This window comes from Novosphingobium sp. KCTC 2891 (assembly GCF_025938155.1).
GTDB lineage: Bacteria > Pseudomonadota > Alphaproteobacteria > Sphingomonadales > Sphingomonadaceae > Novosphingobium.
The window spans coordinates 54,758-109,592 of sequence record NZ_JAPCZG010000004.1 but is presented as its reverse complement, the minus strand read 5'-3'; the positions used below and the strand labels follow the sequence as shown (position 1 = coordinate 109,592).

55 protein-coding genes and 2 tRNA genes (2 of these 57 cut by a window edge) are annotated in these 54,835 nt (G+C 67.8%); 19 read left to right on the top strand and 38 right to left on the bottom strand.

All coding sequences use genetic code 11. The features are described from left to right. The 4 genes from OLX02_RS09480 to OLX02_RS09465 all read left to right on the top strand — a co-directional run. Positions 1-2,019, top strand: partial view of a putative bifunctional diguanylate cyclase/phosphodiesterase gene (locus tag OLX02_RS09480; protein WP_264422268.1) — the 3' portion only. Its footprint begins 162 nt before the window's first position; the window shows 2,019 of its 2,181 coding nt (coding positions 163-2,181); its start codon lies beyond the left edge, outside the window; the stop codon is at positions 2,017-2,019. 58 nt (positions 2,020-2,077) lie between these two features. After that, positions 2,078-2,740, top strand: coding sequence for a hypothetical protein (locus OLX02_RS09475; RefSeq protein WP_264422266.1), 663 nt, complete (start codon positions 2,078-2,080; stop codon positions 2,738-2,740). 69 nt (positions 2,741-2,809) lie between these two features. Further along, positions 2,810-3,949: a histidinol-phosphate transaminase gene (gene hisC, locus OLX02_RS09470; protein ID WP_264422265.1), complete on the top strand. Its 1,140-nt coding sequence runs from the start codon at positions 2,810-2,812 to the stop codon at positions 3,947-3,949. Beyond that, the gene (locus tag OLX02_RS09465; protein WP_264422263.1) at positions 3,946-4,869 is read left to right on the top strand and encodes a prephenate/arogenate dehydrogenase family protein; all 924 of its coding nucleotides are present in this window, start codon (positions 3,946-3,948) and stop codon (positions 4,867-4,869) included. The genes hisC and OLX02_RS09465 overlap by 4 nt, the downstream gene beginning before the upstream one ends. Positions 4,870-4,879: 10 nt before the next feature. Here the strand turns inward: OLX02_RS09465 and OLX02_RS09460 are convergent, their stop codons facing one another. From OLX02_RS09460 to ftsE, 5 genes are read right to left on the bottom strand one after another with little or no spacing between them, the layout of a single operon-like run. Further along, the gene (locus OLX02_RS09460) at positions 4,880-6,151 is read right to left on the bottom strand and encodes an NRAMP family divalent metal transporter (protein ID WP_264422261.1); all 1,272 of its coding nucleotides are present in this window, start codon (positions 6,149-6,151) and stop codon (positions 4,880-4,882) included. After that, positions 6,138-6,866 carry a lysophospholipid acyltransferase family protein gene (locus OLX02_RS09455; RefSeq protein WP_264422259.1) on the bottom strand — a complete coding sequence of 243 codons (729 nt, stop codon included), beginning with the start codon at positions 6,864-6,866 and terminating at the stop codon, positions 6,138-6,140. Before OLX02_RS09455 ends, OLX02_RS09460 begins: the two co-directional genes overlap by 14 nt. 7 nt (positions 6,867-6,873) lie before the next feature. Further along, positions 6,874-7,422, bottom strand: a complete 549-nt coding sequence (locus tag OLX02_RS09450; RefSeq protein WP_264422257.1) for a YdcF family protein — start codon at positions 7,420-7,422, stop codon at positions 6,874-6,876. A gap of 10 nt (positions 7,423-7,432) precedes the next feature. Next, positions 7,433-8,365 (bottom strand): cell division protein FtsX, encoded by a 933-nt coding sequence (locus OLX02_RS09445; RefSeq protein ID WP_264422256.1) that lies wholly within the window; start codon positions 8,363-8,365, stop codon positions 7,433-7,435. Next, complete coding sequence (ftsE, locus tag OLX02_RS09440) at positions 8,362-9,108, bottom strand: cell division ATP-binding protein FtsE (protein WP_264422254.1); 747 nt, start codon at positions 9,106-9,108, stop codon at positions 8,362-8,364. The genes OLX02_RS09445 and ftsE overlap by 4 nt, the downstream gene beginning before the upstream one ends. Before the next feature lie 170 nt (positions 9,109-9,278). Here ftsE and OLX02_RS09435 point away from each other — a divergent pair, with 170 nt between their 5' ends. From OLX02_RS09435 to OLX02_RS09390, 10 genes are all read left to right on the top strand, one after another. Further along, positions 9,279-10,166 carry a zinc-ribbon domain-containing protein gene (locus OLX02_RS09435; RefSeq protein WP_264422252.1) on the top strand — a complete coding sequence of 296 codons (888 nt, stop codon included), beginning with the start codon at positions 9,279-9,281 and terminating at the stop codon, positions 10,164-10,166. Positions 10,167-10,306: 140 nt separating this feature from the next. Next, positions 10,307-10,393, top strand: a tRNA-Leu gene (locus OLX02_RS09430). Between the two features lie 150 nt (positions 10,394-10,543). Further along, a complete protein-coding gene (locus tag OLX02_RS09425; RefSeq protein WP_264422250.1) occupies positions 10,544-11,248 on the top strand; it encodes a TetR/AcrR family transcriptional regulator in 705 nt (234 codons plus the stop codon). Positions 11,249-11,373: 125 nt separating this feature from the next. Beyond that, positions 11,374-13,602: a TonB-dependent receptor gene (locus OLX02_RS09420; RefSeq protein WP_264422248.1), complete on the top strand. Its 2,229-nt coding sequence runs from the start codon at positions 11,374-11,376 to the stop codon at positions 13,600-13,602. A gap of 75 nt (positions 13,603-13,677) precedes the next feature. Beyond that, the gene (locus OLX02_RS09415) at positions 13,678-14,127 is read left to right on the top strand and encodes a nuclear transport factor 2 family protein (RefSeq protein ID WP_264422246.1); all 450 of its coding nucleotides are present in this window, start codon (positions 13,678-13,680) and stop codon (positions 14,125-14,127) included. A gap of 40 nt (positions 14,128-14,167) precedes the next feature. After that, a complete protein-coding gene (locus OLX02_RS09410) occupies positions 14,168-15,505 on the top strand; it encodes an aromatic ring-hydroxylating oxygenase subunit alpha (RefSeq protein WP_264422244.1) in 1,338 nt (445 codons plus the stop codon). 29 nt (positions 15,506-15,534) lie between these two features. Further along, on the top strand, positions 15,535-16,293 hold the full coding sequence (locus tag OLX02_RS09405; protein ID WP_264422242.1) for an SDR family oxidoreductase: 759 nt from the start codon (positions 15,535-15,537) through the stop codon (positions 16,291-16,293). Between the two features lie 202 nt (positions 16,294-16,495). Beyond that, positions 16,496-18,142, top strand: coding sequence for a M28 family metallopeptidase (locus OLX02_RS09400; RefSeq protein ID WP_264422240.1), 1,647 nt, complete (start codon positions 16,496-16,498; stop codon positions 18,140-18,142). A 91-nt stretch (positions 18,143-18,233) separates the two neighbouring features. Then, positions 18,234-19,826 carry a sensor histidine kinase gene (locus OLX02_RS09395; protein WP_264422238.1) on the top strand — a complete coding sequence of 531 codons (1,593 nt, stop codon included), beginning with the start codon at positions 18,234-18,236 and terminating at the stop codon, positions 19,824-19,826. Continuing rightward, positions 19,784-20,509 (top strand): response regulator transcription factor, encoded by a 726-nt coding sequence (locus tag OLX02_RS09390; RefSeq protein ID WP_264422236.1) that lies wholly within the window; start codon positions 19,784-19,786, stop codon positions 20,507-20,509. The genes OLX02_RS09395 and OLX02_RS09390 overlap by 43 nt, the downstream gene beginning before the upstream one ends. A gap of 275 nt (positions 20,510-20,784) precedes the next feature. On the opposite strand, the gene OLX02_RS09385 is transcribed toward OLX02_RS09390, so the two are convergent. Then, positions 20,785-20,871, bottom strand: a tRNA-Leu gene (locus OLX02_RS09385). Positions 20,872-21,105: 234 nt separating this feature from the next. On the opposite strand from OLX02_RS09385, the gene OLX02_RS09380 reads away from it, so the two are divergent. Next, positions 21,106-22,071: a complex I NDUFA9 subunit family protein gene (locus tag OLX02_RS09380; RefSeq protein ID WP_264422234.1), complete on the top strand. Its 966-nt coding sequence runs from the start codon at positions 21,106-21,108 to the stop codon at positions 22,069-22,071. A 67-nt stretch (positions 22,072-22,138) separates the two neighbouring features. Here OLX02_RS09380 and OLX02_RS09375 read toward each other — a convergent pair whose 3' ends face one another. After that, positions 22,139-22,810: a glutathione S-transferase family protein gene (locus OLX02_RS09375; RefSeq protein WP_264422233.1), complete on the bottom strand. Its 672-nt coding sequence runs from the start codon at positions 22,808-22,810 to the stop codon at positions 22,139-22,141. Positions 22,811-23,193: 383 nt separating this feature from the next. Between OLX02_RS09375 and OLX02_RS09370 the strand changes: the two genes are divergently transcribed. Further along, on the top strand, positions 23,194-24,963 hold the full coding sequence (locus OLX02_RS09370) for a DEAD/DEAH box helicase (protein WP_264422232.1): 1,770 nt from the start codon (positions 23,194-23,196) through the stop codon (positions 24,961-24,963). Between the two features lie 138 nt (positions 24,964-25,101). Here OLX02_RS09370 and OLX02_RS09365 read toward each other — a convergent pair whose 3' ends face one another. The 10 genes from OLX02_RS09365 to OLX02_RS09320 all read right to left on the bottom strand — a co-directional run bounded on the left by OLX02_RS09365 (position 25,102) and on the right by OLX02_RS09320 (position 33,741). Further along, complete coding sequence (locus OLX02_RS09365; RefSeq protein ID WP_264422230.1) at positions 25,102-25,563, bottom strand: GreA/GreB family elongation factor; 462 nt, start codon at positions 25,561-25,563, stop codon at positions 25,102-25,104. Further along, positions 25,560-27,449 carry an ABC-F family ATP-binding cassette domain-containing protein gene (locus OLX02_RS09360; RefSeq protein WP_264422228.1) on the bottom strand — a complete coding sequence of 630 codons (1,890 nt, stop codon included), beginning with the start codon at positions 27,447-27,449 and terminating at the stop codon, positions 25,560-25,562. The genes OLX02_RS09365 and OLX02_RS09360 overlap by 4 nt, the downstream gene beginning before the upstream one ends. 187 nt (positions 27,450-27,636) lie before the next feature. Further along, positions 27,637-27,900 (bottom strand): hypothetical protein, encoded by a 264-nt coding sequence (locus OLX02_RS09355; protein ID WP_264422226.1) that lies wholly within the window; start codon positions 27,898-27,900, stop codon positions 27,637-27,639. Between the two features lie 26 nt (positions 27,901-27,926). Further along, positions 27,927-28,370, bottom strand: coding sequence for a chemotaxis protein CheW (locus OLX02_RS09350; RefSeq protein ID WP_264422225.1), 444 nt, complete (start codon positions 28,368-28,370; stop codon positions 27,927-27,929). A 28-nt stretch (positions 28,371-28,398) separates the two neighbouring features. Further along, positions 28,399-28,770 (bottom strand): response regulator, encoded by a 372-nt coding sequence (locus tag OLX02_RS09345; RefSeq protein ID WP_319641238.1) that lies wholly within the window; start codon positions 28,768-28,770, stop codon positions 28,399-28,401. A 20-nt stretch (positions 28,771-28,790) separates the two neighbouring features. Continuing rightward, a complete protein-coding gene (locus tag OLX02_RS09340) occupies positions 28,791-29,354 on the bottom strand; it encodes a chemotaxis protein CheD (protein ID WP_264422223.1) in 564 nt (187 codons plus the stop codon). A gap of 4 nt (positions 29,355-29,358) precedes the next feature. After that, the gene (gene cheB, locus OLX02_RS09335) at positions 29,359-30,384 is read right to left on the bottom strand and encodes a chemotaxis-specific protein-glutamate methyltransferase CheB (protein ID WP_264422221.1); all 1,026 of its coding nucleotides are present in this window, start codon (positions 30,382-30,384) and stop codon (positions 29,359-29,361) included. Beyond that, a complete protein-coding gene (locus OLX02_RS09330) occupies positions 30,381-31,250 on the bottom strand; it encodes a CheR family methyltransferase (RefSeq protein WP_264422219.1) in 870 nt (289 codons plus the stop codon). The genes cheB and OLX02_RS09330 overlap by 4 nt, the downstream gene beginning before the upstream one ends. After that, positions 31,247-33,466 carry a chemotaxis protein CheA gene (locus tag OLX02_RS09325; protein WP_264422217.1) on the bottom strand — a complete coding sequence of 740 codons (2,220 nt, stop codon included), beginning with the start codon at positions 33,464-33,466 and terminating at the stop codon, positions 31,247-31,249. Before OLX02_RS09325 ends, OLX02_RS09330 begins: the two co-directional genes overlap by 4 nt. Then, on the bottom strand, positions 33,463-33,741 hold the full coding sequence (locus OLX02_RS09320) for an STAS domain-containing protein (protein WP_264422215.1): 279 nt from the start codon (positions 33,739-33,741) through the stop codon (positions 33,463-33,465). Before OLX02_RS09320 ends, OLX02_RS09325 begins: the two co-directional genes overlap by 4 nt. Positions 33,742-33,974: 233 nt before the next feature. On the opposite strand from OLX02_RS09320, the gene OLX02_RS09315 reads away from it, so the two are divergent. Next, positions 33,975-35,006 carry a chemotaxis protein CheB gene (locus OLX02_RS09315; protein WP_264422214.1) on the top strand — a complete coding sequence of 344 codons (1,032 nt, stop codon included), beginning with the start codon at positions 33,975-33,977 and terminating at the stop codon, positions 35,004-35,006. Between the two features lie 165 nt (positions 35,007-35,171). Here the strand turns inward: OLX02_RS09315 and OLX02_RS09310 are convergent, their stop codons facing one another. The 18 genes from OLX02_RS09310 to OLX02_RS09225 are packed head-to-tail and all read right to left on the bottom strand — an operon-like array spanning position 35,172 to position 50,431. Beyond that, positions 35,172-35,549 carry a flagellar protein FliS gene (locus OLX02_RS09310; protein WP_264422211.1) on the bottom strand — a complete coding sequence of 126 codons (378 nt, stop codon included), beginning with the start codon at positions 35,547-35,549 and terminating at the stop codon, positions 35,172-35,174. 13 nt (positions 35,550-35,562) lie between these two features. Beyond that, positions 35,563-37,005, bottom strand: coding sequence for a flagellar filament capping protein FliD (fliD, locus tag OLX02_RS09305; protein WP_264422209.1), 1,443 nt, complete (start codon positions 37,003-37,005; stop codon positions 35,563-35,565). Positions 37,006-37,035: 30 nt separating this feature from the next. Continuing rightward, the gene (locus OLX02_RS09300) at positions 37,036-38,193 is read right to left on the bottom strand and encodes a flagellar biosynthesis protein FlhB (RefSeq protein ID WP_264422207.1); all 1,158 of its coding nucleotides are present in this window, start codon (positions 38,191-38,193) and stop codon (positions 37,036-37,038) included. Position 38,194: 1 nt separating this feature from the next. After that, complete coding sequence (fliR, locus tag OLX02_RS09295) at positions 38,195-38,977, bottom strand: flagellar biosynthetic protein FliR (protein WP_264422206.1); 783 nt, start codon at positions 38,975-38,977, stop codon at positions 38,195-38,197. Positions 38,978-38,981: 4 nt separating this feature from the next. Further along, entirely contained in the window at positions 38,982-39,254 is a 273-nt protein-coding gene (locus OLX02_RS09290) for a flagellar biosynthetic protein FliQ (RefSeq protein ID WP_264422204.1), read from the bottom strand. After that, complete coding sequence (fliP, locus tag OLX02_RS09285; protein ID WP_413630140.1) at positions 39,254-40,090, bottom strand: flagellar type III secretion system pore protein FliP; 837 nt, start codon at positions 40,088-40,090, stop codon at positions 39,254-39,256. Before fliP ends, OLX02_RS09290 begins: the two co-directional genes overlap by 1 nt. Next, on the bottom strand, positions 40,074-40,352 hold the full coding sequence (locus OLX02_RS09280) for a flagellar biosynthetic protein FliO (protein WP_264422200.1): 279 nt from the start codon (positions 40,350-40,352) through the stop codon (positions 40,074-40,076). The genes fliP and OLX02_RS09280 overlap by 17 nt, the downstream gene beginning before the upstream one ends. Continuing rightward, a complete protein-coding gene (gene fliN / locus OLX02_RS09275; RefSeq protein ID WP_264422198.1) occupies positions 40,352-40,627 on the bottom strand; it encodes a flagellar motor switch protein FliN in 276 nt (91 codons plus the stop codon). Before fliN ends, OLX02_RS09280 begins: the two co-directional genes overlap by 1 nt. Before the next feature lie 13 nt (positions 40,628-40,640). After that, positions 40,641-41,537, bottom strand: coding sequence for a FliM/FliN family flagellar motor switch protein (locus tag OLX02_RS09270; RefSeq protein ID WP_264422195.1), 897 nt, complete (start codon positions 41,535-41,537; stop codon positions 40,641-40,643). A gap of 37 nt (positions 41,538-41,574) precedes the next feature. Further along, positions 41,575-42,168 carry a flagellar basal body-associated FliL family protein gene (locus OLX02_RS09265; RefSeq protein ID WP_264422193.1) on the bottom strand — a complete coding sequence of 198 codons (594 nt, stop codon included), beginning with the start codon at positions 42,166-42,168 and terminating at the stop codon, positions 41,575-41,577. A gap of 30 nt (positions 42,169-42,198) precedes the next feature. Beyond that, the gene (locus OLX02_RS09260) at positions 42,199-43,620 is read right to left on the bottom strand and encodes a hypothetical protein (protein WP_264422191.1); all 1,422 of its coding nucleotides are present in this window, start codon (positions 43,618-43,620) and stop codon (positions 42,199-42,201) included. A 38-nt stretch (positions 43,621-43,658) separates the two neighbouring features. Further along, a complete protein-coding gene (locus OLX02_RS09255) occupies positions 43,659-44,087 on the bottom strand; it encodes a hypothetical protein (protein WP_264422190.1) in 429 nt (142 codons plus the stop codon). Continuing rightward, the gene (locus tag OLX02_RS09250; protein ID WP_264422188.1) at positions 44,077-45,405 is read right to left on the bottom strand and encodes a FliI/YscN family ATPase; all 1,329 of its coding nucleotides are present in this window, start codon (positions 45,403-45,405) and stop codon (positions 44,077-44,079) included. Before OLX02_RS09250 ends, OLX02_RS09255 begins: the two co-directional genes overlap by 11 nt. Further along, positions 45,399-46,037 (bottom strand): FliH/SctL family protein, encoded by a 639-nt coding sequence (locus OLX02_RS09245; protein WP_264422187.1) that lies wholly within the window; start codon positions 46,035-46,037, stop codon positions 45,399-45,401. Before OLX02_RS09245 ends, OLX02_RS09250 begins: the two co-directional genes overlap by 7 nt. Continuing rightward, the gene (gene fliG, locus OLX02_RS09240) at positions 46,030-47,058 is read right to left on the bottom strand and encodes a flagellar motor switch protein FliG (RefSeq protein WP_264422185.1); all 1,029 of its coding nucleotides are present in this window, start codon (positions 47,056-47,058) and stop codon (positions 46,030-46,032) included. Before fliG ends, OLX02_RS09245 begins: the two co-directional genes overlap by 8 nt. Beyond that, on the bottom strand, positions 47,055-48,803 hold the full coding sequence (gene fliF, locus OLX02_RS09235) for a flagellar basal-body MS-ring/collar protein FliF (RefSeq protein WP_264422183.1): 1,749 nt from the start codon (positions 48,801-48,803) through the stop codon (positions 47,055-47,057). The genes fliG and fliF overlap by 4 nt, the downstream gene beginning before the upstream one ends. Positions 48,804-48,806: 3 nt before the next feature. After that, a complete protein-coding gene (fliE, locus tag OLX02_RS09230; protein WP_264422181.1) occupies positions 48,807-49,172 on the bottom strand; it encodes a flagellar hook-basal body complex protein FliE in 366 nt (121 codons plus the stop codon). Next, on the bottom strand, positions 49,169-50,431 hold the full coding sequence (locus OLX02_RS09225) for a sigma-54 interaction domain-containing protein (RefSeq protein ID WP_264422180.1): 1,263 nt from the start codon (positions 50,429-50,431) through the stop codon (positions 49,169-49,171). The genes fliE and OLX02_RS09225 overlap by 4 nt, the downstream gene beginning before the upstream one ends. 230 nt (positions 50,432-50,661) lie before the next feature. Here OLX02_RS09225 and OLX02_RS09220 point away from each other — a divergent pair, with 230 nt between their 5' ends. Next, the gene (locus tag OLX02_RS09220) at positions 50,662-51,462 is read left to right on the top strand and encodes a flagellin (protein ID WP_264422178.1); all 801 of its coding nucleotides are present in this window, start codon (positions 50,662-50,664) and stop codon (positions 51,460-51,462) included. Positions 51,463-52,006: 544 nt separating this feature from the next. Beyond that, on the top strand, positions 52,007-52,456 hold the full coding sequence (locus OLX02_RS09215) for a MarR family winged helix-turn-helix transcriptional regulator (RefSeq protein WP_264422176.1): 450 nt from the start codon (positions 52,007-52,009) through the stop codon (positions 52,454-52,456). 252 nt (positions 52,457-52,708) lie between these two features. Here OLX02_RS09215 and OLX02_RS09210 read toward each other — a convergent pair whose 3' ends face one another. The 3 genes in view from OLX02_RS09210 to OLX02_RS09200 are tightly spaced (at most 22 nt apart) and all read right to left on the bottom strand, a layout consistent with a single transcriptional unit that may run on beyond the window. After that, on the bottom strand, positions 52,709-53,548 hold the full coding sequence (locus OLX02_RS09210; protein ID WP_264422174.1) for a flagellar motor protein MotB: 840 nt from the start codon (positions 53,546-53,548) through the stop codon (positions 52,709-52,711). A 3-nt stretch (positions 53,549-53,551) separates the two neighbouring features. Next, positions 53,552-54,415 carry a flagellar motor stator protein MotA gene (gene motA, locus OLX02_RS09205; RefSeq protein ID WP_264422172.1) on the bottom strand — a complete coding sequence of 288 codons (864 nt, stop codon included), beginning with the start codon at positions 54,413-54,415 and terminating at the stop codon, positions 53,552-53,554. A 22-nt stretch (positions 54,416-54,437) separates the two neighbouring features. Beyond that, positions 54,438-54,835 carry the final stretch of a flagellin gene (locus OLX02_RS09200; protein WP_264422171.1) on the bottom strand. It continues 523 nt past the right edge of the window, so only the last 398 of its 921 coding nucleotides appear in the window; its start codon lies beyond the right edge, outside the window; its stop codon occupies positions 54,438-54,440.

Here is a 54,835-nt window from a genome sequence, read left to right as displayed (position 1 = left end):
TATCTCTCGCCAGCGGCAGAGGCTGCGCTGTGCGGCGAGCGCGATGCACGCGGCGTTCCGCTGCTTGATCTGTTCCTGCGGCCCGAAGGCGAAGGCGAGCGCACCCTGCCGTTCGTGTTCGCGCGCAAGGGGCGTTTCGAGCGGGTGATCGTGCGCAGCGACGGCGAGGATGGACGCACATTGTGGTGGTCGATCTCGGGTGAACCGCAAACCGTGCGCGGCAGTTTCGCGGGCTTCCTTGGCCATGTGCGCGACGTGACCGACGAGCGGCAGAGCGCCGAGGAAAGCTCGCATCTGGCGATGCACGATCCGCTGACGGGCCTGCTCAACCGCCGGCACATGACGCGGCTGCTGGAAAAGACGCTGACCGCCTTCGCGCTGCAGAAGCGTGCCTGCGCCACGATGCTGATCGATCTCGACCGCTTCAAGCAGGTCAACGACACGATGGGCCATGCCGTAGGCGACGCACTGCTGAAGCAGGTAGCCGAACGGCTGGTGCGCGTGGTGGGCGACAAGGAAAAGGTCAGCCGGCTGGGCGGCGACGAGTTCCAGGTGTTCCTGCCCGATACCGACGATCGCGGGCTTCTGGGCGACCTTGCCACCAAGATCATCACCAGCATTTCGCAACCCTATACGATCGAGGGTGCGCGCTGTCTGATCGGCGCCTCGGTGGGCGTGGCGGTGGCGCCTTTCGACGGGAGCGTCACCGACGAACTGGTGCGTAACGCCGATCTCGCGCTCTATGCGGCCAAGGGCAGTGGGCGCGGGCGTTTCCGATTCTTTTCGCAGGATCTGCTCAAGGCGGCGGAGGATCGCCGCGTGCTGGAGGAAGACCTGCACGACGCGCTGGCGCGGGGCGAACTGGAGCTGTTCTACCAGCCGGTGGTCCGCGCGGAGAACAACCGGGTGGTCGGGGTGGAGGCGCTGGTGCGCTGGAACCATCCCGAACTCGGCTCGATTTCGCCGGCGCGGTTCATCCCCATCGCCGAGGAATCGAACCTGATCCGGGTGATCGGCGAATGGGTGCTGCGCCGCGCCTGTGCCGATGCCACGGGCTGGCCGGGCGGCTTGCGCGTGGCGGTCAACGTTTCGCCGGTGCAGTTTGCCGACGAGGGTTTTCCCGCGATCGTCGCCAGCGCGCTGGCCTCGTCCGGGCTGCATCCGGACCGGCTCGAACTGGAAATCACCGAAGGGGTGTTCCTGCAGGAAGGCTGCACCACCGACGCCCGCTTCAATTCGCTGAAGGGGCTGGGCGTGCGGCTGGCGCTGGACGATTTCGGCACCGGCTATTCCTCGCTCGGCTACCTGAAGTCCGCGCCGTTCGACAAGATCAAGATCGACCAGTCCTTCGTGCGCGGGGCGACCGAGGACCAGTCGCGCAACCAGGCGATCATCGCGGCCATCGTCGCGCTGGCGCAGGCGCTGGACATGGAAACGACTGCCGAAGGTGTGGAAAGCTTCGACCAGTTCGACCTGATGAAGCGGCTCAATGTCACGCTGGTGCAGGGCTACATCTATAGCCGGCCGATCCCGCACGAAGAATTCCTGCGCTGCCTGGCCGAAGGCGACTGGGTGATCGAGCCGAGCGGCCCGGCCAAGCAGCGGCACTACCGCCAGGCCATGTTCCGGCGCATCGGTGCGATCCACGATAACCACTACTACCCGGTGGTGCTGCGCAACCTTTCGGTCTCGGGCGCGCTGATCGAAGGTCTGGTGGAAGTGCCGGTGGGCACCGAATTCGTGGTCGATCTGGGCGAAGGGCAGTTGGCGGTGTCCACCGTCCGCCGGTCAAGGAAGAGCCAGCAGGGCGTGGAGTTCGAGCACGCGCTGGTGAGCGACGGCAACGGCGGGCTGTGCACGCGGCACCGTGTGTCGCCCTATCAGCTCGCCGCCGCAGGCCTGCCGCAAGGCGGGGGGCAGGAAGGGCCGACGATGCTTGGGCGCGGCGAGGATGGCAAGATCACCATGCCGGCGTTCGTGATGTCGAGCGATTGGAAGGGCTCGGGCGCGCCGGGCTGACCCCGCGCGCCGACGGGCCGACCTATCGCGCCTGGCGCGGAATGGGCACAGTGCGGCCATGCGATTCGCCGTCCTGTTCGTGCCCCTTCTCGCGCTCGCCGCGCCGGCGCTGGCCAAAGCGCGCAAACCGGCACCTGCGGTCGCGGCGCAGGCCACCCCGATCGATCTGACCGGCCGTTACCGCGTGGATCAAGGGCCGGACGTCGCGGGCGATCTCGTGCTGACCGCTGATCGCCATTTCGAATACCGGCTGGCCGCTGGCGCGCTGGACGAGGAAGCTTCGGGCACATGGGCGTTCGTGGGCGGGCGCACTTGCCTGACGACCACGCCGAAGCCGGTGCCGCCGGTGTGGCAGGCGGTGCCGGCCACCAAGGGACCGACGGTGCGCGTGGTCTGGCCGGGCGGAGAGGGCATCTCCGGCGTCGGCGTTCGCATCGGGTTCGATAGCGGTGAACTGGATGGCGGCTATACGCTGGAGGACGGCTGGTCGCTGCCGCCCGGCGAACATCGCATGCCGCGCTGGGTGGAGCTGGAAGAACCGGTCCACGATCTGGTGTCGCCGCGCTTCACCTTCGGCGGATCGTCGCGGCTGGTGGTGACGCTGGTGCCCAACGATCTGGGCAAAGTCGATTTCGACGGCGCCTGCATCGATCTGGAGGGAACGGGGCTGCTGCTGCATCGGGGCGAGGGCGTCATGCGGTTCTACCGCTTCGATCCCTGATCCCTTCGCACGATACGCCGCACCCGGCTGTTTCCTTGCTCGCCCAAGACGGCTAAGGCGCGCGCCATCATGCAAGACGCGCAAACCCCCTCCCAAACCCCTTCGCTCGACCGGCCGCTGCCCAAGGACTGGATCCTTGGCATCCACGCCTATGTGCCCGGCAAGTCGGCGGGGAAGGACGGGCGGCCGCTGACCAAGCTTTCCGCGAACGAAAATCCGCTCGGCACCAGCGCGCTGGCGCTTGCCGCGCGCGCCGGGGCAGGCGATCCTTCGCGCTATCCCGATCCCGACAGCAAGGATCTGCGCGCTGCGCTCGGCGCGCTGCACCACATTCCGATGGACCGGATCGTGATGGGCACCGGGTCGGACGAACTGCTGAACCTTGCCGCGCAGGCTTTCGCCGGCGTGGGCGACGAAGTGCTTTACGTGCGCTACGGCTTTTCGGTCTACGACATCGCCGCGCGCCGCTGCGGGGCGACCCCTGTGATCGCGCCTGACAGCGACTACGGCACCGATGTCGATGCGCTGCTGGCCTGCGTGACCGAACGTACGCGCGTGGTGTTCCTGGCCAATCCCAACAACCCCACCGGCAGCTACATCGACCGGCAAGAGATCGCCCGGTTGCATCGCGGCCTGCGCCCGGACGTGCTGTTGGTGCTCGATCAGGCCTATGCCGAATATGTCGAGCCGAACGAGGACGACGGCGCGCTGGCGCTGGCGCTGGCGGAGACGGCGCGCAATGTGCTGGTGACGCGAACCTTTTCCAAGATCTACGGGCTGGCGGGCGAGCGCATTGGCTGGGCCACCGGCGATGCCGCGCTGGTCGACATGCTCAACCGGATTCGCGGGCCGTTCAACGTCTCGCTGAGCGGGCAGGCGGCGGCGGTCGCGGCGGTGGCCGATCAGGACTTCGTGCGGGAATCGCGCCGCCACAACAACGCCGAGCGCGCGCGCTTCGTGGCCGCGCTCGATGCGCTGGGCAACCACGGCGTGCGCCCGCTGCCGAGCAAGGCGAACTTCGTGCTGATCGAGTTTTCCGGCGCGTTGACGGCAGAGGCTGCCTACAACGGACTGATGGAGCATGGCTACATCACGCGCTGGCTTCCGGGGCAGGGGCTGCCGCAGTGCCTGCGCATCACCATCGGCACCGCGCAGCAGATGGACGAGATCGCCGCCGCGCTGCGCACCATGTGCGACGCCGCGAAATGAGCGCCGGGTTCCGTCATGTCGCGGTGATCGGCCTGGGTCTGCTGGGCGGTTCCGTCGCCCGCGCGGTGGGGCAATATCTGCCCGATGCGGTCACGACCGGTTACGATGCAAGCCCCGAAGTGCGGGCGCGGGCGCGCGAACTGGGCCTTGCCGACACCATCGCCGAGACGCCGGGCGAAGCCGTGGCGCAGGCCGATCTGGTCGTGCTGTGCGTGCCAGTGGGGGCGATGGGACCCGCAGCGCGCGCGCTTGCGGCGGACCTGCCGGCCGGCGCGCTCGTCACCGATGTCGGGTCCAGCAAGGCCAGCGTGATGCGCGCGCTGACGGAAGCGCTGCCCGATCATGCGGTCATCCCCGCCCACCCCGTCGCGGGGACCGAGCAGAGCGGGCCGGACGCGGGCTTTGCTACGCTGTTCCGCAACCGCTGGTGCATCGTGACCCCGCCGGCCGATGCCGATCCGGCGCGGGTGGCCGACCTCGTCGCATTCTGGGAAGCGCTGGGCGCGCGGGTCGAGACGATGGACGCGGAGCACCACGACCTTGTCCTGGCCGTGACCAGCCACCTGCCGCACCTCATCGCCTATACCATCGTGGGCACGGCTTCCGATCTGGAGGAAGTGACGCAGAGCGAGGTCATCAAGTATTCGGCCGGCGGGTTCCGCGATTTCACCCGCATCGCCGCATCCGATCCGACGATGTGGCGCGACGTGTTCCTGAGCAACCGCGACGCGGTGCTCGAAATGCTCCAGCGTTTCACCGAGGACCTGACCGGATTGCAGAAGGCGATCCGCAAGGGCGACGGGGACACCCTGTTCGAGCATTTCGCCCGCACCCGCGCGATCCGGCGCGGGATCATCGAGATGGGCCAGGACGACGCGCGGCCCGACTTCGGCCGCAGCGACCACAACGGCGCGCGCTAGCAATCGGCGGCTAGATCACGAAGAACATCACCGCGACCCCCGCCATCACTGCGGTCGAAAGCCATCCGCCGAAAGCGAGGCGCGGGCCGATCACCATGTTGCCCATGGCGCGGCGATTGCGCGCGATGAGCATGGTCACGGCCATCAGCGGCGGCGCGAGCAGGCCGTTGACCACTGCCGACCAGTAGAGCGCCTTCATCGGATTCACGTCGAGCAGGTTCATGGCCACCCCGGCCAGCGTGGCCAGCGTGATCACCGCGTAAAATGCCTTGGCCTCGCGCGGGCGGCGACCAAGCCCCTCTCGCCAGCCGAAACTTTCGGTCACGGCATAGGCGGCGGAACCTGCCAGCACCGGCACCGCCAGCAGTCCGGTGCTGATGATGCCCAGCGCAAACAGCATGAAGGCGAAATCCCCGGAGATGGGGCGCAGCGCGGTCGCGGCCTCCACCGCGCTTTCGATCTGGAAGATTCCCTGCTGGTGCAGGGTGGCGGCGGTCGCGATGACGATGAAGATCGCGGTCAGGTTGGAAAAGCCCATGCCCACCAGCGTATCGGTGCGGATACGGCGCAGTTCAGCGCCCGCGGTGCGCGGCGAGACGCAGAGCGGCTTGGTGTGGCGGCGTTCCTGCTCCTCCACTTCCTGCGCTGCCTGCCAGAAGAACAGGTAGGGGCTGATCGTGGTGCCCAGCACCGCCACCAGCGCCGTGACGTGGTCCTTGTCGAAGGTGAAGGTCGGAATGATGGCGCCGAGCGCGGCGGCGCGCCAGTCCACGGCGGCCACCGCCGCGACCGCGAAATACGACAGCAGCGACAGGGTGGCCCACTTGAGGATGGAGGCATAGCGTTCGTAGCTGACCAGCACTTCGAGCGCGATGCTGGCAAGGCCGAACACCAGGATCACGATCATGTCGTCGCCCGGCAGGAACAGGCCCACCGCAGCGCCCATCGCGCCCAGATCGGCGCCGAGGTTGATGACGTTGGCGACAAGCAGCAGCATCACGATGAAGTGCAGCAGGGGCCGCGGGTAATGCTCCTTGAGATTGCGCGCGATGCCCTTGCCGGTCGAGGCGCCGACTTGCGCGCACACCGCCTGGATGGCGGCCATCAGTGGGAAGCTGAACAGCAGTGCCCATGACATGGCATAGCCGAATTGGGCGCCGACCTGGCTGTAAGTGGCAATGCCCGAGGGATCGTCGTCGGCCGCGCCGGTGACAAGGCCGGGGCCCAGCACTTCGAGCGCGGGACGGCGCCCGTCGGGTGCCGTGTCGTCAGGTCGGGCCATCGCCGGGTCCGTTCAGGGCGTTGATCGCAGCATGGACGCGGGCCTCGATTTCGGCGCGGGGCAGGCCGGGAGGAATCTCCTCCCCGAAGCGGTAGTGTACCGTGCCCGCGTGCTTCCAGCGCCGATGATAGAGCCGTCCGCTGTCGACCGCGACGGGAATGACCGGCAGGCCCAGCAGCTTGTAGATCCCGGCGAACCCGGCCTGGAGCGGCGGTTGCTGGCCGACCGGCACGCGCGTGCCTTCGGGGAAGATCACCAGAGGCCGCCCATCGGCCACGAGTTCGCGTGCCTGCTTGAGCATCGAGCGCAACGCCTTTGCGCCTGCTTCGCGCTCCACGCCGATCAGGCCATAGCGCCTGCCTGCCGCGCCCCACAAAGGGATGCTGAGCAGCTCCATCTTGGCGAAGACCACCGGCAGCCGGTATTGGCGGGGCAGGTCGATAGCCTCGAAGAAGGACTGGTGCTTGACCGCATAGAGAACCCCGGTGCGCGGCACGAAGCCTTCGCACGCCACCCGGATGCCCAGCAGCCACCGCGCGCACAAGCGGTGATAGGCGGACCACCCGCGCACCACGACACGGAATGCGGGCCGCGATACGGGCGCCAGCACGCTCGTCATGATCACGAAGCCGATGCTGCCAAGGTAGAACGCCGCATAGAAGGCGATGCTGCGCAGCACGTCGAAAGGCGTGTTGGAACGGTTCCGGCGGTTCATGGGGATCCTACCAGCCTGCCGCCCACGCGATGGTCCGGGCGATCAGCTTGTTGTATTCGAGGAACAGGGTCTTGAGGCTGGGGCGCGAGCGCACCGCGTCCTCGACGATGACGAGATCCTTGGGCGCGGCGATGGCAAGGTCGAGCGCGGCCCGGCGCATATGCCAGTCGGTGGTGACGAGCCTTACCGATTCGATCTTCTGCGATGCGATCCAGCGGGCCGCCTCTTGCGCGTTGGAGCGGGTATCGACGCTTTCGTAACCGAGCGTGACGCAGCAGGCGAGCAGGCGCGGTCCGACATCGTATTCGGCCGCGAATTCGTGCGGGCGCACTTCGGTATCCACGCCGGCGACGAGCAGCTTCTTCGCCTGCCCCTGCCGCAGGACCTCGATGGCGCGGGGGATGCGCCCGCCGCCGCCCGTCAGCGCGATCACGCCATCGGTCTTTCTGTCGCCCGCGGGCTGGGGCAGGAACAACGCAAACCACAGGAAGCCGAGCGCCCAGATCAGGAGCACGGCCGACACGAGGCGGCGCAGCAGGCCGGGGGGCTTCCTCATGCGGCGGCCCTCACAGCATCTTCCGGAGCGCGGCGAGCACCGTCAGCCGTGCGGTCAGCACCGCAAGCGCCACGCCCAGCATCGGGATGGCGGCGAGCAGCAGCCAGTCGCTCCAGCCGAGCGCTGCCGCGCCCATCATGCCCGAGCCGAGCGGCGCGAACTGGCGCCCCAGCATGAAGATGGTGGCAAGGCCCAGCAGCAGCCCGGCCATGCCGCCCGCCGCCGCATCGACTGCCATGCCGCGCTGGAATACGCGTGCGATCTGGCGGTCGGTGCCGCCCAGCATATGGACGATCTCGATGGTTTCGCGGTGGTTGCCCAGTGCATTCCGCGATGCCAGCAGCACCGAGGCGACCGTCGCGAGCGCGAGCAGCGCGATCAGGCCGCCGGCCAGCCATTGCAGCGCGCCGATCGCTGCGAACACGGGAGCGAGCCAGCCGGCCTGCGCATCCACGCGCGCGGCCGGGGCCACCGGGATGATCCGGGCGCGCAGCGCGGCGATGCGGTCGCGCCCCGCCGGACCGGACAGGCGCACGTCGATGAGGGCAGGGATCGGCAGCGCCTCGATGTCGTCGCCGGGGCGCGTGCCCAGCCACGGTTCGACCAGCGCTTCGAGATCGCTTTGCGCCACGCGGTGGACGGCGGCGACGCCGACCATGCCCTTCAGCGCGGCCACGGCGGCATCGGCCTGGCGGTTCCGCTCGGCCGGCGCTGCGGAAACGATCTGCACGGTGACACCGCCTTCGAGATCGGCGCTGGCGGCCCGGGCGGCGTTGCGCAGGGCAAGCCCGCTGCCTGCGGCGACGATGGTCAGAGCGATCATGATCGCGATCACCCACGGCATCGGGCCGGAAAGATGCCCCTGCGGCAGCAGCCGGACATCGCCGTTGGCGCGGTTGCGCCACGCGGCAAGGCCCGGAATGCGCGAGGCGAGCGCGGTCATCGCGCAGTCGCTTCGGCGGGGGAGGGCGAGGCTGCGCGGCGGGGCGGGTAGCGCAGGGCGCCGGTCGGATCGGCCAGTCGTCCCTTGTCCAGCCGCATGATGAGCGATTCCGGAACATCGCGGATCAGGTGCAGGTCGTGCGTGGCGACGACGACGGTGGTGCCCAGCCGGTTGAGGCTTTCGAACAGGCGCAGCAGCTTGAGGGCCATTTCGGGATCGACGTTGCCGGTCGGTTCGTCTGCCACCAGCATATCGGGCCGCGCGATCACCGCGCGGGCGATGGCGACGCGCTGCTGTTCGCCGCCGGACAGCGTCGCCGGGCGCGCATGGCGCCGGTCGCCCAGCCCGACCCAGTCGAGCATGTCGGCCACCGGGCGCGCGATCTCGCGCTCGCTTACCCCGGCCACGCGCAGCGGCAGCGCCACGTTGTCAAACGCGGAAAGATGCGGGACGAGGCGGAAATCCTGGAACACCACGCCGATCCGGCGGCGGAAGCCGGGCAGGCGTTCGCGCGGCAAGGTGATGGCATCGGTGCCGAACATCCGGATCAGCCCGCGCGACGGCCTCTGTGAAAGGTACAGCAGCTTCAGCAGGCTGGTCTTGCCCGCGCCGCTTGCCCCCGTGAGGAAATAGAAGCTGCCGGGGTAGAGCGTGAACGAAATGTCGGTCAGCACCTCTTTCCCGGTGCCGTAGCGCAGCCCGACGTTGTCGAACTGGACGATTTCGGCATCGGGCTTGCTCATGAGGCGAAAGGCGGGTCCCGTGGATTCGCGCCTGAGCATGGCCCGGAGCGAACAGTTGTGTCGTTCGCATCGCTATAGGCGTCAATCCATGTGGAAAAAAGGCTGCGGAAGCATTTCTCCCCCTTTACGGCTATTGTTTATATCCCATGCGACATGCTTAGACCGCAGGCATGATCATCGCCTGTCCCGCTTGTTCGACGCGCTATGTCGTTCCCGACAGTGCGATCGGTGTGGAAGGCCGGACCGTGCGCTGCGCGAAGTGCCGGCACAGCTGGTACCAGCACGGCCCCGAACTGCCCCAGCGCGAGGACGCCGTTCTTGCGGTGAAGCCCGCGTCTGTCGCGGCATCGCAGCAGGCCGCGGTTCATGCGGCGGTTTCCGAGACCGCAGCGCCCGTTGCCGAGCCTCGGCCCGCGCCGCCCCCGCCTGCTCCGCCGCCACCGGCCCCATCGGCCGAGCCAGTGATGGAGGCGCCTGCCGCGCCGGCCCAGCGTGCGGCCACGGTCTATGGCGACGACGACCTGCCCGCTCCGCCCAACGTGCCGCGCGGGATGGGGCTTGGTGCCGGCAAGGAGGATGATTTCGCCTCCGCTCCTTCCAGCTTCGAGCACGAGCCGCCGTTCCGTCCGCGCCGCAATACCACGAAGTTGTGGACGGCCGCTGCGGTGGCCTTCGCCCTGCTCGTCGCTGCCCTGATCGGCCTGGTCTCGTGGTTTGGCCTGCCCGACTGGCTGCCTGTCGCGCACTCGACCTTCGGGCCCACCCGCCCGGATCTGGAACTGTCGTTTCCCGCCGAGCGGCAGGACCGCCGCACTCTTCCCAACGGCACAGAGTATTTCGGTGCCAGCGGCACGGTGACGAATGTCGGCAAGGAAGTGCGCGAACTGCCGCCGATCCTGATCGTCCTGCGCGATGGCAAGGACCGGGTGGTCTACACGTGGGACGTCACGCCGCCGCGGGAATCGCTCAAGCCGGGCGAGAGCGTCACGATCAACGAAGCCGTCACCGATGTTCCCAAGACCGCCAAGGTCGCGGAAATCGGCTGGAAGCCGGACTGATTGCGCGCGTCAGGGCGCGCAGACGAAAAAATCGTGCCGATGGCTGTTGCGTGCCCCAAAGTCCTTTGCTAGGGGCGCCCTCCTACCCCGACGGGTCGCCCGCTTCCGGTTTTGTGAAGCACTGGCATCCCGTACGATTTGCGGTCGTGGCGGAATTGGTAGACGCGCAACGTTGAGGTCGTTGTGGGCGAAAGCCCGTGGAAGTTCGAGTCTTCTCGACCGCACCAGACAATCCAATCAAAAAAGTGATTTTGCCTTCGGGCACCCTCCTGCCACCGGTGGGCTGGTCTGCGGCAGTCTGCGCCGATCCCGCGCCGGATGCAGGGGTGTCTAGCGGGCACTTGCCACAACGCTGCTGCCGCATATGAGCATTGCCCATGACCGCAACCGCATTGCCCCTGCCAGAAGCTGGACCTCAGGCGCGTCCCAAGAAGCTGACGTCGAAGGGGCTGCGAACCCGCTCCGCCATTCTGGACGCCGCTGAACGCCAATTTGCCGAGCGCGGCTTCGAAGGTGTCTCGCTGCGCCAGATCATGGACGAAGCCCATGTCCAGATGGGGCAGGTGCAGTACTATTTCCCGACCAAGGAGGAGGTGTTCGCCTCTGTGCTGGAGCGGCGGCTGGAGGCCGTTTGCGCGGGATATGCAGAGGCGATGGCGCATCTGGATGCGCTGGCGGCCGCAGGAAAAGCCGATTTGCGCGCGGCAATTCGCGCGGTGACATCGGTTTCGCGGACATGGCTTTCGGGCGCCGACGTGGGGCGTCACCGGTATTTGCGTATGCTGGCGCTCAGCACCATGAGCTTTGACCAGCCCGACTACGTGCGTCGCCATGGCGAGGCATTTCGCCCGCTGAACGAGCGCGTCGTTGCCGCAATGGCGGCCTGTTTCCCCAATGCCGACGAAGCGCGGGTGAGGGCGGCCTATCACCTGATCGAAGCGAATCTGCTGTCGGTCTATGTCAATATCGACGCGATGCTGCGCCGGTCCGCCATCGCTCGCACCGAAGCCGCGGTGGGCGCGCTTTACGACGATCTGGAGGATTTCCTGCACGGCGGAGTCGAGCGCATGATCGGGTGCTGAGCGGCCCCTATCAGAATCGGCAGTTCCTCACTCTCTCTTTTATAGTGCAATCGCACTAATAACTCGCGGCGGCGATGTGCGATGACGCACAGCCGGTCCGCGTTGTTGAAAGGGAGAGGCATATCGTGACCACACGCGTTTTCGCGCGCGCCGCGCTGACGGCATCGACGGCGATGATCGGAGCATTCCTGGGGACGAGCGCCGCGCACGCGCAGGATGCGCCGCAGGCTGCATCGGGCGGCGGCGTCGAGGAAATCGTCGTGACCGCACAGAAGCGGGCGGAAAACCTTCAGAGGGTGCCGATCGCGGTTACCTCGGTCAGCGGCGCCGCGCTGGAGCGCGCGCAGGTGAAGGACATCCAGGGCCTCGCCAACTCGATTCCGAACGTCCAGATCAACAGCTTCTCGAACTCGCCGGATTCGGCAGTGTTCACCATTCGCGGCGTCGGCGTGAACGATGCCGACCCCTATGTCGGCACGACCGTGTCGGTGGTGGTCGATGGCGTGCCCGTGGGCGTCAACACCGGCGCGCTGCTTTCGCTGTTCGACATCGAGCGGGTGGAAATCCTGCGCGGGCCGCAGGGCACGCTGTTCGGTGCCAACACCACCGGCGGCGTCGTCAACGTGGTCACCAAGCAGCCCACCGGCCAGTTCGGCGGCGAGGCGCAGGTCGTCTATGGCAACTACAACCGGCTTGATCTCAACGCCGCGATGAATTTCCCCATCGCCGAGGGCCTCGCGGGCAAGGTTTCGGTGCTGCACACCGGCTCCGACGGGTTCTTCCGCAGCTATTCGGACGGCCACCGCATCGGCAAGCGCGACATGACCGCGCTGCGCGGCTACCTGAAGTACACCTCGGGCGGCTATGACGCGACGCTGATCGGCGAGTACGACCGCACCCGCAACGGATCGCAGACGGGCGTGCTGATCGCCAATCCCGGTGACCTGTTCTACCAGCCGGGCGAGACCGGATCGGGCTTCAATTTCAAGCGCGGCCTCAGCAGCGACCAGCCCGACTACAACAACCGCAACAGCTACAGCGCGACGCTGACGCAGAACCTTGAAACGGGCGTGGGCAAGCTGGTGTCGATCTCCAGCTACCGCAAGTACGACAACGATCTCTACAGCGACGACGACGGCGTCACCGCCGTCCTGCTGCAGACCCATCGCCTGTCGAACCAGCACCAGTTCTCGCAGGAACTGCGCCTGCACAGCGATCTGACCGACCGCATCAAGATGGTGCTGGGCGGCTTCTATTTCGATCAGGAATACGACCTGCAGCAGGGCACCAAGCTCGACGGGTTCCTCAAGGGTCTCGGCCAGCCGCAGAGCCAGCATCAGAAGAACTGGTCGATTTCGGGCTTTGCCCAGCTCTACGGCCAGCTGACCGACACGCTGCGCATCCAGGGTGGCATCCGCTTCAGCCACGAAAAGACCAGCGCCGTCTCGACCACGGCTAATTCGTTCACCACGGTTGCAGGCGGCTATTCGAACTTCGGCGATCCGGTCATCAACGGCTCGTTCATTCGTGCGGCCGGCGCCAAGTCCTGGAACAACGTGGGCTACAAGGTCGGCATCGACTGGCAGGCGACCCCGGACGTGCTGCTCTACGGCTACTATGCGCGCGGCTTCAAGTCGGGCGGCTTCACCGGTCGTATCGCGCGTGCGGAAGACATCGGGCCGTTCAACCCCGAGCACCTCGATACTTTCGAGGCGGGCGTGAAGGCTGACCTGCTCGACCGTCACCTGCGCCTGAACCTTGCCGGTTTCTACAACGTCTACAAGGACATGCAGGTCACGCAGAACCTGACGTACCTCGATGGCAAGAACTCGGCAGCGATCCGCAACGCGGGCGGCGCGCGGACCAATGGCTTCGAACTCGAAGCCACCGTGGTCCCGGTCGAAGGCATTACGCTGAACGGCGCTGTCGCCTATCTCGATGCCTACTACACCAAGTACGATACCTTCGTGCTGGATGCGGGCGGCAACACCGTGGCGGTCAGCTATGCCGGCAACCGCCTGATGAACGCGCCGAAGTGGAACGCCTCGGCAGGCTTCACGGTCAAGCAGCCGGTGGGTTCGGGCAATGTCACCGCGACGGGCCAGTATACCTACACCAGCAGCAAATACACTGCCTTCACCGACCGCCCGACCGAACTGGTCACGCCGGTCAACCTCGTCAACGCGACGCTGTCCTGGTCGCCCGAGGGTGAGGCCTGGTCGATCGGTGCATGGGGCCGCAACCTGTTCAATGAAAAGTACTACGGCCAGAAGCTGACTCTCGTGGGCATCGGTACGCTCGCCTCTGTGGGCAACCCGCGCGAATACGGCCTGGACTTCAAGGTGCGCTGGTAACGGCGCCGGCCGGCCGCGCCTCCCTCCGGTTGCGGCCGGCCCTTTCCCCTACCCGATCAACAAGGATCGACCGACATGATCGCTATTCCGCTTGAAGAACGCGTGGCCCTGCAGGATCTCATGACCGCCTATTGCTATGCGGTCGACAAACTGGCCGACGTTGACGTGCTGCTGGACCTGTTCACCGAAGACGCCGTGCTGGATTTTACCCGCATCGGCCTGCCCGAGATGAACGGACGAGCCGAGATCAAGGCCTTCTTCGATGGCGTCTTCGCCGACATGAGCCACCACGCGCACTACATCACGAACTTCCGTCCGGTGCATTACGACGGCAAGCACGCCGCAATGACCGCCTATGTCATCGGCCTTGGCCGGTCGAAGGACGGCAACAGCGTGGAAGTGAACGTGCAATACACGTTCGAGGCAGTGAAGCAGGCCGACGGTGCATGGAAGTGCGCGCGCTATTCCATGTTCTCGATGATGCCGCTGCCCGGTTCGCTCGCCGAGATCCACGGCGAACGCTGATCGCCTGCCCAGACGTCGTCCCCGATCCCAGGAGGCCCCGATGACCACCACCGCCGATGCTCGCCCGACTTATCCCGTCCATCCCGGCGCGCGCGTTCCCGCCGCCCGCGGGGACGCCATCACCGGAGACCGCTACTGGTCGAAGGATTTCGCGGCCCGTGAATGGGAGCATATGTGGAAGAAGGTCTGGCATGTCGGCGGCCGGGTCAGCCAGCTGGAAGAGCCGGGCGACTTCATCGTCCACGATTTCCTCCACGAATCCGTGATGATGGTGAAGCAGCGCGATGGTTCGATCCGCGCGTTCTTCAATGTCTGCATGCATCGCGGAAACCGGCTGGTCACCGTGGCCGAGGGCGGCGTTTCGGACGCTTTCTCGTGCCCCTATCACGGCTGGAAGTGGGGCATCGACGGCAAGCTGGACTGGGTGCAGGACCCCGAGGATTTCCCTCAGGGCAACCCCTGCGGCAAGCTGAAGCTGAAGGAATTGCGGTGCGAGACGTGGGGGGGCTTCATCTTCTGGAGCTTCGATCCGGACGCCAAGCCGCTGCTTGAATATCTCGATCCGATCCCCGCGCTGTTCGCCAACCGTGATCTTGAAAACTACACCCGCGTGGTGTGGCGCACGTTGCGCGTCAAAACCAACTGGAAGTTCGCTTCGGACAACTTCAACGAGGCCTACCACATCCCGGTGGTGCATCCGCAGTTCCAGCCGATGATCGACGATCACTACTCGACCACGATCTTCGAGATGTACCCCAACGGGCACAACCGCATGATCGAAAAGCTCCAGCCATCGAGCCGCTACCCCGACGCGCAGCAGGTCAAGCCGTTGTGGGCCGAAGTGCTGAAGGAATGGGAGATCGATCCCGCCGATTTCGAAGGCCGCGCGCAGGAAGGACGGCTGGCCCTGCAGGAGGCGCGGCGCCGGCTGGGGCCGGGCCGCGGGCACGAGCATTTCGCAAAGCTTACGGACGATGAGCTGACCGACCAGATGCACCACACCTGCTTCCCCAACCTGACGCTGACCGCGACGCCGGAAGGGCTGCACGTGTTCCGCACCGAACCCGATGCGGAAGATCCCAACTGGTCGACCTTCGACTACTGGTATCTGGTGCCGCAGGTGCGCGGTGCAGACGAAGTGGCCACGCTGTACGGGATGCGTCCCTACCGCGAAGCCGCGCACGAGGCTGGCACGTTCGGCGATTACCAGGCGACGATCGCGCAGGGCGATTTCCTCGCGCAGGATCTGTCGCTGGCCGAAACGCAGCAGAAGGGCCTGCGCTCCATGGCGTTCGGCGATTGCTACCTTGCCGGGCAGGAGACGCGCGTGCGCCGCTTCCACGAAGTGATCAACGACTACCTCGAAGGGCGCCGTTGAGCGCCTTCGCACCAGAGCGGGAGAAGAACATGGGACGGGTTGCGGGCAAGGTTGCGATCATCACGGGAGGCGCTTCGGGGTTGGGCGCAGAGGACGCGCGAATGCTGGCGCGCGAAGGCGCGAAAGTGGTCATCACCGACGTGCAGGACGATCTCGGGGCGCAAGTCGCCGCCGAGATTCCCGGCGCGCTCTATTTCAACCACGACGTGCGCAGCGAAAGCCGCTGGGTCGAAGTGGTGGCCGAGACGATCAAGGCGTTCGGCCGGCTTGACGTGCTGGTCAACAACGCCGGCCTCGTCCGCTTCGCCACGATCGAGGACATGAGCTACGCCGACTACAAGTTGCAGGTCGAGGTCATGCTCGACGGCACGTTCCTTGGTTGCAAGGCGGCGATCCCGCACATGACCAAGGGCGCGGACGGACAGCCTGGGGGATCGATCATCAACATGGCCTCGATCGGAGGCATGAAGGGGATCAGCGCGATCCCGGCCTATGCCGGGGCCAAGGGCGGGATCATCGCCATGACCCGTTCCATCGCAGTGCATTGCCAGGAGCAGGGCTATCGCATCCGCTGCAATTCGATCGCACCGGGCGGCATTGTCACGCCGATGACTGCGCAGGCCGTCGCCTCGCTCGACGCCGAGGATCCGGGGCTCAAGCAGAACCGCGACCTTGGCATGGGTGTTCCGGCCGACATCGGCCACCTGGTGGTGTTCCTCGCCTCCGACGAATCCCGCCATATCACCGGCACCAACATCGTCGTCGACAACGCCGAAACCATCCGCTGATCGGATGCGTCATGGTCCCGCCGGCATGGGGTCGGCCGGGACCATGCGGCAAATCGAGCCGATTGGCCGCAAGCAATCCCCGCAGGCGCCAATCCTGACTATCTGATCGTGTCCGAAGCCGCCATCGGCGCTAACGAGGCACGCCTTGATCTGGCGTCGGGAAGCTCCCGGCGCTAGACCGGCGTGCATGAAAATCAGGCACATGGCTCTCGCCGCCGCGCTGCTCGCCGGCACCGCGCATCCCGTCTCCGCCAAGATGGAGATCGATCCCGCTGAACTGACGCGCACGGTCCGGACGCTTGCATCGGACACGTTTGAGGGGCGCGCGCCGGTGACCCGCGGGGAAGACCGCACCATCGGCTATCTGATCGCCCGGTTCGAGGCGCTGGGGCTGGAGCCGGCAGGGCCGGACGGCCAGTGGGTGCAGAAGGTGCCGTTGCTGCACACCCGGCTCGGCACCCCGCGCGAACTCGCGTTCGGTGTCCCTGCAGGCGCCATGCCGCTCGAAACCGGCAAGGACGTCTATCTCTCGACGATCCGGCCCGATGACGCCGCCCGCATCGCCAGTGCCCCCGTGGTGTTCGTCGGCCACGGGGTGAAGGCGCCCGAACGCGGCTGGGACGATTTCAAGGGCATGGACCTGAAGGGCAAGGTCCTGGTCTTCCTGGTCAACGATCCCGATTTCGCGGCGAAGCCGGGCGACAAGGCTGCCGGCAAGTTCGGCGGCCGCACGATGACCTACTACGGGCGCTGGACCTACAAGTTCGAGGAAGCCGCCCGCCAGGGCGCGGTGGGGGCGCTGATCGTCCACGATACCGCCGGCGCCGGATATGGCTGGAATGTGGTCGTCAGCCCCGGCGGCGAGAACTACGACATCGAGCGCCGCCCGCAGGACCTGACGCCGCTCGCGCTGCAGGGCTGGATCGCCGGCGATGCGGCCACCCGCCTGTTCGCCTCGGCCGGACTGGATCTGGCGAAGCTCTCGGCCGCTGCGCGCTCGCCCGGCTTCCGTCCCGTCCCGCTCAAGGGCGTGACATTCTCGGCAGACATTCCCGTCACGCACGAACTGGCCGAAAGCCACAATGTGCTCGCGCGCATTCCGGGCGCCGCACGGCCCGATGAAGTGGTGATGTTCGGCGCGCATTGGGATGCCTATGGCAAGGGCAAGCCCGATGCCGAGGGGCACATCTACCGCGCGGGCGCCAACGACGATGCGCTGGGCATCGCCGGCCTGCTGGAGATCGCGCGTTCGCTGAAGGCCGGGGCGGCGCCCGAACGCACCGTGCTGTTCGCGGCCTGGACGGCGGAGGAGCGCGGCCTGCTCGGCTCCGAATACTTCGCCGCCAATCCCACGGTGCCGCTGGACAAGACCGTCGCCAACCTCACGCTCGACATTCTCCAGACCGCCGGCCGCGCGCGCGACGTGGTGCTGGTGGGCAAGGGGCAGGACACGCTGGAGGACGACATGGCCCGCGTGGCCGCTGCGCAGGGCCGCCGCGTGACGCCCGAGGGATTGCCCGAGCGCGGGCTGTTCTACCGCGCCGATCACTTCTCGTTCGCGCGGCGCGGCGTGCCCGTGCTCCTGCAGATGGGCATCGCCGGAGCCTCCGATCTGGTCGATGGGGGTGCCGCCGCCGGACAGGCGTGGATCGATGCCTATACCGGCAAGTGTTATCATCAGGCCTGCGACCGCTGGACGGCGGACTGGAACCTCGACGGCGCGGTGATGGACGTGGCGCTGGTGGGCACGATTGGCGAGGAACTCGCCCGCTCGGCGCGCTGGCCGGAATGGAAGGCGGGATCGGAGTTCAAGGCGCTGCGCGACCGGAGCCGCGCCGCGCGCCCCTGATCGCCGGCCATGGGCTGCCCTGCGCTTCACAGCGCCGGGCAGCCATGCCAAGACCGGGGCGGAGCCTGCCACCGCTGCCAGAGTATTCCCAATGCCCGCCGCATCCCCGATCTGGTCCAGTCTTTCCTTGCGGATCACGTTTGCCATGGTCGCGGTCGTGGCCGTGGTGCTGGTCCCCGGCTTCGTCGCCGAAAGCAGCCTGGTCAGTGTCCGCCGCGAGAATGCACGCGCCGAGCAGGCATCCACCGCGATGCGTGAATACCTGATGCTTCAGGTTTTGGGCGACAGCATCGAGCAGAAGGTGGGTGCCGGCGGGCTACGCAGCAACGCCGATCGCGCCGCGGCGTTCGCCGCGATCGAGGGGCAACTCGGCAAGATCGACCGTGCAACCGGCAACGAAGTGTCGATCATCTCCGGCTCATCGCTTGCGCCTGAAATGCGGGCCGTGATGCTGGACGAGGAGCAGCGACAGCAGGGCCTCACCGCGATCATCCGCAACAGCCTGCATCGCCGGATCGAAGGGGCGGACGACAGCGCATGGCGGGCGGCCGCGATGGCGGGGATCGCGGGAGAACAGGCGGAGGTACGCGAGGCGCAGGTCGGGGCCGTCGGCGCGCTTGAACGAACGCAAGTGGCGTTCTTCGCTGCGGGGGTGGTCCTCGCCATCGGCGCGCTGGGCGTGCTGCTGTGGCTGCGCGGGAATGTCCTTCATCCGCTACGCCGCCTGCTGACATCGACCCGGCGCATCGCAAGCGGTGACTTTGGCGCCGATCTCCCCGAAAGCGGTCCGCGCGAATTTCGTTTCCTCAACCGTTCCTTCAACGCCATGGCCACCCAGATCGAAGGCGCGCAGGCACGGCTCGCCGCCGCCAACCAGCGGCTGGAGGATGACGTGCGGCAGCGCACCGCCGATCTCGTCGCGGCCAACCAGTCACTGCACGCCCTGAACGACCAGCGAAGGGATTTTCTCGCCGAGGCCGGGCACGAACTGCGCACGCCGCTCGCGGTTCTGCGCAGTGAGGCCGATGTCGCGCTGCGTGCAGGCCAACCCTCGGTCGAAGCCTTGCGCACCAGCCTGGAGCGCATCGTGCGCAATGCCGCGGTGCTGGCCCGGCTGGTCGAGGATATGCTGCGGATCGCCCGCGCCGAAGCGCCGGTGATGGCCTATGAACTGGTATCGGTCGATCTTGCGGTCCTTGCCGACGCGGCGCTCGACGAATTCCGGGCCCTCGTGGAAGCCGATGGCGGTACGGCGATGCTGGTCGCAGACGCCGGGCCGATCCTCGTGCGCATCGACCCTTTGCGGATCGGCCAGGTGCTGCGCATCCTGTTCGACAACGCGCTCAAGCATTCATCGAACGAGCCCAGCCTTTGCATCGTCATCCGGGAGGAACCGGGCATGGCGGTGATCGAAGTTGCGGATCGCGGCGATGGCATGGACCCGTCGCTTATTCCGCACCTGTTCGACCGCGTCGGGCGGCCACGACGGCGCGGTGAGGGTAGCAACCTCGGCCTTGGCTTGCCTATTGCGGCCAGCATTATCGAAGCCCATGGTGGCACCATCGCGGTCCGGTCGGAGGAGGGTTCCGGCACGACCGTTTCGATCCGTCTCCCGCGCGATCCGCTGGGCGACGGCGAAATATGCCACGAACAGAACGGGGGCGCGGCGCGGTGCGGCTGCTGATTGTCGAAGACGAACTGGAACTGGCGCAGTCGCTTGCGCGCGGACTCGCTGCCGAAGGGTATGACGTGACGCACGCGGCGGATGGGGCAGCGGCGCTCGCGGCGGCGCAGGCCGCGCCATTCGACTTCATCCTCCTGGATGTCCTCCTGCCCGATACCTCCGGCCTTGCCGTCGCCGAGGAACTGCGCGCGCGGGGCGCGGCCAGCCCCGTGATCATGGTCACCGCGCTCGACGAAGTGAAGGACCGAGTTGCGGGGCTGCGTGCCGGCGCCGACGACTATATCGTCAAGCCATTCGCTTTCGAGGAACTGCTCGCCAGGATGGACGCGGTGCTCCGCCGCGCGGCTCCCGCTGCCGTTCCACCCGCGGTCCCTGCCGTTTTCGTTGGCGGCCCGGTGTCGTTCGCGACCATCACCATCGACCATGCGCGCAAGCAGGCCACCGTCGATGGACGCCCGTTCGCGGTCACATCGAAGGAACTGGACCTCCTCTACCTGCTGGTGCTGTCCCCTGGCCGCGTGTTCTCGCGGCACGAGATCCTGCGCTCGGTATGGACGATGGACGATGATCCGCTGACCAACATCGTCGAAGTCTACATCAGCCGTCTGCGCCGCAAATTGCAGGGCTGCGGCGCGGGCATCGAAAACGTGCGGGGCTTTGGCTACCGCATCGCGGCGGCGTAACGGATCGAGGCCCACAACGCTTCGTCGCGCATCGCGACCGGCCTGTTCTGAGGGAATAGCGACAAGCGGGTGCAAGGGGCCGCCACGTCCATGCGACTTTTCGGGCATGCGCGCCTGAAGGGAGGTGCAGACGTGCTGTCGATCCACGCCGTCATGCCACCCGAGTTGGGAAACCAGAGTGGCGAGATGTGACGAATCTGCCGCGGGCGGGCCGTTCTAAAAGCCGAGGAGTTCCGGGGCTTTCGCCCCGTCACGCTCTGTCTCGGAAGAAGAAATGGTGCCCAGAAGAGGACTCGAACCTCCACGCCGTTACCAGCGCCGCCACCTGAAGACGGTGCGTCTACCAATTCCGCCATCTGGGCACGGAGGCGACCTGCTGAAGCGCTGATCGCCGGGTAGGAGGGCGCCTCTAAGGGACGCGCTGCGGGGTGTCAACATGGCTTTCTCGCCTTCATGTGCTCTTTTTTCGTAGGCAGGCGCTGCAAGGGGTGTCCCGCGTGTTGAACCTCGGGGGCGCTCTGTGCCAAAGGCGGCTGCGAACGTCGCACGGGGTTCTCCCGCGCGGCACCACCACACTTGGCGCAGGTTTGAGGCATATGGGCAAGGGCAGGGCGCGCGATCTCGAAGGCAGGCTGGTCGCACTCGTTGGCGGCAGCGGGTTCTTCGGCACCCATCTGGCGCAGGAATTGCTGGCACGCGGCGCGCGGTTGCGCGTGTGCAGCCGCCATCCGGAGCGGGCTTTCCGGCTGAAGCCGCTGGGCGCGCTGGGCCAGGTCCAGCTCGTCGCGGTCGATGTGACCAAGCCCCACACGCTTGAAGTTGCGCTGACCGGGGTTGATGCCGTGGTCAATCTGGTCGGCGCCTTTGCCGGCGATCTCGGCGCGGTGCAGGGCAAGGGCGCGGGGCGTGTCGCTGCCATCGCCCGCGCGGCCGGCGCTTCCGCGTTCGTCCATGTGTCGGCGATCGGCGCAGATGCCGAATCGGACGTGGCCTATGCCCGGACCAAGGCCGAGGGCGAGGCCGCTGTGCTCGCCGCCTTCCCCGAGGCGACGATCCTGCGCCCGTCGATCCTGTTCGGCGAGGACGACAAGTTCGTCACCATGTTCGCCGGACTGATCGCGAGCCTGCCGGTGCTGCCGGTGTTCGGTCCCACGGCGAAGCTCCAGCCCGTGTTCGTCGACGATGCGGCAGAAGCTGTCGGCAACGTGCTCGCCGCGCCGGCCGCGCACGCGGGCAGGACCTATGAGATCGCCGGGCCGGAACAGGTCACCATGGCGGATCTCAATCGCCGCATCGCCAAGGCGGAAGGCCGCAGCCGCGTGTTCCTGGACCTGCCGGACGGCATCTCGGCGGCGATCGCCACCTTCACCGGCTGGCTGCCGGGCGCGCCGATCACCCGCGACCAGTGGCGCCTGCTGGAAAAGGGCAATGTCGCCAGCGGCGCGCTGCCCGGCCTCAAGGAACTGGGCGTCCATCCGCGCCCGCTCGAGCTGTTCCTCGACCGCTGGATGGTCCGTTATCGCAAGTATGGCCGCTTCGGCACCAAGACGCGTTTCGCGTGATGCATTGACCGGGAGCGGCCGAGCCGCTCCCGCGCCTCAAGCGTCAGCTTGAGGCGGGCCATGCATCTCAGGCGTTCACGTCGGCGTAGTGCGAGGGCGGGTGGATCACGTCCATCCGCTCCGACAGCAACGGGCGGAAGCTCGGCCGGCTCTTGAACACCGAATACCAGCCGCGCGCCTGTTCGTGCTGCGACCAGTCGATCCCGCCGAGGTAGTCCGCCACCGAAATCTGCGCGGCGGCCGTCAGGTCGGCCAGGCTCATCGTGGCGCCGGCCAGCCAGGGGCGGTTGTCGATCAGGTAGTCGACATAATCGAGGTGGGCATTGGCCAGCCGCATCGCCTCGCGCAGGATCCGCGAATCCGGCGACTGACGATAGATCAGCCGCTTCTTCATGCGCTCGTCGAGCAGCGGATGGGTCACGTCGGCGAAGAAGTTTTCGTCGAACAGCGCGACCAGCCGGCGAATTTCCGCGCGGTTGGTGGCGGTGCCGTTGATCATCGGCGCCTTGTCGACCGTTTCCTCGAAATATTCGCAGATCGCCCGGCTGTCGACGAGCGTGATCTGCCGCTCGGGGTTGTGCAGCACCGGGGTGCGCACGGCCGGGTTCAGGTTCTGGAACTCCTCACGGTGCTCCCACGGATTCTCGCGGATCAGGTCATACCCGACGCCCTTTTCCGAAAGGAGCAGCCGGACCTTGCGGCTGAACGGGCAGAGGGGGAACTGGTAGAGTTGCCACATAGCCTTGGCTCATGGACGAGGGCAGAGGGTCAAGTCCAGCGCCAGCGGGTGCCTGATGCGAATTTTCTGCCGCCATCGCCGCCGGAATCGCTGTCCGCCGTGGGGATTTGCGCGGATCTACCTGAACGACACCTAACCGCACCCAAGGCCGGCATGGGGGGCAGCAGACGTGCGCATCGGTCGCCGCGAACCGGTGGTCCTTACCGAACGCGTGGGGGCGCGAAAAAAGAGCAAGCCAAACCCCGCCCGATCCTGTATGGGGCACCGCAACCTATTCGAGGTGCCGGCCAGCCATTCCTGCGGCGACACCCTTGCCGCCCTGCCGGTGGCGCTTTCGACAACAGGAACGACGGGCCGCGAATTTCGGCGGATTGGCAAGACATATGACGTTTGAAGGACTTCCCGGCGCGCTCGACAGTGCGCTGACGCAGCATGGTTATACCACGCTGACCCCGGTGCAATCGGCCGTGCTCGAAGCCGAGGCGCGTGGGCGCGACCTGATCGTGTCGGCGCAGACCGGCTCGGGCAAGACGGTGGCTTTCGGGCTGGCGATCTCCGATGACCTGATCCACCCCGAGGAAGGCCTGCCCAAGGCCGGGGCGCCGCTGGCGCTCGTCGTGGCGCCGACCCGCGAACTGGCGCTTCAGGTGAGCCGCGAGCTGACCTGGCTCTATGCCGAAACCGGCGCGTGCATCGCCACTTGCGTTGGCGGCATGGACCCCATGCGCGAACGCCGTGCGCTGAACTACGGCGCGCACATCGTGGTCGGCACGCCGGGCCGCCTGCGCGACCATGTCGAACGCGGTGCGCTCGATCTGTCGAGCCTGCGCGCCGTGGTGCTCGACGAAGCCGACGAGATGCTCGACATGGGCTTCCGCGAGGACCTGGAAGAGCTGCTGGACGCAACTCCGCAGGGCCGCCGCACGCTGTTGTTCTCGGCAACGATGCCCAAGCCGATCGAGGCTTTGGCGCGTCGTTACCAGGATGCCGCTCTGCGCATCTCGACGGTGGGCGAGGCACGCGGCCACGGCGACATCAGCTATCAGGCTGTCACCGTCGCCCCGGCCGACATCGAGCACGCGGTGGTCAACCTGCTGCGTCTGCACGAGGCGGAAACCGCGATCCTGTTCTGCGCCACGCGTGACAACGTGCGCCGGCTGCATGCGCTGCTGCTGGAGCGCGGGTTCGCCGCCGTGGCGCTGTCGGGCGAGCATAGCCAGTCCGAACGCAACAATGCGCTGCAGGCGCTGCGCGACCGCCGCGCCCGTGTGTGCGTGGCCACCGACGTCGCCGCGCGCGGCATCGACCTGCCCTCGCTCAGCCTTGTGGTTCACGTGGAAATTCCGCGCGATGCGGAAACGCTCCAGCACCGTTCGGGCCGTACCGGCCGCGCCGGCAAGAAGGGCACCGCCGTTCTGATCGTGCCGTTCCCGCGCCGTCGCCGCGTGGAAATGATGCTGCGCGGTGCGCGGATCGAGGCGCAGTGGATCGACGCTCCGGGGCCGGACGAAATCCGCCAGGCCGACCGCGAGCGCCTGCTGGCCACGCTGCTTCAGCCGGTCGAGGCCGAGGAGGCCGATCTGGTCATCGCGCGCGAGCTGCTGGCCCACAAGACCGCCGAGGAACTGGCGCTGGCGCTGGTACGCGCGCACAGCGCGGCGCTGCCGCAGCCCGAAGACCTGATCGGCAACAACCCCGAATCGCGCGCCGAGCGCCACCGCCCCGGCTTTGATGACGTGGTGTGGTTCCGTCTCGATGTGGGCCGCCGCCAGAACGCCGATCCGCGCTGGCTGCTGCCGCTGCTGTGCCGCCGTGGCCACATCACGCGCAACGAGATCGGCGCGATTCGCATCGCGGCGAACGAGACGCACGTGCAGATCCCGATCGCCGTGGCCGACAAGTTCGCCATGGCGGTGGAGCGCACCGCCGATCCGAACGGCGAGGACGAAAGCGGCATCACCATCGAAGCCGCGGCCCAGCCGCCGCGCGAAGCCGCACGCGAACATCGCAAGGGTGGTTCGCCCAACGCCGGCCAGCCCCATCGCGAGCGCCCTGCCGGCGGCGCGGGCGGCCCTGGCGGACCCGGTGGCCCGGGCGGCGCGCCGTTCCGCAGCAAGAAGCCGTTCAAGCCCAAGCGCTTCGAGCGCGGCTGAGGCTTGCGCGCGCCGGTCCCTGCGGGCTGGCGCGCGTGCCTCGGCAGGCTCAGGACGACAGGGCGGGAACGAGCCGGCTGGGGAAGAGCAGGCTGGGGAAGAACACGAGGGGCGGCGACGAAATCGCGCCTGTCGTGATTACAGCGGCGCTATTTCCAGCACTTCGATCGCGTCGACCTTGCCGTTGAAGTCGGCGAATTCTCCCACTTCGGCATCCATCATCGCGCGCGGAAGCGGGGCGGTGAAGGCGATCTTGCCTTCGCTGACGTCGGCTTCGTCGTGGCCGACGATGCGGATCGTGCGGACCTGTCCGCCAAGGCGGAAGGTGACGCGCGTGCCGAACGCCACCGCCTGGCCATCGGCGGGCGGCATCAATTCGGCACCGGCCTTGCGCTGGCGCCAATAGCGCAAGTCGCGCTTCGCCGCCGTGAGCGCGGTTTCCTCTCCGCCGGCCGCAACCAGCGCTTCGTAATGCGCCAGCCGCTCGTCGATCTGTGCCGCACCTTGCGGCGTCACGCGGTTGGGGCCGGGCGGGATCGGCACTTCAAATTTCGGTTCGAGGTGTTCCTCGTCTCCGTCGCGCCGGAAGGCGACGCTCACGCCGCCTGTTCCTGCGCGGCTTCGTACGTTTCGCTGGCCGTCATCCACGCGCTTTCGGCCTGTTCGAGATCGGTTGCCACGCCGCCGCGCCGTTCGGCCAACTGGCCCATGGTCAGCTTGGCAAGGTCGCCCTTGGCGCTGCCCGGTTCGAACATGGCGCGGTCCATCTCGTTGAGCCGGGCCTGCAATTTCGCGACGCGTGCCTCGGCTTCGGTCATGGTCTTCTTCAGATCACGCAGTTGTTCGCGCAGGGCGGCCGTGGCGCGGCGATCCTGCTTGCCGCTCTTGCCTTTGCCCTTGCCGCCACCGGCATCGTCCTTCGGCTGGTTACGGCCCAGCACGAAGTCGATGTAGTCCTCCATCGAGCCGTCGTATTCGCGCGCGGTGCCGTCATCGACGAGCACCAGCCGGTCGGCGGTGAGTTCGACCATGTGGCGATCGTGGCTGATCAGCAGGACCGCGCCCTTGTAGGAATTGAGCGCTTGCACCAGCGCCTCGCGCGCATCGACGTCGAGGTGGTTGGTCGGCTCGTCGAGGATGAGCATGTGCGGCGCATCGCGCGTGACGAGTGCGAGGGCGAGGCGCGCGCGTTCGCCGCCTGAGAGCGTGCCGACCTGCGCGGTGGCGCGCGGGCCGGAGAAGCCGAAGCGGCCCAACTGGCCGCGCACGGCGGCCGGCGTCTTGCCCGGCATGGCGCGGGTCATGTGTTCGAGCGGGGTCGCGTCTCCGGCGAGTTCTTCGACCTGATACTGGGTGAAGTAGCCGATCTGCATCCGGCCGGTGGCGTTCATCTCGCCTTCCATCGGCGTGAGCTGCGCCGCGAGCAGGCGCGCCAGCGTGGTCTTGCCGTTGCCGTTGCGGCCCAGCAGCGCGATGCGGTCGTCCGGATCGATGCGCAGGTTCAGCCGGCGCAGCACCGGCGTTTCGGCATAGCCGACCGCCGCCAGATCGAGCGTGATCAGCGGCGGGCGCAGTTCCTCGGGATCGGGGAAGTCGAAGCTGAGGCTGGGATCTTCCATCACGGCGGCGATGGGCTGCATCCGCGCCAGCATCTTGGCGCGCGACTGCGCCTGCTTGGCGGTGGAGGCGCGGGCGCTGTTGCGCGCGATGTAATCCTTGAGCTTGTTTGCCTGGGTTTCCTGCGCGGCGCGCGCGGCGGCGGCCTGCGCGGCGCGTTCGGCGCGCTGGCGCTCGAAGCTGTCGTAGTCGCCCGGATAGAGCGTGACCTTGCCGCCCTGGAGGTGGAGGATGTGGTCGCACACGGTGTTGAGCAGGTCGCGCTCGTGGCTGATGACGATCAGCGTGGCGGGGTAGGACTTGAGGAAGTTCTCCAGCCACAGCGTGGCTTCGAGATCGAGGTGGTTCGACGGTTCGTCGAGCAGCAGCACATCGGGCTGCGAGAACAGCAGCGCGGCGAGGGCGACGCGCATCTTCCAGCCGCCCGAGAAGCTATCGAGCGGCTGGCCCTGCATGGTCTCGTCGAAACCGAGGCCCGAGAGGATGCGCGCGGCGCGCGCGGGGGCGCTGTAGGCGTCGATGGCGATCAGCCGGTCGTGCACGTCGCCAAGACGGTCGGGATCGGTGCTGGTCTCGGCCTCTTCCAGCAGCGCGGTGCGCTCGGCATCGGCGGCCAGCACGGTTTCGAACGGGGTGGCGGTGCCGGCGGGGGCTTCCTGCGCGATATAGCCGAGCTTTGCGGTGCGCGGCATCTCGATCTCACCCTCGTCGGGTTCGAGCTGGCCGATCAGGACTTTCATCAGCGTGGACTTGCCCGCGCCGTTGCGGCCGATCAGCCCGACCTTGCCCCGAGGGGGGATGGGCGCGGTGGCGCGGCTCAAGATGTCGCGCCCGCCAAGGCGCACCGTGATTCCCTGAATGTTCAGCATGGGCGCCCCCTAGCAGCAGGAGCGGAAAAGCCCAAGCGGGGACGACATTGGCCCCAATCGGCTGTCCGCCATGGCTGTCATTTGGGCTGTCATGTGCGGGCGCACGGCGAGCGCCCCGGTCGATTTCCGAGCGGGCGCCGCTTCGGAGGCGGGCGGCCGGGCGACAGGTGCCGCCCGGCCACAGCCGTCAGTGGTGCGTTCCGAGAAGTCGCATCCGTTCGCGCAGGGTGTCGATCGCGATCTTCTCGACCTGTTCGGCAGGGCAATCGGCATCGAGCAGCGCGGCGAGCGAGCGCTGTTTCTGCGCGATCAGGTCGATCGACTGCAACGTGTCCATGTGGCGCATGGCAACGTCCATATCGACGCATAGCGCGGCGCCGAGCGCCTCGACTTCCTGCGCGAGTTCCTCGAGCACCACCGCGATCTGGCGGTGGGTGGCCTGGTTGGCCATGGGCGTACTCCCGTATCGGACCTGGGTCAGGCGGCCTCGGCGAGCTGGCCGGCGTCGCTCAGCGCGGCGAGGTTCAGCACCATGACCATGCGATCCTCGATGGCGGCGAGCCCTTCGAGGAAGGGGACGACGGTATCGTTGCCGGCGCTGGGCGGGGGCGGCTGCATCGCCTCGTCAGGGACGGTGACGATGTCGCTGACCGAATCGACGATCCATCCGCCGATCTGCGCACCGAGCTGGGTGACGATGATCGCGTGGCGGGGGGTCGGCTCGGTTGCGCGCCAGCCCAGCCGGGCCGCCAAATCGACGACCGGCAGCACGGTGCCGCGCAGGTTGACGACACCGGCGACGTAGTGGGGAACGCGCGGCAGGCGGGTCGTGGGCGTCCAGGCGCGGATTTCGCGGATCGACATGATGTCGAGCCCGAACACCTGGCCTTCGACTTCAAAGGTGATGAGTTCACGGATCATGGCGCGTTCCTCCTTGCGGTGTGGCGGGTCAGTGGGCGACGCGGCGGACCGCGGCGACGAGCTTGGCGGGGTCGAACGGCTTGACGATCCAGCCGGTGGCGCCGGCGGCGCGCGCGCGGGCCTTCTTCTCGTCCGAGCTTTCGGTGGTGAGCACGAGGATCGGGCGGTCGCGGTGGCGGCTGCCTTCGCGCAGCTTCTCGATCAGGCCGAAGCCATCGAGCCGGGGCATGTTGATGTCGGTGATGACCACGTCGACTTCGTTGAGCGCGAGCCAGTCGAGCGCGGCAATGCCGTCCTCGGCCTGGGATACGTCGAAGCCCTGCGTGGTCAATGCATGGTTGAGCAGCGCGCGCATGGACGGGCTGTCGTCTACGGTAAGGATCCGGGTGGGAATGCTCATGGATGGGACTCGCTCTTCGCTCAGAACAGTTCGACTTCGCCGGTGGCCTTGGCCGGGCGTGCGGTGGGTTGGACGGGCGGCGCGAGGCGATCCTCGACCGTGCGGCAGCGCACCTGGCCGGAGGCCGGGCGGAAATCGACGCGGCGGGCACTGGTGCCGCCCAGATCTTCGCGCGCCAGTTCGATGCCTTCGCGCTGAAGGAACGCGCGGGCGAACTCCGCATTGGCCGTGCCGATCCGCATCATGTTGCGGTTGACGTTGGCCCCGCCATAGAGATGCGCCTTGAGCCGCGACTTGCGCGCGCCCTTGCCCAGCATGGTGTTGACGAGCAGTTCCATCAGATAGACGCCGTAATGCTCGTCCAGCGTGGCGCCGCCGTGACCCGCGGGCGGTTCCGACAGCAGGAAATGGTTCATGCCGCCCACGCGGGCATCGGGATCGTAGAGGCAGGTGGCGACGCAGCTGCCGAGCACGGTCGAAAACTCGATCGTGGGATCGCTCGACGCGAGCGCCTGGCCCTGCATGACCGTGACCCGCTCGATCCCGGATTGGACAAAGGGAGGAAGGATGGGGCGTTCCAGCATCGCGTCAGGCCGCCTTGCTGAATGCGTGGCGGGCGATGTGGCCGATGGGCGCGATCACGCCCGCCGCGCCGAGCGAGATCGCCGCGCGCGGCATCCCGAACACGGTGCAGGTCGCCTCGTCCTGCGCGATGGTGTGCGCGCCCTTCTGCGCCATGGCCAGCAGACCGCGCGCGCCGTCGGAGCCCATGCCGGTGAGCAGGATGCCGACCGCCTTGGCGCCCGCCGCTTCGGCGACCGAGGCGAACAGCACGTCGACGCTGGGCAGGTGGCCGGACACGGGCTCTCCCCGCCGCAGCTTGGCGTGGAAATTCATGGCGCCGCCGATCGAAAGGTGGCGTTCGTCGCCCGGCGCGATGTAGACGTGCCCGTCCTTCAGCGGCATGTCCGCTTCGGCGATGACGATGCGCGGAGGGCAAGACTTGTCCAGCGTGCGCGCCACGGCGGGCGCGAAGCGGGCGTTGATGTGCTGCACCACCAGTGTCGGCGGGCAGTTTTCAGGGAAGCCGCCGAGCAGGATCTGCAGCGCCTCGACCCCGCCCGTGGACGAGCCGATGGCAATCAGCCGGGGGCGCTCGCGCATCGAGGTGCGCGCTTCGCTGGCCACGCGCTGTGACGAGGGCTGGCGGGCGGAGAACTGCACCTTGGCCGCCTGGCGGATCATCCCGGCAAGCCGGCCCTGATCGTCCATCGGCAGGCCGGCGCTGTTGTCGGTCTTGGCGTAGCAATCGACCGCGCCGAGCGCGAGCGCGCGGGCCGTGGTCTCGTTGCCTTCCTGCGTCGATCCGGACACGATGATGACCGGCGTGGGGCGCAGCTGCATGATCTTCTCGAGGAAATCGAGGCCGTTCATGCCCGGCATCTCGACGTCCAGCGTGACCACGTCGGGATCCAGCTCGCGGATCATCTGGCGCCCTTCGGCGGCATTGGCGGCGGCTGCCACGACCTCGATATCCGGCTCGCGCGCGAGCCGGCTCATCAGGATCGCGCGCATGGTCGGCGAATCTTCGACGATGACGACGCGAATGGTCATGCAGCAGTCCTCCGGTAGATCGTCGGTCCCATGGGCGCGAGTTCCTCAAGCGCAGGGCCGGTCACGCGTTCGCTGTGACCTATGTAGAGCCAGCCGCCGGGGGCCAGCATACGGGCGAAACGTTCCACGAGCCGTTCCTTGGTGGGATTGTCGAAATAGATCATGACGTTGCGGCAGAAGATCACGTCGAAGCGGCCCTGCATCGGCCATTCGCCGTGCAGGTTCAGGGTGCGGAACCGTGCCAGCGCGCGCACTTCGGGCGCGATCGTCACGTCGTCACCCTGGGGGACCGTCCACGCGCTGCGCAGGGGCTGCGGCACGGGCTTGAGATCTTCGGCGCGATACTGCGCGGCCTCGGCCTTGCGCAGGGCGTGGAGCGCGATGTCGCTGGCGAGCAGGCGCACGTCCTGCCGGGCGATGGACTGGCCGATCGAGCGATCGGGACCGAGCAGGGTCATCAGCAGCGACCAGGTTTCCTCGCCGCTGGAGCAGCCCGCCGACCACAGCCGCACCTTGTCGCCGCGTTGCAGGCGCGAGACCAGCGCCGGGCGCACGTCATGCTCGAACTGCTCGAAATGATGCGCTTCGCGGTAGAAGAAGGTGTGGTTGGTGGTCAGGGCGCAGATCGCCTTGGAGCGTTCTGCGGCATCTTCCTTCAACCGCATGAGATAGGCGCCGAAGGTCTGGCAGCCGGTATCGCGCACCAGCGGAGCGAGCCGGGAATAGACCAGCATCGCCTTGCCTGGCGGCAGCACGATGCCCGCCTCGCAGTGGGCAAGCTCGCTCACCGCCTGGAAATCGGCGGGACCATAGACGTCGGGGCTGATCCCCGGCATCGAGTCGGCAAAGGCGGTGGACAGGCTCACGCGGCCTCCGCCAGGGACTGGCCCGCGAGCGTGCGCGAGACGAGGCTGTCGACATCGACGATCAGCGCGACGCGCCCGTCGCCGAGGATCGTGGCGCCGGCGACGCCTTCGACCGAGCGGTAGTGCGTGTCGAGGCTCTTGATCACCACCTGTCGCTGGTCGCAGATGGCATCGACCAGCAGTGCGGCGCGGCCTGCCCCTTCGGTTTCGACCACGATGAGCACGCCTTCCTCCGGCTTTTCCACCGGGTTCAGCGCGCCGACCGCCTCGTGCAGCGGCACCACCGGAATGAACCGGCCGCGCACGTTGATCATCGCGCGTGACGCGCCGAGGCCCTGGACTTCCTCCGGCTCGGGACGCAGGCTTTCGACGACGTTGGCCAGCGGGACGACCAGCGTCTGGTCGCCGACGTTGACCACCATGCCATCGGAAATGGCCAGCGTGAGCGGCAGGGTGAGCGTGAACGTGGTGCCGCTGCCGGGTTCGGATTCGATCGTGATGCGCCCGCCCAGATCCTTCACGTTCTGGCGCACCACATCCATGCCCACACCGCGTCCCGAAATGTTCGAGATCGCCTGCGCGGTCGAGAAGCCGGGAGCGAAGATCAGCAGGTCGATCTCGTCCTTGGACAACTGCGCATCGGGCGCGACGAGGCCCTTTTCGATGGCCTTGGCCAGCACGCGTTCGCGGTTGATGCCGCGCCCGTCGTCGCCGATGCGGATCAGGATGCGGCCCGAGCGATGCTCTGCGGACAGGGTCAGCGTGCCTTCGGCCGACTTGCCCGAGGCGATTCGCTCCTCCGCGCTTTCGATGCCGTGATCGACCGCGTTGCGGATGAGGTGGGTGAGCGGTTCGCCAAGACGTTCGATCACCGTCTTGTCCAGCTCGGTGCTTTCGCCCGAGACTTCGAGGCGGACGTGCTTGCCGGTGGTGGAGGTCAGTTCGCGCAGGATGCGCGGCACGCGGCTGAACACCGAGCCGATCGGCTGGGCGCGGATCGCCATGGCCGATTCCTGGATGTCGCGCGTCAGCCCTTCGAGCAGCGCCAGTTCCTCGGTCGCGGCCAGGCCGTCGCCGGCGAGGCGCTGCGCCATCATCGCTTGTGCGATCACGAGTTCGCCCACCGCATCGATCAGCTTGTCGAGCTTGCCCAGCTCGATGCGGATCGACTGGCCGGGGGCGGGGGGTGCCGGCGGCGCGGCCTGCTGTGCGGCGCTGGTGGGCGCAGCCGCGGTGGGAGCGGGCGCTTGGGGAATGGCCTCTGCCCGCGGAGCAGCGACGGGGGCGGCCACCGACGGTGCAGGGACCGGTTCGGCAGGGGCGGCCGGTGCTGCGACAGACGCTGCCGCCGTTGCACGGGGGGCGGGCAGCTGGACGGGGGGCAGCGGCGTGCTTTCGCCCACCGCAAGGCCGCACTCTTCGCCGACGAAGTCGAAGATTTCGCGAGCGGCGGCCTCGGTGACGTCGGCAGGGAAGGTAAACGTCCACCCAAGGTAGCCGACGCCGGGATCGAGCGTGTCGAGCGGCGGGATCGAATCGACGTCGCAGTCGGTGCAGGTGCCGCCCAGTTCCATCAGTTCGCGCAGCATGAGCAGCGGCTCGCTGCCGTTGCGCATCGCGCCGGCGTGGGGACGGACCTTGAATTGCCAGCCCTTGTCCTCGTCCGGGTCCGATTCGGCGCTTTCCGCCGGCGAGCCGATGGCACCCGTGATGTCATCGAGCATGGCGTCGAAGTCGAAATCGAATCCGTCGCTGTCGTCGGAGGATGCGACTTCTTCCACGGCAGGCGCGGCGGCGATGACTTCCGCGGCAGGCGCGGGCGCGGGCTGGGCGCCGGCGTTGGCGGCCATGGCTGCGGTCATTTCGGCCTGGAGTGAGGCGTCGTCCGGCTCCTCGCCGGTGCCGCGCGCGGCGTTGACGTGATCGCTCAGCGTATCGAGTCCGCGCAGCATCAGGTCGACCAGCGGCTCGGTGATGGCCACGGTGCCGTCGCGCACGTCGGACAGCAGCGTTTCAAACGTGTGGGTGAAGCCCTGCAGCGCGATATAGCCGAACGCGCCGGCGCCGCCCTTGATCGAGTGCACGCCCCGGAACACCGCATTGACGGTATCCGCATCCTGGGTGCCCGCCTTGCACGCGGCCAGGCCCTGCTCGGCGGCGACGAGCGATTCCTCGCATTCCGCGAAGAAGATCGCCTGGATTTCCTCGGCGTTCACAGTGCGACTCCCCGGTGCAGCATGGTTTCGTCAAACAGTTCAGCGTCCAGTCCCAGTTGGCGGGCGGTGTCACGCAGCACGGGCGAGGCATCGATCAGGGCGCCGTCGCCGGTGCGCCGGGCGCTGATGAGGACCTGCAACATGGCCTGGCCGATCTGGGTGCATTCCCGCGCGTCGATGTGGAGCGCCCCGGAGCCGAGCGCCGCAACCATTTCCGGGAGCAGCGCCTCGGCGGCGGCCCGGTCGCACCGGGAGGGCAGGGTGATCGTCGGCATCGGTACGTTTTCCCCTTGCGAGACCTCGTTGCCGGGGCCAGCGCGCCGGATGGCGCACGTGGTCCAGGCGTGTCGAAGGGAAGGCTTAGCCGCCAAGCCGCAAAGGCGGGCTTGCCCTGGCATTAGGGTGAGATACCTACCCCCGGGGATGGAAATTGCTGGGCGGTTGCACGCTATCGACAGGCCATAGGGCGCCGCCGGATCGGCGCGCAAAGACAAAGGCTTGAACTCCCATGCACGAAGCACGCGTTCTTGTGGTCGATGATTCAGCGGCAATGCGCGCGCTGTTTTCCGACATCCTGGACCAGGCCAAGAACGTTCGCGTGATCGGCGCTGCATCGAACGCCGCCGACGCGCGCGAGCAGATCGACGAGCTGAAGCCCAATGTCATCACGCTCGACGTCGAAATGCCGGGGATGAGCGGGATCGAATTCCTTGAAGAGATCATGGAGGGCAACCCGCTGCCGGTGGTCATGCTTTCCTCGCTTACGCAGGCAGGCACGGAAACGTCGCTCAGGGCTTACGAGCTGGGCGCGGTGGAGTGCTTTCCCAAGCCGCTGAAGGCCACGCCCGAGCAGTTCGCCAAGGCCGTGGGCAAGCTGGGCAAGATCGTGCTGGCCGCCGCCAATTCCAACGTGCGCGACCGCAAGCCGGGCGCGCGCCATCAGGGCGACGCGAACGTGACGTTCGAATGGAACGGCCGTATCGCCGCGTTCAGCGCCTCGATGGGCGGAATTGACGCGCTGACGACGATCCTGTCGGCGTTCCCTGCCAATTGCCCGCCGACGGTGGTTTGCCTCCAGGCCGAGCCGATGGTGGTGGAAACCTTCATCAAGCGGCTGGATACCGACCTGAAGTGCAACGTCAGGGCCGCCAAGGACGGCGCGCAGCTGACGCAGGGCACGATCCACATCGCCGCCGACCCCGATCGCCACGTGGTGGTCGAGCCGGGCCAGCCGCCGCGCGTGCGCCTGATGGACCGCGACCCGGTGGACGGAGTCCGCCCCAGCGCGAACCTGTTGTTCGGCTCGATCGGGCGCGGCGCGATTCCCTCGGTCGGCGTGGTGCTGACGGGCATGGGCGCGGACGGTGCCAAGGGCTTGAAGCTGATGCGCGAGGCAGGTTTCGACACGCTGGTGCAGGACCGCAAGACCGCGCTGGTGGCGGAAGCGCCCGAGGCGGTGATCGCGCTGGACGCGGCATCGCGCGAAGTGGCGCTGGACGATGTCGGCGCCGCCGTGCTCGGTTGCTGCAGCATGAGCTGATTTTACGCATACCCCGAAGGCGTCCGCCCCTTTTCCGGGCGCCCGAAATCCTGCCCGGAGCCGCTGAAGTGAGCGGCTCCGGGCATTTTTTATTGCACTATGCTGCGCGCAGCAAAGCGCTGTGGGAAAATGCGAATGTCCGTGTTTTGGCGGTGTGTCCCGGCCTCAGGCGGGGGCGCCGAGCATGGCCTGGCGGATCTCGAGGAAATCGGCGCGGATCGTTTCCAGCCGGACCGCATCGAAGCGCACCGCGCAATCGAGCACGGCCTTGCGCGCCGATTGGTAGAGCTGGATCAGCGCGGGGCCGGTCGGATTGGTCGAATCGACGCCCAACTGCAGCGCGGTGAGCGCCGCGGTGGCCCGTGTCAGCGCCGCGCTCTTGGCGCCGTTGTCGCCGCGTCCCTCGGCATAGATGGCGCGGCCGATCGAGCCGGTCAGTTGTTCGAGGCAGAGGTCCACGAGCTGCCGCGAATCCGCACCGGTGACGCGGGCGTCGAAATCGACGCGGCGGTAGGCTTCGCAAGGATCGCGGCGCAGCAGCATGGCGGGGGCTTTCTTAGTTGCTCTTGGCATTCCAGGCGGCAACTTGCGCCTGGAGGAAGGACAGCGTGGACTTGGAATTGCTGAGGCGGCTGTCGAGCGCGGCGTAGCGCGAGACGAGCTTGGTGCGCAGGTCTTCCTGCTTCGTTTGCAGATCGGCCCTCTGCGCGGCGAGTGCCGATTGCAGCGTGGTCATCCGCGCGACGGAGCCGCCCAGCGAACTGGAATCGGTGCTGGACGCGACCGCGCGCGCCGTCTTGTCGAGCGTGGCGTAGACCCCGAACAGCCCGGTGGTGAACATCGCGGCCGCACCCGTCGGGCTGGCCGCCAGCGTGGCGGAAAGCCGCGTGGTGTCGAGCGCGAAGGTGCCGTCGCGGTTGGTCTTGAGGCCAAGGTCGGACAGCGTCGAGGGATCGCCGGCAGCAGCGCTGGGCATCACCTTCGTGAGCGCTAGGCTGGACAGCGAGCGCCGCAGGGCGCGGGTGCCGGCATCGTTGTTCAGCGTGCCCGATGTGGGATCGGTGTCCTTGTTCAGTTCCGACATCATCTCGTTCAGGGCCGAGACGAGGTCTCCCATCGCGGTCTGGATGGCGCTGGCGGGGTCGCTGAAGCTGATCGTCGTGGGGTTGCCCACGTTGGTGCCGGTGAGCTTGAGCGTCAGGCCGGGCGCGGCATCGGTGATGGTGTTGGTGACCGACGTGCGCGCGACCCCATCGAGGACATAGGCGGCATCGCTGGCGGCGGTCTTGAGCCGCGCTGTGCCGGCGGCGGGCGTCCACGCGAGATCGGCCAGGCCGGGATCGAGGGGATCTTCGGCGGCTTCGAGGACGAAGGCGTTGGCCGCACCGTCGCCGCCCTTGAGCACGAGCTGCGCGCCGCTGGTGCCGGTGGCGACATAGGCGGTGACGCCTGCGCCCTTGGCATTGATCGCGCTGGCGACGTCGTCGAGCGTGGCGCCCTGCGCCACGGTGATATCGACCTGCGCGCGGGCGGCATCGGCGGTGAAGGCGGTGCCAGAGATGGTTCCGAAGCGCAGCGTGAGCGTGCCCGAGCCGACCGTGGCGGTGGACCCGGCGGCGTAGCTGGGCGTGGTCAGCGTCTGGCCCTTGGCGAGCGAAGTGACTTCGAGCGAGGAGGTGCCGCTTCCGGTCAGCGCGCCTTTGGTCACAGTGGCGACGGCGCTGTTGGCGATCTGCGGATTGACCGCAAGGTCGCCCGTGCGCACCCGGTCGCCGAAGGAGGAGGCCAGCGTGGTGATCATGCTCTTGAGCGTCGAGGCCGCCGAGATCTGCGTGGTGAGCTTGTCACCGCGCGCGGAGAGCTGATCGAGCCGCGAGGCGAACTGCGCGGCAGCCAGCTGTTCTGCAAGGCTGGCGGTGTCGATGCCGCTGCCCCCGCCGAGCGCGGAAACCAGCTTCGAGGTGGCCGAGGTGGACGAGGTTGCGGAAGTGGTGGTCATACGGCGAAGAACGGCATGGCGCTGATGTTCTTAAGCATGGGCCGCGCTTTTGCCGGTGCGGATTTCGGGCCGGCCTTCGGCGTCGAAGCGAAGCTCCGTGGGCACGTCGATGCGCGGATGGGCGGGCGTTTCGCCGCGCTTCAGCGATAGGACGAAAGCCAGCACCGTAGCGACGGCCGCGTAAAGCTCCTCGCGGATCACCTGGTTCTCGCGCGTGGTAAAATAGACCGAGCGGGCCAGCGCCGGATATTCGAGCGTGGGCACGGCCATGGTCGCGGCCAGTTCGCGCATCGCCAGCGCCTTGTCGCCGCGCCCCTTGGCGACTACGATCGGGGCGGAGGCCTTGGCGGGATCGTAAGCCAGCGCGACCGAGAAGTGCGTGGGGTTGGTGATCACGAACTGCGCCTCGCGCATCGCCTTCTGCATCCCGCCCATGGCCAGCTCGCGCTGGCGCTGGCGGATCGCGCCTTTCTTTTCGGGACTGCCTTCGCTTTCCTTGCTCTCGTCGCGGATTTCCTGAAGGCTCATGCGCAGGCGCAGGAAGCGGCGGACCCACTGGATCGGGAAATCGACCAGCGCGATCAGGACCAGCCCGCCGCCCAGCGCGAACAGCATCGCCAGCAACGTGTTCCAGGCATAGGACAACTGGTCCACCACTTCGCCGCTGCCCAGCCCGAGCAGCGCATGGATGCGCCCGCGCAGCCAGAAGAAGCTGATGGTGCCGAGCAGCACCAGCTTGGCGAGCCCTTTGCCGATCTCGATCCAGCCCTGCGGACCGAGCATCCGCTTCAGTCCGTTCATGGGGTTGAGCCGCGATCCCTTGGGCGCGAGATTGCCCGCCACCCAGCGGCCTTCGCCGCCAGGGCCGAGCTGCGCGGCGAGCGAGGCGAGCAGCACCAGCCCGCCGAGGAGGAACACCGGCGGCAGCGCATCGCGGATCGCGGCCACGAGCAGCCGTCCGGGGGTAAAATCGTCAAGGCTGGCGCGGTCCCACGTCAGGCCGCGCCGCGCGGTCTCGCCCAGCCCGGTCAGCACCCACGGTCCGGCAAAGCGCATCCACGCCGCGCCGACAAGGATGGTGATCGCGGTGGTCAGCTCGCGCGAGCGGAGCACGTCGCCGCTCTTGGCGGCGTTTTCCTTGCGCTTGGCGGTTGGGGCGAAAGTCTTTTCGCCGGCGTCCTCGGCCATCCTATCGCTCCAACATCGCGGCCGCCTGCGTGATGGCGGTTTCGCTGAGGTCGGTCAGGCGATCGGTGAGCAACGGGGCGGAGACGATCAGCGCGGCGATGCCCGCCAGCACGCCCGCCGGCAAGCCGAGCGAGAACAGGTTGAGGCTGGGCGCCGAGCGGCTGATGATCCCGGTCATGATCTGCACCAGCATCAGCAGCAGCGTGACGGGCAGCGCGATGACCAGCGCGGTGGTGAACATCTGGGTGCCGAAGCTGGTCAGCAGCTGCATCCGGCCGGGCGTGAACCACGCGGTGCCGGGGGGAAAGGTGCGGTAGCTTTCGACCAGCAGCGAAAACCAGTCGAGATGCGCGCCCAGGCCGAGGAACAGGACGGTCAGCACCACCGAGAAATACTGGCCCAGCGCGGGCGAATGCGCGCCGCTGACCGGATCGGCGGTGGTGGCGATCGACATGCCCATGCCGCCCCCGATCATTTCGGCAGCGATGACCGGCGCGGCGAAAGAGAATTGCAGCACGAAGCCCATGGTCAGCCCGATCAGCGCCTCGTTGGCGACCGACAGCATCCCGTCCAGCGACAGCAGCGACGGCGGCGCGGCAACATCGGTCCACGCGCAGACCAGCACCGCGACCGCGCCGGACAGCATCACGCGCACTTGCGGCGGCACGGTCATCGCGCCGAACAGGGGCGCTGCCAGTAGCGCGGCGGCGATGCGGGTCATCACGAAGACCAGCCGCCAGAACTCCGCTTCCAGCGCGCCGAAGCCGAAGTGGAGTGCGATCATGCCGTCAGCGGCCCGTCGCCGCGATCTGGGCGAACACGTCCTTGAGGAAATCGCCGACGAGGCCGAGCATCGCGCCGCCGAGCAGCACCAGCACCAGCGCGGTGACGGCCAGCTTGGGCACGAACGTCAGGGTCTGTTCGTTGACCGAGGTGGCGGCCTGGATCACGCCGACGACAAGGCCGACGGCAAGGCTGGCCAGCAGCACGGGCGCGGCGACGAGCGCGGCGACCCACAGCATACGGTCGGCCAGCCCCAGAAGCGTGGCGGTATCATCCATCAGGCGAAACTCGCGGCGAGGCTGCCCATCAGCAGCGCCCATCCATCGACAAGGACGAACAGCAGCAGCTTGAATGGCAGCGAGACGATGGTGGGGCTCATCATCATCATGCCCAGGCTCATCAGCACGGACGAGACGACAAGGTCGATGACGAGGAACGGCAGGAACAGCATGAAGCCGATCTGGAATGCGGTCTTCAACTCGCTGGTGACGAAGGCCGGCAGCAGGATCGAGAACGGCACGTCGGCGCTGCTGGCGAACTTGGGCGCGTGCGCCATGCCCGCGAACATCGTCAGGTCGTGCTCGCGCGTCTGGCGGATCATGAAGGCGTGGAATTCGCGGCCGCCGTTGGCGATGGCCTGCTCGGCGTTGATCGTGCCGGCGGAGTAGGGCTGGATGGCAGTGGCGTTCACCTTGTCCAGCGTGGGCGCCATCACGAACAGCGAGAGGAACAGCGACAGCCCGATCAACACCTGGTTGGGCGGCGATTGCTGGAGGCCGAGCGCCTGCCGCAGGATCGCCAGCACCACCAGGATGCGGGTGAAGCTGGTCATCATCAGGACAAGGCTGGGCAGGATCGTCAGCAGCCCCATGACGAGCAGCAGCTGCAACGACATCGACAGCGTGCCGCTCGACTGCGCGCCCGAAAGCTGGCCGAACGCGCGGTCGAGCGCGCCGGGGATCGCCGCCGCGCCGGCGCCGGGCGCGGCGACCGCGGCGGCATGGGCGAGGGTGGGCGCGAGCGCGGGGAGCAGGAGTGCGCCAAGCACGAGGGCGCGGCGCAAAGTCAGGTTGCCTGCGGTCAGGTTGCGCACGGGATCAGTCCTCCGCCGCATCGGTGCGGGGCCGGGCCGGCGCTTCTGCCAGCCGGACCAGTCCGGTCTTGCTCACCGAGACGAGAATCTCGCGGCCGTGGAACTCCAGCACGGCGAGCCGCAGCGTGGGAGAAAGCATCTGCGTCTCGACGATCTTCACTGCGCGTGCGCCGGGGGCGGTGCCGAAGCGGCCTTCCATGCGCTTGGCGAACTTCAGGCTGGCCCAGGCCAGCCCGCCGATCAGCGGCAGCAGGATCACCAGCTTGAGGATGTACCAGAGCATCAGGCGGCCTCGCTCCGCGGCGCGGCATTGCTGCCGATCAGCTCGACGATGCGCAGGCCGAAGCGGTCGCCCTGCGCAACGACTTCGCCGCGCGCGATCAGCTTGCCGTTGACCATCACGTCGAGCAGTTCATCGGTGAGGCGGTCGAGCATGACGACGCTTTCCTCGGCCAGGCCGAGCACGTCCTTCAGCTTCATCTCGGTGCGGCCGAGTTCGACAGTGAGGCGGACATCGACGTCCTTGAGAAAATCGAAACCGCGGGTCTGGAAGGTCATCTAAGCCTCATTCTCAGGAAAGCTGGGTCAGTTGCACCGCCACGCGGTCGTCGACCGCGCCGATGCTGCCGTGAGCGATGGTGCGGCCCGCGACGCGCAGGGGGACGCTGCGCGCAATGGGGACCGACAGGATCTGGCCGACCTCGAGCGTGGAGATGATCGAGAGCGGCAGCGCCATGTCGACCAGCACTGCCTTGAGCGGCAGCGGCAGGTCGCCATAGGGCGCGTGAAGCGGATCGGCGGGGCCACGCGGAGCGGGGCGCGCCGAGGTGCGGTCGTTCTGCCCGAACAGGTCGGCAAGAACGGCGAAAGGCAAGGCGATGCGCAGCAGCCAGGGCTGGCCGCCGGCTTCGGTGATCGACAGCGTCAGCATGGCCAGCCGCGCTTCGGGGGCGAAGGGCTGAAGCTGCTCGACGTTGCTATCGCGGCGCAGCGCCGTGATGGCATCGGCCTGCATCAGCCCGGCAGCCTCGGCGAGGCGAGCGGCGATGACGGCTTCGATCTGCTGAACCATCAGTTCGGCCGAAAGCGGCAGTTCGCGCGGCAGAGGATAGGGCGCCTCGCCCGGGCCACCGAAAGCGCGATCGACCAGCCGCAGCACGGCTTCGGCATCGATCGAGGACAGCAGCCGCGCCGACGAGCCGGCGATGCCGTAAAGGCTGTAGGCGGCCAGGCCCGGCACCATGCCGGCGAAATCCCGCGCGCTCATCTCCTCGGGAGCGGCGCATTCCACCATCGGCGGTTCGCCGCCCAGCAGCGGTGCCAGCGCGCCGCGCAGCGCGCGCGCCATGCGGTCGCTGGCCCGCGCCAGAGCAGGCAGCAGGTCGGCCGGGCCGGGACCGGGCCGCACCAGCGCCGCGCTGTGACGCGCAAGCGGCCGTTCGGCGACAAGGGGATGTTCGGGCTTCATCGGATGGAAATCGCGTCTGTCCTGGCCGTTGCTGGGATCACTGGACGATGAAGGACTTGAAGTAGACCGCGTCGACCCCGCCAAAGCCTTCGGCGTCGCTGAGCACCTTGTTGATCGCGGCGGCCATGCGCTTCTGCAGGTGGTCCTTGCCCTGCGCGGTCTGGATGTCGGCTTCCGGCGTTTCAGCCAGCACGGTCAGCAGGGCGGAGCGGATCGCCAGTTCGTGCTTCTTGAGCCAGAGGATCACGCGGTAGTCGCGGTGCGTGGAGCAGGCGATGGAGAGCTGGACGAGCGCGGAGCTGTCTTTGACGTTCGAGGTGAACTCGTCGGCGAAGCTGTAGTACAGCGTGTGATATTCACTGCCGCCTTCGCCATCGACTTCCTTGCCCGCGCCTTCGCCCTCGCCTTCCTTGGCCGGCGGGGCATAGGGATCTTCCTCGCCCTTGCGGATCAGCTTGGGCTTGTTGTCTTCCTTCACTTCCTTGTGGCTGCCGCCGATCAGGCCCGCAGCGACCAGGCCATAGGCACCGCCGCCGCCGACCGCGAGCAGCGCGACGGCGCCACCGACCTTGACCATCATGCCGCCGCCCTTCTTCTTGGGCTTGGCGTCCTTGTCCTTCTTGTCGCTCATGCTCGGTCCTTAGAAACGGTGTGGGATCGTTCAGGCGAAGATGCCGTCACGCTGCCCGCCATCGCGCGGCGTTTCGCCGGTGCGGTGCTGGGCCGAAGGATTGGTGCGGGTGCCGCGCTGGGAGTCCTGGCGCGCGGTGCCGTTGGACGAGGACTGCTCGCCCCCGGCTGCGGCCTGCTGCTGGCCGCGCGGTGCCGCATCGGGGCGGTTGCCATCGGGCGCCGCGCCTTGCGCGCTCGCGGCCTCACGCGCGGCAGCAACGGCCGGGGCGAAGGCGGGATCGGGGCTGGACATGGCGACGGACAGGCCGTCGTCGCCAGCGCGGAAGTGCAGCGAGACCTTGCCGAACTCGGCATGGGTCAGCGCCACCGCGACGGGCGCGGCGGCGGCCCCGTCCTGACGGGCCCGCGCAATGGAATCGACCAGCGTGGCGAAGTCGATCCGCTCGGGCGCGCGGGGCTGCGTGGGGGCGGCACCAGCCGCCGGGGCAGGCGCGTCGGGCGTTACCGCCGCGATCAGCGCCGGTTGGGCCATCGGCGCGGCCAGAGTGAGATGATCGGCGGTCTTTTCGCCAGCGATGGCCGGGCCGCGCGCGGCCGCCGGCTTGTCCGCTGCCGTGGCGGCAGGGGCGACGCGCTGCGCGAGATCGCCTGATGCCGAGAGCGCCTTGCCTACGGGCGCACGGGCTGAGGCGATTTGCGCGGCCGGCTGGGGGGCAGCCTCCGGCAGCGACTGGGCTTGCGGCTCGGCCGGGACGGGGGAAACAATCTCGCGCACAATTGCGGTGGACAGGATGGCGGGCATTGCCGCGCTGGCGACCGGGGCCGGGGCGGAGGCAGGAGCAGGCTTCGCGCCGGTATCCGGCGACGGGGCTGCGGATGCTGCGAGCGGTGCCGACGCGGTCTTGCCCGCGGCGGCGGTTGCCTGTGCCGCTGTGAACTGGGCAGGGGCGGCAGCGATTGCCGGAAGCACCGGGATCAGGGCGGGCGAAGGCATCGCCGTCGCCTGCGGCTCGGTCGGTGCAAGCGGCGTATCGGTTGCGCTGCTCTGGGCAGTGGCCTGCTTGTCTCGTTCGGCCATCGCGGCGTGCAGCATGACCGGCAAGGCGAGCGGACGTCCTGCGCGCGGTGCGGCCGCATGACGAAGGGCCGGAAGGTTATCGGTGTCGGTCGTCATGTCCGAAATCGCGGCGCCCTGGGCATCGGTTGCCGCCTGGTCCTGCGGCAGGGCGGCGGCGAGATCTTGCCGGGCGGCAAGCGGCGGCAAGCCTTTGCCGGCTGCGGCAACGTCGCTGGCCAGCGCGAGCGCTGCATCGAAGGCGCCGGCAGCAGGCTCTCCGGGGGCGGGAAGTCCGGAAATCGGTGCGGAAACTGCGGAAATCCCCGGATTCACCGGCTCCACGGCGGCACTTGCAGTGGCGGAGCGGACAGCGGTGGCAGCGATATCGAACATCGACAGGGGCTTTCGTTCAAGCGTTCGCGCTGTTCTATTCAAGACTTGTGCCAACCTTTGCGGGTGGCGCCGGTCGGCGTGGCTCCAGCCTCGTATTTGCGAGCAATCCGGCGGGCCTGATCATCGATGCGGTCCTGCGCGGCGGCGCGGCGGCGCTCTGCCTCCGCCACTTCCTGCGCGCGCGCGTCGGCGATGCCGCGGGCACGGGTCACGTCACGGTCGGTGCCGGTGGCGATCCGTTCCAGCCCGCGCACGAACTTGTGCAGTTGCTGAAGCGCCCCGGCATCGGCGGCATCGCCACGCGCGCCGTAATCGCCGGCAAGGCGGCGGGTCCGGTCGGCCAGGGCTTCGAGCTGGGCAAGCGTGCTTTCCGCCTTGCCCGCTTCGGCCAGTGCGTTGCGCCGGGCGATGTCGCGGATGCGTTCGAGCCGCTGGAGACGCGCCAGGCGGGCGCGTTCAGCCTTCATCGGCCAGCAGCGCGGTGAGCGCCGCCACGCTGGAATCCAGCGGCACCGTTTCGCGCTGCGGCTGGGCGATGAACGCCGTCAGCTGATCGTGCATCGCGATGGCGCGGTCGAGCTGCGGGTCGGTGCCCGCGCGGTAGGCGCCCATCAGCACGAGATCGCGGTTCGCCTCGTATGTGGCGACGAGCGCGCGGAACTGGCGGGCGAAGTGCTGGTGGCGCGGCTGGGTGATGTCGGACATCACGCGGCTGAGTGAGGCGGCGATGTCGATCGCGGGATATTGCCCGCGCTGCGCCAGATCGCGCGACAGCACGATGTGCCCGTCAAGGATCGAGCGCGCGGTATCGACCACCGGGTCGTCGTGGTTGTCGCCATCGGCGAGCACCGTGTAGAGGCCCGTGACCGAGCCGCCGCTGGCTGCCGAATTGCCGGCGCGCTCGACCAGCTTGGTGATCGTGGCGAGCGCCGAAGGGGGATAGCCGCGCGCGGCGCCGGGTTCGCCCAGCAGCAGCGCGATCTCGCGCCCGGCGTGGGCGACGCGGGTGAGCGAATCCATGATGAGCAGCACCTGCCGGCCCTGCGCGCGGAAATATTCCGCCATGCAGGTGGCCAGCATGGCGCCGCGGATGCGCAGGTTGGGCGCATGGTCGGCGGGCACCGCCACCACCACGCTGCGTGCGCGCTTCGATCCGTGCATATGCCGCTCGACGAAATCGGACACTTCGCGCGCGCGCTCGCCGATCAGACCGACGATGACGATTTCTGCCTCGGCGCCGTGCGCGATCATGTCGAGCAGGACCGACTTGCCCACGCCCGAACCGGCCATCACGCCGATGCGCTGGCCGACGCCGAACGTGGTGAGCGCATTGAGCGCGCGCACGCCGGTGTCGAACGGAAGGCGAACCGGCGATCGATCGAGCGCGCCGGCGCGCACGCCGCCCGAAGGCCATTCGCGCGGGGTGTCGATCGGCGGTCCGCCGTCGATGGGCTTGCCTTCGCCATCGACCGCGCGGCCAAGGAATGCCTCGCCCACGGGCAGCATTCCCGGGCGCCCTTCTGGGCGCACGCGCGCGCCAGGGCGCAGCAGCACGGTATCGCCAAGCAGCATCATCAGCGTGTTGCCGTTGCGGAAGCCGATGGCCTCTGCCGCGAGCGAGCCGGCGCCGTGCGCGATGCGGCACTGGGCGCCAATCGGCACCGACAGGCCGGTCACTTCCAGCAATCCACCGTCGCAGGCGGATACGAGGCCATAGCGGCGCGGGGTGAAATCGGGATGTGCGCCATCGAGCCGCGACAGCAGCGGAATCGCCGGATTCAGCATTGCCGCAGAGCTTCTTCAAGCGCGCGGCGCCATTGGTCGGGGCCGTCCTCGACCCCGCCCAGCGCGCCTTCGATGCGGATCGCGCCGCGCTCCAGCGCGGGATCGGGCTCGCAGTGCCAGTCCTCGGGCAGGCGCGCATGGACCAGCGCCAGGTCTTCGGGATGGAGGCGGATCACGCGCGCGTCCTCGGCGCGGGCCAGCATTCCTGCCGCCTTCTCGACCCGGCGCGCCAGCGCGTCGGGGTCGATGGCGGCGGGTGCGATGGCAGCCTCGCACAGCGCGAGCACGGTCTGACGCAGGCGGTCCTGAAGCTGCCGGACGGCGTCGGCATCCATGCGGGAAAGCGAGGTTTCGATACGGTGGCGGGCGGCGTCGGTTTCGGCCATTTCGGCCATGGCGGCGGCGCGCGCGTCGTCGGCCCCTTGGGCATAGCCTTCGGCGAAAGCGCGCTGGACCGGGTCTTCGGCAAGGTCGGCGGCGGCCTGCGCGGTGCGATGCTCGTCCTCGGTGCGCTCGGCCGCAGGCACGAACCGCGCATCGCGGGCAAAGGGACTGCGGCCAGTGCCGATCATCTCGGCCAGCGGGAAGGGACGCGCCGGCGGGGCGGGGCGGGCGTAGAGCAGCTCAGACATAGTCGTCGTCGCCCGCGCCGAACACGATCACGCCTTCGGCGGACAGGCGTCGTGCGGCGGTGATCACGGCCTTCTGCGCCTCGATCACTTCGGCCATCTTCATCCGGCCGCGTGCCGCGATCTCGTCTCGCACGCCGTCCGCCGCGCGGCTGGACATGGCGCGGAAGAAGCAATCGCGATTGTCTTCCGGGATGCCCTTGAGCGCCGCGATGAGCGTGTCGGAATCGACCTCGCGCAGCAGCGAGCCCATCGACTTGTCGTCGAGCACATAGAGATGCTCGAACTTGAACATCTCGTTCTCGATCGCCTTGGCCAGCTGTTTGTCCTGCTTGGCGATCTCGGGCATGACGCGCTTCTCGACCGCGCGGACCGCGGCGTTGATGATGTCCGCAGCCTCGCGCGGACCGCCCATGGTGAGCGCGGCGCGGCCGTGGCACTCCACGATCCGGCGCGCGAGCATCTCTTCCAGCAGCAGAATCGCGGTGGGCGCGACCGGGCCGAGCGTGGCGATGCGGTGCACGACCTGCGGCTGGATCGCATCGGGCAGCGAATGCAGCACGGCGGCGGCCACTTCGGGATCGAGCTGCACGAGCAGAACGGCGATGGCCTGCGGATGTTCGTCGCGCACCAGCGGCACCAGCACCTGCGGCGTCAGCCAGCGCGCGAGTTCGAGCGACGAGGTCTTGTTCGCTTCCTCGGGCGCGATGCGTTGCATCAGGCTGTCGGCCTTCACCTCGCCCACCGCGCGGGTCATCAGCGAGCGGACCTGGCCGATGCGCCCGTGGGCGGTGAGGCCCAGTTTCTCGGTCTTCTCGACGAAGCCGGCGATGGCCTGGGCAATCGCCATCGGTCCGATCTCGCCCAGCGCGCACATCTTCTCGCCGAGGAGCCGAAGTTCGCCCGGTTCGAGTTGCGCCAGCAGCCGTGCGGCCTGGTCGTCCTCCAGCAGCATGACCATCACCGCCGCCTGTTCGGAATCGGTGATCGGGCCGCCGCCTTCGATCGCGCTCATCTCGCTCATCGCGCGCCTTCCACTTCCGGTTCCTTGAGCATCTGCCGCAGCGCTTCCACCGCGCTGTCGGGGCGCTCGGAGACGAGCTTCTGTGCGAAGCCGACCTGGCGGCTCAGCGCGGCGGCATCGATCTCGCCGGTGGCGGGATCGGCGACCGGCGGCAGTTGCTTGCGGGCCTTGGCGCGCGGCGGGGCATCTTCCTCATCGTCGTCCCCGGCTTCGTCATCGTCGTCATCGTCGTCCGCCGCGCCTGCCCGGGCCTTCTTGCTGGCGGCGGGTGCCGAGGGATCGCGGCGCAGCGCCTTGATCAGCGGGCGCACGCCCAGCAGCAGGGTGAGCAGCACGGCCAGCAGCGCGACCGCGTTGCGCAGGATCGTGGCGAACCACGGTGTTTCCCAGAACTTGGGCGGTTCCACCACCATGGGGCGGAAGCTGCGCACCGCCACGGCGACCTGGTCGCCGCGCGTGGTGTCCGCGCCGACGGCAGCGGAGACGAGCTGCTTGATCTGCTCGATCTCGGCGGGCTTGGCCTTGGCCATGATCTCGCCGCTGAGTGCGACAGCGACCGAGAGCCGCTTGATCTTGCCCGGCGAGGCATTGACCACGGCGACTTCGCGGCCCAGCTCGTACGTCCGGGTCGAGGAGGTTTCGCCGTTGCCCGCCGTGGGGGCGGGGCTGGCGCCCGGTGCAGGGGCCGCGCCCGGTGCGGGCGGTGCGCCCGGTGCTCCGGGTTGGGTAGTGGTGGGCGGAGGCGGCGTGTTCGACAGCACGCCGGGCACCCCGGCGGCGGCGCCGGCCGCCCCGCTCGATTGCGAGGCGGATTGCGATTCCTGCCGCACCGCGCCCTGCTTGTCATAGCTTTCGCGGGCGGACGTGGTCTGGTCCATGTCCAGCTCGACCTGGATCTCGCTGGAGAAGTTGCCGTCGCCCAGCATCGGGGTGAGCAGCGCGGCGACCTGCTGGCGCAGCTTCTCCTCCAGCCGGCCCTGCATTTCCAGCCGGTCGTTCTCGCCCGGCTTGTCGGCGGAAAGGAGCCGCCCATGCTGGTCGATCACGCGCACCGCGTCGACCGCCAGGCCGGGCACCGATGCGGCGACAAGGTTGAGGATCGCCGCCACCTGGCTGTCCGAAAGCTGGCGTCCCTTGGCGAGCTTGACCATGACCGAGGCGGACGGCGCTGCGCTTTCGCGCACGAAGACCGACTTTTCCGGTTCCGCAAGGTGGACGCGCACGGCCTCGACCCCGTCGATCTCCATCACCGTCAGTTCAAGCTCGCGCTCGCGCGCGGCTTGCAGGCGCTGCCCCTCGACGGTGCGGCTGGCGCCCATCGGCAGCTTGTCGATCATCTGCTGGCCGGTTTCCGGCGTGGCGAGCGCGCCATCCGAAGCCGCGACCATGCGCGCCTTGTAAAGGTCGTTCTCGCCCACCGAGAGCGCGCCGGTGGAATTGTCGATGGTGTAGGGGATCGCGGCCTTGTCGAGCGCGGCGACCACGCCGGCGCGCTCGCTGTCCGACAGATCGGAATAGAGCACGCGCTGCGGGGCAGGGGCCATGGTCAGCCACAGCAGGCCGGTCATGCCCGCCGCGCTGACGCCCGCGAACCACGGCACGGCGCGGCGCACGGGCGGCTGGCGCATGAAGGCGCCGATCCGGGCCAGCGCCGGCCCGCCCGACGGATCGGTGAACGGCGCGAGCAGCGACGGCGAGGAGCCGGCGGGAAAGCCGGCTGGCGAAGCGGGGACAAGGTCCGCCATCTATCAGACCCCCATCCGCATGATATCCTGGTACGCCGTCAGCAGCTTGTTGCGCACCTGCAGCGTCGCTTCGAACGCAACGCCCGATTCCTGGCGGGCGAGCATGACCTTGGCGACGTCGGTGACTTCGCCCTTTTCATAGGCGGTGCTGAGCGCCTCGGCCTTGTCCTGCGTGGCGGAGACATTCTCCAGCGCGGACTTGAGCGCGTCGGTGAAACCGCCGGCCGGGTTGGCGCCGCCGGTTCCGGGCGTCGCCGCATCCGGGTTCTTGATCTGCTGGAGAAGCTGCGAACGGTCGACGATCTGCTGGCGCAGCGCCATGATCTGCTGGACGCCGCTGGCGCCCCCGATGGCTCCGATGCCGCTCATCGACGGCCTCCTGCAACGGCGATGCCGGCATCGCGGAAACTGGCGAGGCGGTAGCGAAGGGTGCGTTCGGAAATGCCGAGCTGCCGGGCGGCCGCGACGCGGCTGCCGCCGCAAGCTTCCAGCGTGGCCAGGATCGCGCGCGCTTCGGAAAGCTGAACGATGTTGGACAGCTTGCCGGTTCCGCCTTCGGTCATGCTCGGCTCTGCCGCGAGGCGCACCGAACGGTCGAAGGCGATATGCTCGGGACCGATCTCGCGCGCGTCACCCGCCAGCACCAGCGCGCGGCGAACCACGTTCTCCAGTTCGCGCACGTTGCCCGGCCAGGCGTGGCAGGAAAGCATCGCCAGTGCTGCATCCGCGATCCAAGGCAGGGGTTGGCCCTGCGGCACGTGGCGCAGCATCAGCGCGAAAGCGAGCGGGGCGATATCTTCGGGCCGTTCGCACAGCGGGCGCAGCGACAGCGGGAAGACGTTCAGGCGATAGAACAAGTCGGCGCGGAAGCGGCCTTCTTCCACTTCCAGCGGCAGGTCGCGGTTGGCGCAGGCGATGATTCGCACGTCCACCTTGATCGGCTGGGTCGCGCCGAGCGGCACGACTTCGCCTTCCTGAAGCGCGCGCAGCAGCTTGGCCTGGAGGGAAAGAGGCATCTCGGCGATTTCGTCGAGCAGCAGGGTGCCGCCGTGGGCTGCGCGGAAGAACCCTTCGGCCGCCGCATTCGCGCCGGTGAAGGCGCCCTTCTGGTGACCGAACAGCATGGCCTCCAGCATCGCCTCGGGCATGGCGGCGCAGTTGATCGCGATGAACGGCTTGCCGGCCCGCGATGAACGGTCGTGAATGAAGCGGCTGAGCACTTCCTTGCCGGTGCCGGTGGGGCCGTTGATCAGCACGGGGATGTCGCTGGCGGCGATGCGCTCGGCCAGCGCCAGGATCGAAAGGCTTTCCGGATCGGCGGCGATCGGCGCGCCGGGCGCGGCGGCGCAGGCGAGCAGCGCGGCCAGCACGCCGTCGGAGGCGCCCTCGGTATAACGCAGTGTCAGCCGCTGGCCGTTCGCCATCCGCGCGATCGCGTTGGAGCCGCCGCGCTCCAGCGTCACCGAACGCAGCCGGGGATCGAGCGAACCCTTGTCCGCCGTATCGCGCAGCTCGACGCCGGATGCGGCACCGAAACTGTCGATCACCGCGGCTGCGCGCTGCACCAGCGGAGCGTGTGCCGCTCGTGCGGCCTCCGTCAGGAGCAACCCTGCTTGTTCGCGACTCATTAGTCTGACCCCCGTCTTAACCATTTCTTCCGAGCGTCTTTTCGCGCGAAAACGTCAAACGGGCCGGAACTTTAAGCTCCGTGGTTCCCCCTAGTGGCATCCCTCATGTCCGGCAGTTTTCGGCCGGACCTGCCTTAAAGCCGGCAAGTTTCTGCCGGTCTTTCCCTCGACGGCAGCGCCCATCAGCGACGCGGCAGTCCTTTCGGGAACGATTTCACTGGAGAGTAAAAATGGCGGTTATCAACACCAACATCAGCGCGATCAAGGCTGCCAACGCATCGAACAGCGCGGCCAAGATGGCCAGCACCGCGATGGAGCGCCTGTCGACCGGCAAGCGCATCAACGGCGCCAAGGACGACGCAGCCGGCCTCGCGATCAGCACCACCATGACGGCGCAGATCAAGGGCATGGCGCAGGGCGTGCGCAACGCCAACGACGGCATTTCGCTGGCGCAGACCGCGGAAGGCGCGCTCAACGAAGTCACCAACATGCTGCAGCGCGTTCGTGAACTGTCGGTGCAGTCGAAGTCGGCCACCTACACCAACACCGATCGCGGCTACATGGATGCGGAAGTCCAGGAACTGTCCAGCCAGATCAACAACGTGCTGACGAACACCAAGTTCAACGGCAACACCGTGTTCGGCACGGCTGACTCGACCGTCAAGATCCAGGTCGGCGCTGAAACGGGCGACACTGTCGACATCACCAGCAAGGGCATCGCCGCCGTTACGTTCGACGTGAAAACCGTTGCCGGCGCGACGACCGCGATGACGGCGGCCGACACCTCGCTCGGTGAAGTCAACGCCGCGCGTGCTTCGTTCGGTGCGGGCCAGAACCGTCTCGAATCGGTGGTGAACAACCTCAACGACAACATCACCAACCTGTCCGACGCGCGCAGCCGCATCCAGGACACCGACTACTCGGCCGAAACGACGCAGATGGCGAAGGCGCAGATCCTGGCGCAGGCCTCGACCGCGATGATCGCGCAGGCGAACCAGAGCCAGCAGAACGTGCTGTCGCTGCTGCGTTAAGCCGATTGAACTACCGCCTGTCTCCACCAGGCGACCCGGACCCGGCGATCCCCCCCGATCGCCGGGTTTCGGGCGTCTGGCACCGTCATGCCGGAGCGTCCGGTCCGCATGCGATCAACAGGGATGGTTTACAGAGTTTTAATGACGCGAGGCGGTGATTCGCGCTTCATCTACAGTCTATATCCAAAGATATATGATTCTGATTTCCAATGGTAATTACTCGCCATCTCTTGTCGGTAGTATATGCTTGGGAAAATCACATAAAGTCCGTTTCGGACCTAAATATGCGATTGTTTATGCGTAATTTTACCGAGAGAACGATTGCCGGATGACACATCAGTGACGGTTTGTGCAGCCACCTGAAATTGGTGGCGCGGCGCCGCGAAAGAAGGTTGGGGCAAATGGTTACGGCACGCGGGGCGGGGAAAGCAGCAGGCACGATCACGCCGATTGCCTCCAGGATCATTCCTGCGCAGGCCCGGACCTGGGAGCGTGCCCGGCGCAGTCGGGGCTCACCGGTCTCGCGGATGAGCTGCGCGCGCTGATGGCCAACGTCCAGTCCCGCATCGGTGACGCCCCGGCCGCGGCCCCTGCGGCAGAGGCCCCGCATCGCGGCGCGACGGCTGCCGAACTGGCGCTGGGCACGGCCCGCCGGGTCTATCGCGACCGCCGCCGCCGTGCGGAGCTGTTCAACGGCGACCTGTTCAGCGAACCGGCCTGGGACATGCTGCTCGATCTCTACATCGCGGCGTGCGAGGACCGCCAGGTTTCGACCACCAGCGCCTGCATCGGCGCGAATGTTCCCGTCGCCACGGGGCTGCGCTGGATCCAGTTGCTGGAGAACGAAGGCCTGATCGTGCGCAATGCCGATCCTTCGGATGCCCGTCGCACCTGGATCTCGCTGACCGCGTCGGCGCGGCGTTCGATGCGTCGCTATCTTGGCGGCATGGCCGAGACCCAGACGGTGCAGGCGCAAGGCGCGATCGCCGCCTGAACGCGAACCCGCGCACCGTGCGTGCGCGGCGGTCCGGCGCCAATGCCCCTCAGGGCGGGCGCATTTTCACCTAACTGCTGATGCCGAGGGTATCTGCGCTTCAGGCGCAGGGCGTGCGGCGGATCGATGATCCGTGCCACCGGGCGCGCGGCCGGACGTTGTCGCCCGGGCGCGCCGATACAGTGGATCGCGCCCTTTCCCGCACCGCCGCGACAAGGCGGCGGGCGAAACGAACTCGGTCTGGCAGCAGGCTCAGTCGAGCAGCAGGATCGACATGCGCCGGTTGCGCGGATCGGCCGGGTTGTCGGTCACGAGGGGTTCCTTGTCGGCCACACCCTCGATCCGGCGGAAGCGTGTCTCGGCCACGCCGCTTCTCATCAGCGCCTGCCGCGTCGCTTCGGCGCGCCCGGCGGACAGCGACCAGTTGTTGGCTCCGTCTCCAGGCTTCCATTGCAGCGAATCGGTGTGGCCGCGCACGGTCATGCCCGAATTGTCGGGACCCAGCGCCTGTCCGATCGCGCGCATCAGTTCGGCGGCGTCCGGGGTCAGGATCGTGGTGCCGAGCCGGAACATCGAGAAATCGGCATCGTCGACCAGATCGAGCCGGATGCCTTCCGGTGTCATCGTCAGGCGTACCTGGCGCGCAAGCTTCTTCAGCTTCTCGCTGGCGTCGAGCTTCTGCTGCAGGCGTTGCTGCAGCGTGGCCGTGCGCTTGGCCTTCGACCCGCCATCCTTGGGCCCGCCCGCCGCATCGCGCGGGATGGTCATCGTCTTGGTGCCGGTCTGTCCGGCGCGGTTCTGGTAGGTGTCCGCATCGGTCAGCGACGAGCCGCCGAGCAGGCCGTAGGAGCCGGCGCTGCCTTCCTTCATCTTGACCAGCGTGGGCGTGAAGTAGTCGGCAATGCCCTTGCGCTGCTTCTCGGTGGTGGCGCCCAGCAGCCACATCAGCAGGAAGAACGCCATCATCGCGGTCACGAAGTCGGCATAGGCCACTTTCCACGCGCCGCCGTGGTGACCGCCGGCAACGACGGTGATCTTCTTGACGATGATCGGCCGGGGCGGCTCGTTCTTGCCCTTGGGCGCCTTGGCCATGGCTTATCGCCCGCGCAGCGCGTCGAGCAGTTCGGACAGGCCGGGGCGGAAGGCGTGGCCCAGTCCCGAGCGCGCGCTTTCGACGACCAGCGGTTGAGGCCAGCCGTGCAGGCTCGCAATCATGACCTGCTTGACCGCCTGGAAGATCATCTCGTCCTGGTCGAGCACCTGCTTGAGCCGGCCCGCGATGGGCGCGACCATGCCGTAGGCCAGCAGCACGCCCATGAACGTGCCGACCAGCGCCGAGCCGATCATCCCGCCCAGAATGGCCGGCGGCTTGTCGATCGAGCCCATGGTCTTCACCACGCCGAGCACGGCGGCGACGATGCCCAGCGCGGGCAGCGCGTCGGCCAGCCCCTGCAGGGCATGGTGCGCTTCGCTTTCCTCGTGAAAGTGGGTCTTCATCGCGTGGTCCATCACGTCTTCCACCGCGTGGACTTCCAGCGTGCCGGACGAAACCACGATCAGCGTCAGCGTGTCGCAGATCAGCGCGACGAGCGGCTTGTTGGCCAGAAGGCGGGGATATTCGGCGAAGATCGGCGAGTTCTTCGGATCCGTGACATGGCTTTCCAGTGCCACCGGGCCGTCGCTGCGCAGGATCTTCATCAGCTTGGTGCACAGCACGATCGCGTCGATGTGATCCTGCTTGTTGTGCTTGGGCCCCTTGAACACCTTGGCGAGGCCGCCGCCGATGCCCTTCAGCTCGTGCATGGAATTGCCGGTGATCGTCGCGCCCAGCGCGGCGCCGCCGATGATGAGCATTTCGTGGGGAATCGCGTGCATCACGGGGCCGAGAGCGCCGCCCGTGATGGCGAAGCCGCCGAAGACCATCGCGAGGAGAACGACGATGCCGATACCTGCAAACATGACTTTTTCCGGTCCTCGTCGATTACTTCAGAACGTCGAACAGCGAGAGGCTGGCGAGCTTGGCAAAGCTCTGCTGGCTCGCCTGGAGCACGGTCGACAGTTCGGACAGGCGTGACAGCGCCTCGGTCAGGTCGGTGGCGCCGATCTGCGATTGCTCTTCGCTGCGCGACTCGCCCATCACCTGCTGGCGCTGGGTGTTGAGGTCGATCCACGAAAGGCGCGTGCCCAGTACGGTTTGCGCGGTGGTGACCGCGTCCAGCCCGTCGCCGAGCGAGGTCAGTGCGGCATTGGCCGCGCTGGCAGCGGCGGTTCCGCCGGCTGACAGCGCATCGGCCAGGCCCTTGATCGTGGTCATCAGGTCGGTGGTGGCGCCGCCCGACTTGTATTGCAGGAATTCCGGGCCGGTGAAGCTGCGGCTGA

Excerpts from the sequence above, each read along its gene's own strand:
- OLX02_RS09415 (WP_264422246.1), top strand. The coding sequence starts at position 13,678 with ATGATCGCTATTCCGCTTGAAGAACGCGTGGCCCTGCAGGATCTCATG.
- OLX02_RS09410 (WP_264422244.1), top strand. The coding sequence starts at position 14,168 with ATGACCACCACCGCCGATGCTCGCCCGACTTATCCCGTCCATCCCGGC.
- OLX02_RS09260 (WP_264422191.1), bottom strand. The coding sequence starts at position 43,620 with ATGTTCGATATCGCTGCCACCGCTGTCCGCTCCGCCACTGCAAGTGCC.
- OLX02_RS09360 (WP_264422228.1), bottom strand. The coding sequence starts at position 27,449 with ATGCTGAACATTCAGGGAATCACGGTGCGCCTTGGCGGGCGCGACATC.
- OLX02_RS09220 (WP_264422178.1), top strand. The coding sequence starts at position 50,662 with ATGGCGGTTATCAACACCAACATCAGCGCGATCAAGGCTGCCAACGCA.
- OLX02_RS09465 (WP_264422263.1), top strand. The coding sequence starts at position 3,946 with ATGAGCGCCGGGTTCCGTCATGTCGCGGTGATCGGCCTGGGTCTGCTG.
- OLX02_RS09370 (WP_264422232.1), top strand. The coding sequence starts at position 23,194 with ATGACGTTTGAAGGACTTCCCGGCGCGCTCGACAGTGCGCTGACGCAG.
- OLX02_RS09400 (WP_264422240.1), top strand. The coding sequence starts at position 16,496 with ATGGCTCTCGCCGCCGCGCTGCTCGCCGGCACCGCGCATCCCGTCTCC.
- OLX02_RS09460 (WP_264422261.1), bottom strand. The coding sequence starts at position 6,151 with ATGGCCCGACCTGACGACACGGCACCCGACGGGCGCCGTCCCGCGCTC.
- fliP (WP_413630140.1), bottom strand. The coding sequence starts at position 40,090 with ATGCGGCGGAGGACTGATCCCGTGCGCAACCTGACCGCAGGCAACCTG.
- OLX02_RS09280 (WP_264422200.1), bottom strand. The coding sequence starts at position 40,352 with ATGCTCTGGTACATCCTCAAGCTGGTGATCCTGCTGCCGCTGATCGGC.
- motA (WP_264422172.1), bottom strand. The coding sequence starts at position 54,415 with ATGTTTGCAGGTATCGGCATCGTCGTTCTCCTCGCGATGGTCTTCGGC.
- OLX02_RS09270 (WP_264422195.1), bottom strand. The coding sequence starts at position 41,537 with ATGAAGCCCGAACATCCCCTTGTCGCCGAACGGCCGCTTGCGCGTCAC.
- OLX02_RS09340 (WP_264422223.1), bottom strand. The coding sequence starts at position 29,354 with ATGCTGGAACGCCCCATCCTTCCTCCCTTTGTCCAATCCGGGATCGAG.
- cheB (WP_264422221.1), bottom strand. The coding sequence starts at position 30,384 with ATGACCATTCGCGTCGTCATCGTCGAAGATTCGCCGACCATGCGCGCG.
- fliG (WP_264422185.1), bottom strand. The coding sequence starts at position 47,058 with ATGAGCGAGATGAGCGCGATCGAAGGCGGCGGCCCGATCACCGATTCC.
- OLX02_RS09475 (WP_264422266.1), top strand. The coding sequence starts at position 2,078 with ATGCGATTCGCCGTCCTGTTCGTGCCCCTTCTCGCGCTCGCCGCGCCG.
- fliE (WP_264422181.1), bottom strand. The coding sequence starts at position 49,172 with ATGAGCGGCATCGGAGCCATCGGGGGCGCCAGCGGCGTCCAGCAGATC.
- OLX02_RS09405 (WP_264422242.1), top strand. The coding sequence starts at position 15,535 with ATGGGACGGGTTGCGGGCAAGGTTGCGATCATCACGGGAGGCGCTTCG.
- OLX02_RS09300 (WP_264422207.1), bottom strand. The coding sequence starts at position 38,193 with ATGGCCGAGGACGCCGGCGAAAAGACTTTCGCCCCAACCGCCAAGCGC.
- OLX02_RS09320 (WP_264422215.1), bottom strand. The coding sequence starts at position 33,741 with ATGCCGACGATCACCCTGCCCTCCCGGTGCGACCGGGCCGCCGCCGAG.
- OLX02_RS09215 (WP_264422176.1), top strand. The coding sequence starts at position 52,007 with ATGGCCAACGTCCAGTCCCGCATCGGTGACGCCCCGGCCGCGGCCCCT.
- OLX02_RS09390 (WP_264422236.1), top strand. The coding sequence starts at position 19,784 with ATGCCACGAACAGAACGGGGGCGCGGCGCGGTGCGGCTGCTGATTGTC.
- OLX02_RS09315 (WP_264422214.1), top strand. The coding sequence starts at position 33,975 with ATGCACGAAGCACGCGTTCTTGTGGTCGATGATTCAGCGGCAATGCGC.
- OLX02_RS09250 (WP_264422188.1), bottom strand. The coding sequence starts at position 45,405 with ATGCTGAATCCGGCGATTCCGCTGCTGTCGCGGCTCGATGGCGCACAT.
- OLX02_RS09290 (WP_264422204.1), bottom strand. The coding sequence starts at position 39,254 with ATGGATGATACCGCCACGCTTCTGGGGCTGGCCGACCGTATGCTGTGG.
- OLX02_RS09445 (WP_264422256.1), bottom strand. The coding sequence starts at position 8,365 with ATGACCGCGCTCGCCTCGCGCATTCCGGGCCTTGCCGCGTGGCGCAAC.
- OLX02_RS09355 (WP_264422226.1), bottom strand. The coding sequence starts at position 27,900 with ATGGCCAACCAGGCCACCCACCGCCAGATCGCGGTGGTGCTCGAGGAA.
- OLX02_RS09345 (WP_319641238.1), bottom strand. The coding sequence starts at position 28,770 with ATGAGCATTCCCACCCGGATCCTTACCGTAGACGACAGCCCGTCCATG.
- OLX02_RS09210 (WP_264422174.1), bottom strand. The coding sequence starts at position 53,548 with ATGGCCAAGGCGCCCAAGGGCAAGAACGAGCCGCCCCGGCCGATCATC.
- OLX02_RS09450 (WP_264422257.1), bottom strand. The coding sequence starts at position 7,422 with ATGAGGAAGCCCCCCGGCCTGCTGCGCCGCCTCGTGTCGGCCGTGCTC.
- OLX02_RS09455 (WP_264422259.1), bottom strand. The coding sequence starts at position 6,866 with ATGAACCGCCGGAACCGTTCCAACACGCCTTTCGACGTGCTGCGCAGC.
- ftsE (WP_264422254.1), bottom strand. The coding sequence starts at position 9,108 with ATGAGCAAGCCCGATGCCGAAATCGTCCAGTTCGACAACGTCGGGCTG.
- fliR (WP_264422206.1), bottom strand. The coding sequence starts at position 38,977 with ATGATCGCACTCCACTTCGGCTTCGGCGCGCTGGAAGCGGAGTTCTGG.
- OLX02_RS09310 (WP_264422211.1), bottom strand. The coding sequence starts at position 35,549 with ATGCTGCTGCGCCGCGATCCTTGCGAAGCCTACCGCCGCGTCGATTTC.
- hisC (WP_264422265.1), top strand. The coding sequence starts at position 2,810 with ATGCAAGACGCGCAAACCCCCTCCCAAACCCCTTCGCTCGACCGGCCG.
- OLX02_RS09245 (WP_264422187.1), bottom strand. The coding sequence starts at position 46,037 with ATGTCTGAGCTGCTCTACGCCCGCCCCGCCCCGCCGGCGCGTCCCTTC.
- OLX02_RS09225 (WP_264422180.1), bottom strand. The coding sequence starts at position 50,431 with ATGAGTCGCGAACAAGCAGGGTTGCTCCTGACGGAGGCCGCACGAGCG.
- OLX02_RS09435 (WP_264422252.1), top strand. The coding sequence starts at position 9,279 with ATGATCATCGCCTGTCCCGCTTGTTCGACGCGCTATGTCGTTCCCGAC.
- OLX02_RS09380 (WP_264422234.1), top strand. The coding sequence starts at position 21,106 with ATGGGCAAGGGCAGGGCGCGCGATCTCGAAGGCAGGCTGGTCGCACTC.
- OLX02_RS09265 (WP_264422193.1), bottom strand. The coding sequence starts at position 42,168 with ATGAGCGACAAGAAGGACAAGGACGCCAAGCCCAAGAAGAAGGGCGGC.
- fliF (WP_264422183.1), bottom strand. The coding sequence starts at position 48,803 with ATGGCGGACCTTGTCCCCGCTTCGCCAGCCGGCTTTCCCGCCGGCTCC.
- fliD (WP_264422209.1), bottom strand. The coding sequence starts at position 37,005 with ATGACCACCACTTCCGCAACCTCGTCCACCTCGGCCACCTCGAAGCTG.
- OLX02_RS09375 (WP_264422233.1), bottom strand. The coding sequence starts at position 22,810 with ATGTGGCAACTCTACCAGTTCCCCCTCTGCCCGTTCAGCCGCAAGGTC.
- fliN (WP_264422198.1), bottom strand. The coding sequence starts at position 40,627 with ATGACCTTCCAGACCCGCGGTTTCGATTTTCTCAAGGACGTCGATGTC.
- OLX02_RS09425 (WP_264422250.1), top strand. The coding sequence starts at position 10,544 with ATGACCGCAACCGCATTGCCCCTGCCAGAAGCTGGACCTCAGGCGCGT.
- OLX02_RS09395 (WP_264422238.1), top strand. The coding sequence starts at position 18,234 with ATGCCCGCCGCATCCCCGATCTGGTCCAGTCTTTCCTTGCGGATCACG.
- OLX02_RS09255 (WP_264422190.1), bottom strand. The coding sequence starts at position 44,087 with ATGAAGGCTGAACGCGCCCGCCTGGCGCGTCTCCAGCGGCTCGAACGC.
- OLX02_RS09350 (WP_264422225.1), bottom strand. The coding sequence starts at position 28,370 with ATGATCCGTGAACTCATCACCTTTGAAGTCGAAGGCCAGGTGTTCGGG.